A 57,671-nucleotide genomic window follows, 5' to 3' on the forward strand; every position below is an offset into this window, starting at 1 on the left:
TTCCGCACCATCAGATCACAGCGTGTCTGCCCGATCACGCCCGTTTATGCGGGAGCAGCCAACGCCTCCTGGGGCAGGCGCTGGAGAACATAGTCCGCAACGCACTGCATTACACCCCTCCCGGCGGACAAGTTAGTGTCACGCTAACCCGACAGGACGAGGAGTACCGTATCCAGATCAGCGACCAGGGGCCTGGGGTTCCTGAGGCGGAACTCAGATCGATCTTTCGGCCTTTCTACCGTGTCGACCGCGCCCGCCACAATGAACCGCGCGGTTATGGACTTGGGCTCGCCCTCGCACTCAGGCAGGTGGAAGCGGTATCAGGTTCGCTAAGGGCGTTTAACCTAGCTGAGGGCGGCCTTTGTATGGAAATTCGCCTGCCCTGCAACTCCGGTAACCTGGAGGCTCCCGCCACGGAACCTCAAGCCGTGTAACAATTGTAAAAGTTCTTTTATTCATCACTCTCCAAGATAAGAATACGAACATATTGCATTTGCGAATCAGTATCATCTGGAGAGTATGAGAGTGGAAAAGCGACTATCCCTGCCCCTGCGTCCCTGCCTGCTGGCTATCGCGGTATCCGGAGTCCTCGCCAGCCAGGCTGCGCTGGCGGACGAGCGGCCCGTTGTGCTGCAGCAGATCGATATCACCGGCAGCAAACCCTTAGCCGAGACCGGCCATGTTGATTCCCAACAGCTGGATCAGATCCAGGCTAACGACCTGGAAGACGTTTTTCGCCAGCAGCCGGAGGTTTCCGTCGGTGGTTCGGTCGGCGTAGCCCAGAAGGTCTACGTTCGCGGCCTGCAGGATAGTCTGCTCAACGTGAGCATCGATGGCGCTACTCAGGGCGGCTCCCAGTATCATCACAGCGGCCGCCTTTCCATCGAGCCGGATCTCATCAAGGCTGTGGAAGTAGACGCAGGGACCGGCGATGCCACCTCTGGCCCCGGCTCTCTCGGCGGCGCTATTCGGTTCATCACCAAGGATCCCGAAGATCTGTTACAGGGCGATGAGCGTATTGGCGCGCTGATCAAAGGCAGCTACTACAGCAACGGCGATGTCGGCAAACTGAGTACCAGCCTTTACGGTCGCCTGGGTGAAGACTGGAGTGGTCTGGTGTCTCTGAGCGCCAGCGATCAGGATCAATTTGAGGATGGTAACGGCGATGACGTCGCCGGCACCGAATCGGAGCAACAACTGGGCTTTGCCAAGCTGGTGGGTCATATCGGCGATAGCCAGACCCTGAGATTCAGCTTCGAGAACCGCACCGATGAAGGCGAGCGCCCCCAGCGCCCACAATGGATTGTCAGCGATTGGAACCCGGCTTACCCGATGGAGACCGAGCGTGAAACCCTCACCTTCGGCTACAACATCAATCCGCTCGGTAATCAGTTCGTTGATGCAGACCTCAGCATTTACAACACAGAAACGGAGCTGCAGCAGGATGGCCGCTGGGGGCTCTACTTCGGTACCACCGAAAGTACAGGTTTCGATCTTCGCAATACCAGCGTCCTCGGCAACCACTCCCTGACCTACGGTATCGACTACCGCGAAGACAAGGTGTATCTGGGTCCTGAGGGCGACACTAGACTCGATCAGGAGGATGGAGAGGTCCGCGGTATCTATCTGCAGGATCGCTGGCAAATCATCGAACCGCTGACACTCAGCGCCGGCCTGCGCCACGACCGCTACGAGCTTGACGACAAGGCCGACCAGTCCTTCGAGGAATCCGGCACCAGCCCGAACCTTGGCCTGGAATACGCCTTCAACAACGGGCTGACACTGTTCGCGCGTCACGCTCAGGCGTTCCGCGGCCCCGAGACCCAGGAAGCGTTCCGGCTGGATGTTTACAGCAACGACCCGAACCTAAAAGCAGAAGAAGCAGTTAACAATGAGATCGGGTTCGATTACACCCAGGATGGCTTCTTCATCAGCGGCAAGGTGTATCAGAGCCGCATCGACGATGCCATCGCCGCCGCGGCCGGTCGCCTCTACACCAATGTGGGCGATGTGGATTCCGACGGTTACCTGATCACCCTGGGCCATCAGTGGCAGCAGCTAAGCGCCAGCCTGAGCTTCCACCACAATGATGCCGAGATCGACGGCATGAAACTAAACGCCTACGACCACGGCGGCCTGGGGAACTCCATCGGCGATACCCTCACAGCCAACCTCGACTATCGTGCCAGCGACGCCTGGCGCATGGGCTGGAACGCCCGGTTCGTCAAAGGGATCGATGATATCGAAACCTCTGCCGGCGAGATCGACAAGCCGGGCTACGGCGTCCACGACCTTTACGTTGAGTGGCTGCCCACCGGGCACGACAGGCTGAAGGTCAATCTGGCCGTCATGAACCTGTTCGACAAACAGTATATCGACCACGCCAGTAACGGCAGTTTCGATCATATCCCGGGATGGGAAGGTGTCGTAGGCATGCCTGAAAGCGGTCGCGACATCCGCCTTTCTTTGGCCGCGCGTTTCTAAACGCTGCTTCTCTTGTGAGCCTGCGGCCCTTTGGCACCAGGCTCTTTTTCAGTTTGGCCACCGGATTCATTCAATGTTTAGCTCAATCACCCTGCCTGACCTGAAGCGGCTGGGACTTGGCCTGCTGGCAGGCCTCGCCTGGCTTTGCCCGGGTCACTCTCAGGCCCAGACCGTCACCGACCTGGCTGGACGCCAGGTTGAAGTGCCTGCAGAGGTCCAGCGGATCATCCTCGGCGAAAGCCGCTATATCCCGGCCTTAGCGATCCTGGAACCAGAGCAGCCTCTGGCGCGCATCGTCGGAATGCTGCCCGATTTAAGGCTCGCAGATCCGGGCAGCTACGCTCAGTATCAGAAGCTCTATCCCGAAATTGATCAGATACCAGAGATTGGACGCACCTCCAAAGACTCCTTCAGCCTGGAACAGACGCTGACGCTGGATGCCGACCTCGCCCTGTTTGGGCTGGAGGGACACGGCCCCTCTTCTCATGATGCACGACTGATCAATCAGCTGGAGCAGGCTGGTGTCACCGTGCTGTTTCTGGACTTCCGTCAGGATCCGATCCGCAACACGCCTGTCAGTATGCAACTGCTTGGCGAGGTGCTGGGGCGCACTTCAGAGGCCGCCGCCTTTACCGGCTTTTATCGGCAGCAACTGAACGAGGTCGACCGTCGCCTTGCGCAGCTGAGCCCAGAGCTGACGCCACCCACGGTTTTTCTGCACAGCAGGGTGGGCCGCCAGGACCAATGCTGCGAGACCATGGTCAGGGGTATGCTCGGCCATTTTATCGATTATCTGGGCGCCACCAATATCGCCGCAGATAGCGTACCCGGCGTCAGCGGCGTGCTTAACCTGGAGTACCTGCTGGTCAATCAGCCGGATGTCTATATCGCAACCGCCATTGGATCACCGGATACCCTGGTTGACGATCCCCAATATATTGCGCTGGGTGCGGGTATCGATGCCGATACGGCCCGCTCCAGCTTTCAGCATGTACTCTCCCAGCCGGGACTGGCGCAGCTGAACGCGGTGGAGACCGGCCGCGCCTTCGCGGTCTGGCATCACTTTTATAACTCCCCATTCAATATCGCGGCGCTGCAGGCCTTTGCCCAATGGCTCTACCCGGAGACCTTCGCCGATCTTAAGCCAGAGCAGACGCTGGCGACGCTTTATCAGCGCTTTCAGCCGGTCGGGCTGGAAGGCGCCTACTGGACGGGGGTGAAGTAAATGGCCGTCAACAGTACTGTTCCCACTACCGACGCCAGCGATACACAGACACTGGCGCAGCACTATCGGCGCTTTATCGGCTGGCGACTGGCAGCACTTCTGCTGCTGGCTTTCGCGCTGGCGATCTCACTGCTCTGTGATATCGCTACGGGGCCGGCGTCGCTCACTCCCAACCAGGTGCTGCAGGGGTTGATCTATCCGGAAGAACTGGATGCCGCGACTCGGGTGATTATCTGGGAAGTGCGCCTGCCTTACGCGTTGATGGCACTTGTGGTCGGTGCCGCTCTCGGGTTGGCGGGCGCTGAGATGCAAACAGTGCTCAACAATCCATTAGCCAGCCCTTTTACCCTCGGCGTTGGCGCCGCCGCGACCCTGGGAGCATCGCTGGTCATCGTTTTCCCGGTGGGCCTGTTTGGCCTCAGCACCGCCGTCATGCTACCGCTTTCAGCCTTTGTTTTCGCCACCGCTGCGTCGGGCCTGATTTTATTGCTGTCGCGTTTTTTCGGCGCCGGGGTGCATACCGTAGTACTGTTCGGGATCGCGCTGCTCTTCGGTCTCAACGCACTGGTGGGCCTGCTTCAGTTCATCGCCGATTACGATGCCCTGCAGCAGATCGTGTTCTGGACCATGGGCAGCCTTGCCCGCGCCAGCATCGACAAGGTCCTGGTCGTCGCACTGGTCTTATTCTGCTGCCTGCCCTTTTCCATGGCTCAGTCCTGGTCGCTGACCGCTCTGCGCAGCGGAGAGGATCAGGCTCGCAGCCTGGGCATCCGGGTTGAACGGTTACGCCTGATAGTACTGGTGCGCGTAAGCCTGCTGACCGCCGTGGCGCTTTCGTTCGTGGGGGAAATCGGTTTTATCGGCCTGGTCGGCCCCCATATAGCACGTTTACTGCTGGGCGAAGACCATCGCTTCTTCCTGCCGGGCAGCGCCCTCGCCGGCGCCCTGCTGTTGTCGCTGTCCTCGATCGCCAGCAAGCTACTGGTGCCGGGTATCCTGCTGCCGGTGGGCATCGTCACCGCACTGGTGGGTATCCCGCTGTTTCTCGCCCTGATCATCACGCGTGGACGGGAGCTCTGATATGTCACTCTGGATACGTGAATTAACGGCCGGCTATCGTCATCGCACCGTATTGGAAAGGATAGCTCTGCAGCCGTTCCCCGAGGGTAGCCTGATCGGCGTCATCGGCCGCAATGGCGCGGGCAAATCCACCCTGCTCAAGTCTCTGGCCGGGTTACAGCCCTATCGGGGCGAGGTCCTGTTCGACAATCAGCCGATCAACCTGAAAAACCGGGGGACGTTGGCGAGCCAGCTGGGTTACCTGCCGCAAAGCCTGCCTCAACCCACCTCGTTGATCGCCTACGAAACCGTGTTCAGCGCCAGCCGGGCGGTGATCAACAGTTTTGATCGTGCAAAGCTCGAAGCGGCCATAGAGCAAGTCTTCGCCACCCTGGGTATCCGTGATCTGGCGCTGCGCAAACTCAGCGAACTCTCCGGCGGACAGCGCCAGATGATCGGCCTGGCCCAGGTACTGGTGCGCTCACCTCGCCTGCTGCTTCTGGATGAGCCCACCAGCGCATTGGACCTTCACTGGCAGCTTAACGTGCTCAACTCTGTCCGTGATGTCACCCGCGAGCAGGGAGCCACCGCCATGGTCGCTATACACGATATCAACCTGGCGCTTCGCTTCTGCGACCAGCTACTCGTGCTGGGCCAGGGCGGCGTACTGGCTCAGGGGCCTGCACAGGAGGTTCTGACACCGCAGGTACTGCGCGAGGCCTACGGCATCGAAGGGAGAATCGAACGCTGCTCCAACGGCACACCCATCGTGCTGTGCGACCGCGCCATCGATCACTGAAATTCAAGCCTAAGGCCTCGGGCCTCATAGGGGCCCGAACTTCTGCGGGCGTGAGGGTAACGTGTGATTCAGTGATTGGCGTAACAGGTGCAAAGCCCTAAGACTTGTGTGTTTTTGAAGGGTATAAAAACGTCTGGGAGCAGTGCTATCACCGTGCCGACCCGGGCAGTAATGAATCTCATTGAGTACTGCTCGAATACTCCCCTATTACTGAGCAGCATCAATACCTAAAAGTCGGACGGTAACTGATGAACAGGAGCTGACGTTAGGCCGACAGTCCCAGATGACTGCGGACGGCACATAGCGGACATGTCAACTTTTTGGGTTTGCTTTAAGATTTCCGGCAAATGGTCGATCAGGCCCATCCAAAGGAAGAATCAAAGTCAAATCAGAAAGGACAGTTTTACTGAAAGTGCTATCTAGGGCTACAGTGGCCAGGCACTCAATTACACCGGAATTCTTAAAGTTCACCCGAATCGCTAAGAATTGAAGCCATCAAATAACATCTTGACCTGTTGGCGTAGCCAAATGTTTGCGGGATCACGGTGATAACGTGGGTGCCAGTACTGTCTCAAAGGAAAAGTAGGCAACTCTATCGGGGGATCAAGCATTTTTACCATGTTGACTCGACTAAAGACCTTCCCGAGTTGAAGCGGTACTGTCGTTATAAAGTCTAGGTTGCCTTCTAGTATCATCGGCAACACTACGAAATGTGGGGTCGTCACTTGGATATCGCGCTTTAAGCCCATTTCTTCTACAACGGAATCGTAAGGGGTCGACTTATCTGAAAGCATCACGCACACGTGTTTCATATCCAGATATTTTTCTAAGTTTAGATCCCGGTCTGTTAGCGTAGAATGTGGGCTAACCAGACATGTAAAAGAGTGGTGAAATAGTTCCTGCTGAAAGACACCTTGAGATATGACATAACTTGTACCCAGTGCTAAATCAATTTCCCCATTTTCCAGTTTTTCTGGAATTTTTTCAGTTGGCACTTGTATCGTTTTTATCCGGCAGCCCGGTGCCTTTTCTTGCAGATGTTTTATAAGTTTTGGAAGAAATACAACCTCACCCATATCTGACATAAATATACTAAAAACCCGGTTTGCCTTTATCGGGTCAAAAACAGCTTCTGTGGTCAAACTTCCTCTTACCAAGTGAAGCACATCTTCAACTGAGCGAGCCAAGTGTTCCGCGTAGGGAGTAGGTTTCATGCCATCCCCTACTCTTACGAAAAGATCATCATTATAGAAGTCACGTAATCGCCTAAGGGCGTGACTCATTGCACTTTGCGACAGTCCCAGCGACTCAGCTGCTCGTGTCACATTTTGCTCACGCAGCAGGGCGTCGAACGGCAGAAGGAGGTTCAGATCTAGCTTTTTATTATGAACAGCATGCATAGTATCTATTCCCGAGAACTTATTTTCGTTATTTGATTCATAGTTTAGCCTTAAATCTACCGTTTAAGACAGCGGCCTATCGATAAAAAACCTATAAAAATAATAGGACTATCTTATGTTTATCAAAAACTGCTGGTATGTAGCTGGCTGGTCAAGCGAGGTCTCTAGCTCAAGCCCCCTTTCTCGTACACTTCTTAGCACCCCTGTTGTGTTTTGGAGGGATTCTTCAAATAATGTCGTCGCCTTCGAAGACATGTGTTGCCATCGAGGCGCCCCTCTTTCAAAAGGTCGTATCGAAGAAGACAGCTTGCGCTGCATGTACCACGGCTTGTTATTCGACAAAAACGGGACCTGCATCGAAATCCCGGGACAGGATCGGATACCTCCTAAAACCAAGGTGAGAAAATTCCCTATTGTAGAAAAACATAAGTGGATTTGGATCTGGATGGGAGACGAGGAAAAAGCGGATCCTGAAAAAATCCCTGCTACGCCTTGGCTTGATCATCCGGACTGGAGAAGCCGGGAAGGTTATACCCACTACGACACTAATTACCTTTTGATTACAGACAACCTCCTAGATCTTGCTCATATTCCATATGTTCATGCGGATACTTTGGGTGGTGATGAAGCTTATGCAGCATGCACTCCTGAGATCACACGTTTGGAAAACGGGGTGAGAATTACAAGATGGGGCGAAGGCATAAAGCCAGCACCTTTTCTAAAAGGAGTCAAAGATTTTTCTGGCCTGGTCGATCGATGGAATATATACGACTTTACTCTGCCAGCAATTTTCCTTATGGACTCAGGAATGCAACCGACCGGTCATGGGGCCAAAGAAGGTAATAGATACGCCGCTGCGGAGTTTAGAAGCACTCAAGCACTTACGCCAGAAACTGAAGAATCAACACATTACTTCTTCGCTCAGCCACACAATTTTGCAATTGATCGTCCAGATGTTACTGATGCTATTCATCAAAGCGTAATAAAAGCCTTTGAAGAGGATCGTGACATGATTCAGGCTCAAAACGATTTTCTAAAAATGAATACTGATTTTGAGATGATTTCAATTGGCGCCGACTCAGCTTTGTCATATTTTCGCTGGCTTGTTTCAAAAACAATCAAGGAAGAACAAGAGGAAAAGCCAACAGTCCAAACTCATGAGGCATGATAATGAATACTTGGATAGTGGTTCAGGTAGAAGAGATTCGTCATGTATCCAAGGGCGTAGTGAACCTAACGTTAATAGCCTCAGACGGAATGCCATTACCTATTGCGCCAGCAGGTAGCCATATAGATTTGCGTTTGCCTAATGGCGTGATTAGACAATATTCTGTTCACGACTGTAGCGACGGCCGATACCATCTGGGTATCGGCCTCGCGGAGTCCTCTAGAGGTGGCTCTCTTTTCGTTCATGGGCGTCTTACCAAAGGCGATACGCTGGAGGCATCTCCACCACGTAATCTCTTTGCCTTAGACTATGAGGCAGAAGGTTTCCTATTCATTGCAGGTGGGATAGGTATTACCCCCATACTTAGTATGGTGCGCTGGTGCAAAGCTCACAATAGGCCTTGGAAACTCCTGTATAGCGGGCGAAGCCGGGATCGAATGGCCTATATCGATGAAGTCAATACAAGCATTAACGCGGAATTACATTTTAGTGAAGAATCCGGAAGCCATCCGGATATACAGAGCTATATAAAATCAATAGGGCCGAAAGATCATCTTTATTGTTGCGGTCCAGGCCCCATGATGGATTCAGTTGAAAGCTTCGCTGAGGGTTTGATTGATTCTGACCGTTTACATTTTGAGCGTTTTAAAGCCCCTGAACCTGCCTCATCGAATTCGGTCACTGACAAAAGTTTCAAAGTTACCCTGTCATCAAGTGGCAAAACGATTGAAGTTCCGCCACATCTGTCACTACTGGAAGCTTTGGAAAGTGAAGGTATCTCTATACCTTTCTCGTGTCGAGAAGGCATGTGCCGCACCTGCGAATGCAGGGTTTTAGAAGGGAAAATTGATCACCGCGATTATGTACTTTCTGATTCGGAGCGAGAATCAAACGAAGTAGTGTTGCCGTGTGTTTCTCGTGCGGAGAGTGATTCACTAATAATTGAGGCATAAATTATAAAATTTAAATACGTTAAAAAATAAAAACATACCAAATAATAATATTGGTTTTATTTGCAATAAAGGGTGAAACATGAAAATAAAAAACAAACTCGTCCGGGCAATATCTTTAGGCACAACTTTAATGCTTTCAACCTCTGCTATGGCAGCCACTGAGCTCCGTGTTGCTACATGGATGCCACCGACTAATGCACAAAATGCTGACGTATGGCCAACATGGGGAAAATGGGTTGAAGATGCGACAGAAGGACGCGTTAAAGTGGTTGTCGAACAAACCTCAGGTGATCCTGGAAGCCTGTTCAACCTTGTTGAAGATGGTGTTTACGACGCAAGTTTTAGCTATCACGGTTATCTTCCCGGCCGTTTTAAACTACCTCAAATAGTCGAACAACCCGGGCTTGGAGTTGGGGCTGAGTCAGCCTCCGTGGCACTGTGGCGTGTTTATAACAAATATTTTTCCGATTCGTATGAATTCGATGGGCTCGAGCTGATTGGTATGTTTACTCACGGCCCTGGCGTACTTCATTCTCGTGAACCTATTAATTCTTTAAGTGATTTAAAAGGTAAGAAAATCAGAATTGGTGGGGGCGTACAAACCGAAATAGGCAACCGTCTGGAAGTCACTCCGGTAGCTGCCCCCGCCCCAAAAGTTTACGAGATGCTACAACAAGGCATTATTGATGGGACATTCCTTCCTATTTCAGAGCAGAAAAATCTAAGACTGAATGAAGTAGCACCGAATGTCACCATATTTCCGGGTGGTCTGTATTTGGGCAGCTTCTCAATTTTCATGAATCCCGATTTTTTGGAAAGCCTAAGTGCGGAAGACCGGGAGGCGATTCTTGGCGTATCAGGCGAAAAACTTTCTGCGATGGCTGGTAAGGCTTGGGAGCGGATTGATGCAGTTGGTTATAAAGCAGCCGAGGAAAAAGATGTGCATGTTAATAACATCGATGGTAATTCGCCTGTGGCTAATTCTTTTTACAAAGCAATAAATGGCATGAAAGAAGACTGGGTTACCAGTGTTTCTGACAGGACGGATATGGCCGAAACTGCAATGGATGAGCTTTGGGAAATTGCCCGAGACTATGAAAACGCCAAGCAGTAAAAAGGTGATGAATATGTCTATGGGTGCATGGGTAAATGCACACTACGACGAGATCGGGCCAATCAAATGGTTGGCCCTGGGTCTCGAAGTGGTTGCTGCAACAGTCCTGTTTCTGATGATGGCAATGACCTGCGTAGACGTGACCGGTCGCTATCTGTTTTCCAACTCACTCGACGGCGCTACGGAGCTGACCCGTATAGGGTTGGCGGTCATGGTGTTCGCCGAGCTGCCGGTGGTGACCTGGCGCGGCGGGCATATCGTCGTGGATCTGCTCGACAGGGTATTAGGTAACAGGATCGTCAAGGCTCTGGGTCTGTTGGCCGCGTTGGCCGTATCCTCGTCCATGTATTTCATAGGTGCCCGTATTTTCGATCTGGCCGAACGCTCGCTGCGACGTGGCGTCGAGACTGAGTACTTGGGTCTGCCTACCGGTTATATCATCGAATACATCGCGGTTATGAGCTGGTTCACGGCGTTGGGGATGTTCACGTATGGCATCTACCGCATCTTCGCTGGTTCTAACAATTAACCCTGCTGTACAAAGGTACCGCCTATGTCTTTCGTACTGATCGGCTTTGCCGCTCTGCTATTGCTCATTATTGTTGTCCGGGTGCCAATCGCATTCGCCATGGGGCTGGTCGGCTTTCTCGGGTTCGCTGCATTGCAGGGGCTAGGGTTCGACAACTTGTTTAACTTCCGCTGGACCGGTGCACTGTCGATGGCCTCCTACCGGGTTATCGATACGGTGCAGGAATACAGCCTGTCCGTTATCCCGCTATTCGTTCTGATGGGCAACCTAGTTACACGGTCTGGCCTATCGAATGAGCTTTATCACGTATCCAACGCCTTCCTGGGGTATCGCAAGGGTGGATTGTCGATGGCCACCGTGGTCGCCTGCGGTGGGTTTTCCGCGATCTGCGGTTCGAGCCTGGCCACTTCGGCAACAATGGCCCGGGTGGCGATGCCGCCTATGCGTAGATACGGCTATTCCGATGCGTTGGCCACGGCATCCATCGCCGCTGGCGGCACGCTAGGTATTTTAATTCCGCCCAGCGTGATTCTGGTTATCTATGGTCTTCTGACTGAGTCTTCGATCCGCGAACTCTTCGCTGCCGGCTTCATCCCGGGACTGTTGGGTGTGCTGCTTTACTTGGGGGCCGTGCGCTATGTGGTCTGGCGAAACCCGGCTGAAGGCCCGGCCGGTGACAAGATGCCCTGGTCTGAGCGTCTACTGGCGCTGCAAGGGGTATGGGGAGTAGTACTGCTGTTCACCATCGTTATGGGTGGCATTTACTTGGGTGTTTTCACGCCTACAGAGGCGGCGGGCATTGGTGCTGGTGGTGCCTTCCTGATCGCGCTCGCGCGTCGCCGGCTGAGCCTTGCCGCGCTATTTGAGACCCTGACCGACACGGCCCGCACCTCGGCGATGCTGTTCGCGGTGGTCATCGGCGCGCTAATCTTTTCCGACTTCATTAACCGCGCGGGTCTGCCAGACATGCTGCTCGGGTTCGTCAACGGACTGGATGTAGCACCCATTGTTGTAATCCTGGCGATCCTCGGCATCTACATTGTGCTGGGCATGGTGTTTGAGAGTCTGTCTATGATGCTGCTGACTGTACCGGTGTTTTACCCGCTGGTGGCCAGCATGGGCTTCGACCTAGTCTGGTTCGGCATCGTCGTTGTGGTCGTGACCGAGATCAGTCTTATTACGCCGCCGGTGGGGATGAACGTTTTCGTACTGAGTGCGGTATTACGGGATGTGAAGACCGGCACGATATTCAAAGGCGTCACGCCGTTTTGGTGCGCTGATATTGTTCGCCTTGCATGCATTGTATTCGTAGTGCCTATCTCTATGTTCTTGCCAGATCTGCTTTATCGCTGATCTAACCCAGGAGCTTAACCTGTTAAGGTGAATCGATGGATTTCCCAGAATAATAGGCCAAGATATTCAGCGCTGCTTTTCATCTCATTACGTCAGTAATAAAAATATAGTCGCGCTGTCCTGGTTTGATGCAGAAAGGTTATTATATAAAAATCAGAATTAAAAAATTCTTAATTATTAACTACCACCCTATTCCTCGCGCGATATTTCTGTGTTTTTAACGCCAAGCGAGAAAAGATGGTTAGGTATAATTACTGTGATGAATATAATAAAAATCATTTCAGAAAAATTGAGTTATATATTTTCCAAATAATATTATGATAGTTATAAGCTAGGATGTTTTTATAAAAAAACATCCTAGTAGTAATTCATATTATAAAAATAATTAAGAGGTGGATGATGACATTATTCTTATCTCTATTTGATCAGGAAATTAAGGATGTTTCTGCCTTGGAAATATACAACTTCCTAAGAAATAACAAGTTCTCTGATTATCGTTTAATACGAAGCGATAGTGTATCGAGCGGTTCCAGCGTCAGATACAAGGATTTAGGTCCACTTCAAATTGCAGAATATACCAACGGATGTGCAACGGAAGAACGCATTCTAATACTAAAAGAGGCTTATCACTTACAGCTGATTCTGGGTGGCCAAAGTTCCGTTATTTTTGACGGCGAAACCATCGAATTGGGACCTGGTGACTCGGTCATGCTCTCTTCAGGCACAAAGTATATGCAGACTTACTCTCCTGGTTCTAACCATCTGAGTGTCCGCATCCCGCTGGATTTCTTGCACCAGTCTGCACGCGAGTTTGGATATTTCCCCGCTGGAGCCCCTATCAGGTTTGTTCCCTATTGTGTCAACGTTTTAAAACAAGGTGCGATACGGCATATCTTACGCGATATTCTGGAACTCAAAGCATCAGCGACAAGCGAGCGCGCACAGCTTTACTACGCGAAGCTTCTCTGTCACGGAATACTGCAAAGTCACCAAAGCGATATCTGCCTGAATAATAGGGTTACAAGGTCCGAGCACCGGCATATCGCCCAGGTCCGTGGCTATGTACTCGACAACATAACAGATGACATCAACATTCAGGCCTTGGCGTCTCTATGTCGTATCAGCAGAAAATCGTTGTACAACCTGTTTGAGCGGGAGACTGGACTGACCCCCTCCCTTTATATCCGCCAATTGAAGCTGGAAATTATTTACGCAGAGCTCAGCGGCGACTTAGACAACATACGTAACGTTACCGAAGTCGCAATGAAATATGGCTTTACGAATCTCGGGCGTTTTTCCGCTCAATATCGCGATCATATTGGCGAACTACCTTCCGAGACACTGCGCCGACAGAGTCACTGATACATTGGGGGTAAGGGTAACAATTATGGATACCCACTTCCTACCGATGGCCCGCATGGAGCAACGCGAACCGAGCGTCAGCAAAGGGTCGAAAGTGACGACTGGGGCCGATCCCCGCAATGTCTGCTCTGCGAGCTAAGCAGGATCTTTCAACCGAAACGAGGGTAAGTTGGGACTAAGGCGGGCTTCAGGTGTTTAGATGACTCCGTCGCTCCCCCCCTGAAGTAATCCATCAGATCTGTTTTAAAACTTCGATTCCCTACAGCACTAAGGCTGAGGTACCACCCTCAGACCGCAAGGGATTGGTGGCATGCGTCTGCCGCCAGCATCCCTGCTTGGAGATCGCCTGTTAAGGATGTAATCGCTCTACAATCCCGCGCCAGCACGTTTTTTACATCCGGCCCGAACCATTCGAGCGATGCATCCAGCAGCCCCATTGAGCCCAAAGATTGCAGAAACGTACGGTAGTCGAACGCACCCTCCAGCAGCGGCACCATGCCATCGCGAGAACCCGCCGCGGCATACACATTGGCCGGTGCAAACACGCCGAGATTCTCGCGCTTGTCGATGTTTTTTAGATGGAAATGACACACCCGGGGAGCCAGGACTCTGAGGCTTTCCAGCGGATCGTCGCCCGCCTCCCAGAGATGCAGCACATCGAAATTGATACCCATGGCGGGGTGATCAACCTCCTCCAGCAGCTGGCGGGTCGACGCCAGCGTGTCGGCCAGGGTATTGGGGTGGGTTTCCACTACCAGTTGAACCCCATGCGCAGCGGCAAGACTGGTCAGATTCCGCAGCCTTGCCACCCAGGCTTTTCTTTCTTCCGTGCTAACAACGGCACTGCCACGATTTCCGGCGAAGGTTCGCAGCTTGGGCGCCTCCCAGCGATTCGCAAGACGACAGAGTCGCTCCAGGTGCCGTAACGCCCTGACCTCCGATCCTTCCAAGGGCAGATAGTCACTGATCATCGGCACTTCCAGGCCGAGGGAACCAAGCCAGGCGGCATCGAACTGATCCTCAGGCTCAAGATTGATGGCGTGTGCGCCCCAGAGCTCGATGCCGGCAAAGCCATGCTGCTGGGCCCAAGTTGCTATATCGCTGAGCGCAATGAGCTGATGCCTGAAGGAGATGGTGCAGACCGAGAGATTCATACGCATAAAGCCTCCTGCTTTGAAGATGTCGTCGGCCCTGACGAAGCATCGCGCTCGCACCAGCGCTCAAACAGCGCCTGCAGTTCTGCCTTTATCCTGAATTCCAGTGCATCCTGGTCGGCGAGCAGTGCGAAAAGGGAGTCCGCCACCCGGGTCTGGTCTGTGCGCGCGAGCTTCATCGACCGGTACTGCACCTGGGTATAGACCTTGACGAGTTTTTCGACTTCATCGGTCCAGTGCACGAAGTACGGATCATCCAGATCCTCCCCGAGTGCCTGACAGAAAAAGGCGAACGCATGCTCATAGGCGTACTTTCGTATCGCCATCACCGGGATCTCGCGCACTGCAGACTCAAGATCGGCAAGTTCCACACCATCCCGTTCCAGATGCGCACGGACGATGCGCCGCAGCGCATCGGTGAAGGGGTTATGCCGGTGCTTCATGCAGGTCGCAAAATAGGCGCGCACGGTCTCATCGGCTGTATGCCGCACGTCGATACCATCAAAGAAGAAGCCACCGGCCACGCTGGGTTGACTCACTGCATTAAGGATACGCGCCTTGGGCAAGGGCCCTTCCCAGCGGTAATCCGGGTCATGCATAAACCAGATATCAGGATCGTCCGTGGTTTCCAGCATCACATAGTGGGGAAAAGGGTTCTGATTGAACTTGTTCTCCCGTTCCGGCAGCTGATACATATCCAGCATCACCATGATATTTCGGTGAGCAGGCCTATTTTCGACAAGCTCAACGAGCCGCGCCACATTGGCGGCTTTATCCGCGCAGGGGTCGAACCACTCCCGTATTTCAATGCCGTAGAGCTGCTGATACCAGGTTTTGAAAAAGTCGTGGTTGGTATGCTCGGAATGGTAGGACAGCACCCAGCGATCACTGACCGAAAAGTCGGCATCCCAGACTCCGAAGTAGAAGGGACGGTGATCAACCCCCTCACTTCGTTTGATCACCTCACAAACGCAACTGACAAAACAATGCACCTTGATCATCCCGGGCCTCCCTCTACAGCCACCTCGGCGGCGATCTCGGGAAATCCGCTCTCCTCCTGCTGCAACTGCAGCAGGAAATCGACCAGGGTATTGACCGTGGCAAAGGCCTCGGCGCTCAGCGCTTCGTCGGGTATTTCATAGCCGCATTCCAGCTCAAGATGCAGCAGCAACTGCAGTATCATCACCGAATCGAGATGCAGATCTTCGTTAAGCCGGGCCTCGGGTCTGAAACTGGCGATATGGGGAATCCTCAAGGAATTCGCCAGCCCATCCCGTATCACCTCTATAAGCTCTTCTCGCTTCATGCCGACAGTTGCTCCGCGCTGTGCCCGACCTGATCCGCCAGCAGGCGGCGACTGATTTTGCCGTTTGGCAGCTTGGGGATCTCTTCGACCTGGGCAATTTCCAACGGGCATTGGTAGGGTGAAAGATGTTCGGCACACCAGCGTCGCAGCTCATCCTCATCGACCATGCGGTCGGCGACAAACTGCAGGCACACGCGCTCACCGGCGTAAGGATCGGCGCGTTTGAAGACAACGACGTCGACAACCCCTTCGCAGGTCAGGACCACATCCTCCACCTCTTTCGGGTACACATTGATACCTGCCACGTTGATCATGTCATCGATTCGGGCCAGGTAATGCAGAACGCCGTCGCTATCGAAATATCCCAGATCCCGGGTATAAATCGCCTGTTCAGCACCGCGTATGATCACTTCAGAGGGCGCATCGGCACTGCTGCCAGATTCGACCTGATAGCGTGCCAGCGGGCGTCCCATTGCACAGGCTGAGCGGGTATCCGTATTGATCGCCACACATCCCGCTTCCGAGCAACCGTATTGCTGGAACAGGTGAACGCTGCGTTCACGCAAGGCTTCAAAGTGAGCCTTGGGCATGACGGCGCCGGAAGTCATCACCGCAAACAGTTTTTCACCTTGAGGCAGAAGCCGCGTCAGCACATGCAAAAGCGTCGGTGCCGCGTACAGCAACGGCTGTGGCAGCTGCGCGAGCTTACGTAGCACATACTTCGGGTTCAGCTGGGTGAGGACGTGCGCTTCCTGCCCCCGTGCCAGTGAGGCCAGTACACCGCAGATCAAGCCATAGGAGTGCGTCACCGGGCAGGCGATTATTGGTGTCATTTCCCGCGCCTGGGGCAAGGCTTCCAGGTAGTCCTCCAACTCACGGTCGATAGCCTCCCAGCTACGCTCGATGCACTTGGGCTCCCCCGTGGTGCCGGAACTTAGCTGCACCAGACCTGGCGGCACCTCGGCCGCGCTATCCGGCTGTAACTCAATGCGCTCAATCTGATCAAAGATCAGCGCGTAACTGCCGCTGCGTCGGCCCAGCCGTCGTGCGGCCTCCAGCGGCGTGGTCGGATGCAGTGGCAGCACAGAACCGCCGCGTGCTTTTACGTACAGGCATAGCGCAATCCATTCGACCGGATCACTCAGGCAGACAGTGAGCCGGCGGCCTTTGCACTCACTGATTGCAGCTACCGCGTCAAAGCGGCGGTAGCAACGCTCGAAATGTTCGCTGTCATAGTAGTTATCATTCAGGTAAAGCATGCTGCAGCCTCATTTTTGCTCAGCGGGTGGAAAGGGTTCGGAATCGGGTGACGGCACTCCGTGGTGATCGACGCGCAGAGTTTCCGCCGAAGCAGCGATTCCGTTTGAATAACCGGTGAGGAACATCCCAACAAAGCGGCGCGCTCCGGGTCGCAATGGCCGCCGGCGCTGTAGTACTCCAACAGGTCGTGTACCTGCTGCCAGAACCTGGTCTCGGGCACGTCATAATCGCGTTCGAGCAGGTTGGAAAGCTCCGTCAGGTTGTAGATGTAAAGCGTGTCCATGTAGAGCTCGCGCAACGCTTCGACCTCCTGCATCCAGAAAAACCGGTCGGGTGTGTCATCGAGATACACAGGATCGAGCGCACGAAAGTCGGGACAGAGATCCGGCTGCGCCAGAAAACCCTCGACATACTCCACACTCTCATGAAAATCGCGTACGGCTAGCCGTGTTGGCCAGCCATCACGGTGTACAAGAATCAGGTTCTGGGCATGCGCCTCCAGCGCAATTCCCTGCGCTACCAGGAGGTGCCATATCGGCAGTACCGTGCACTCAAGCAAGCGCGTCAGCCAGGCTTTCAGCCCAAAGCGCTGGATCCAGTCATCTATAAACGGACGCCGGTCCAACTCGGTGGCAAATAGTGCCGTGAACGGAACCGCCTGCTCGCCAGGTTCAAGAGAGGTATTCAGGTTCTCGCGCCAGATGGCACCCAGTTGCCCTTCCAGCTGCTTTTCTGTGCCTCTGAAAAGCAGACCGGCATACTCCTGCAGCAGGATCAGCGGCGCGACATCAGTGAAAAACGGGTCGCTGTCGACGACCTTTTTCAACCAGGCGGACAGCACCGGTGCCGTGCAGACAGAGTTAGGCTCCAGGGTGCGAAGCGATGAGGTGTTCACCAGATTCAGCGGCAGCTTGATATGGGCCTTCCCGGGATCCTCTGCGTTGATAAGCGTCCTTATGGACTGGGTTGCCCGGTACTGCTCCCCCGCCTCACCGAGATAGAGAATCTCGCCCGAACGGATGGGCGCACCCAGCCCTTCACGCTGTAGTGCCTGCCACTGCCAGGGATGGATCGGCATTAGTCCATAGCGCTCCGGGCTTCCACCGCGTTGAAGAATACGTGCCTGCAGGGTGTTCCAGCACAGATCGCCCAGTTCTCGACGCCAGAACGACGCTTCCTCAACTGGGAGGCTGGCGGTCAGCGATCTGCGGTCGATAGCAAGCCAATGCAGGGCAAAGGTTTCACCCGCCTCTGGACCATAGCGCCGATGATCTTCAAGGCTAAATCCGGTGCGTGCCTTGAAACAGGGATGATAGGGATGCCCCTCATCGAGCAGGCCTTCAAGCGCCTCGAAAGACAACTGACGACGACTTAGCGGCCTTGGCAGACGCCGTGCGTTCCAGTCGCACAAGCGCACCGTCTGTTCCAGCTCTGCATGGAGGCGTTTTCTTATCGCTGCATCTACGTTAAGCGCGGCGACTAAATCGCCGAGGCCAACCTGGCAGCGCCAGCCGTCTGCGTCGACCCGGCGCAAGCTGTTCTCCTGTACGCGCAGTCTGCCAAACGCTCCTCTGCGGCCGCGACAAACCAGGTCCAGCTCACCGATCCGGAAATTCAGTTCACCCGTGTTATCGGAAATATCTCCGCTACAGGCGACGGCCCCCTCGAACAGCAGCGCTTCAATCAGCTGGCGGATCACGCGTCCTTCCGACATCAGACTTGCTTCAGGCACCGTGAATAGCCTCGGCTCGAGCGAGATCGATCCCGTCATCGGCGGACTCCTTGTGTGAATCTGCGACTGGGTCGTGCAGCGGGTTGGGTACGCGGGTGTAGACTGCGAGCTCCAGCTCAGCGGTCAACTCATCCACATCCTGAACACGGGTCAGCAGATTGGCTTTGTAAGCGAGCTCGGGCTGTTCCAGCAGCTGGTTAACCAGCCGAAGACCCGCGCCCTTCAGATTGCGACGCATATCGCTTAACCAGGTTCTCACTTGCTGCAGCAAACTGGCCTCATCAGCCAGACCGTCAGCACCCAGGCGATGGATAACCGCGGCCAGCTGATTCAAGAACAGGTAATAACCGAAACGGTCGCGAATCATCGCCTCGCTGTAATACAGCTCTTCTGAATAACGCGCCTGCGGCTCCAGTTCACACAGGTGTTCACGATAACTGTCCGCCAGGTAGTAACCCTGATTGTCGCGGTAGTAATACCGGGAGGGATAGCCACCCGAGATATCGAGCAAGCTGTTCTGCTGGTGGGCTTCCAGGGCGATACCCTGCTCGTCATACAACCTGATAAGCGTATCGACGGCGCAGTGCCAGTAGTGGCCAAACCAGTCCAGCGCCACATCATTGACGTTGCGCCCTTCTCTAAGCGCCAACCCTTCAATCAAGGTTCGCATTCTGGATGGGCGGCCTGGCAGCGGCTCCTGCAGGATCGCCGCAATCGATTGCACGCCCCGGCGCTCCCCACCGATAAAGGGGTTATGGCGCAGGATGATCTCAAAACCGGACTCCCCGCCCTCGGGAAGTTGTACGGTCAGCCAGGCCGGGTCCGTTAATACTGAGAACTGCGGGTTGCGCTCGACAAAGCCGCTTTTCTCAAGCAATTTGGCCGCGACAACGCCGGCCCTGAGCTCTGAAACCTGGTTGCGACGCAGCGAGTTGGTCACCTTGACCGGAATCGAAACCTTGAACATCCAAGGGGAGTGATCGCTATACAGCGTCCTGACCGATGAGGTCGGTGTGAACTCAGGGCCAATGGCGCCCAGGTCGCGCAGAACGCCGGCCTCAATCGCCTGTTTGACCTGAGGCTGGTGAATAAGCCATTGCGCCTGCAGCGGATGAACCGGGATACAGACCTCATCCTGAGACAGGCCGACATCGCCGAGTACCTCCAGCACCAGGGTTTCTGCGCTGCGCTCAAGCAGAGAATCTTGTCTGACCCAGGCGCGGCGAACGGCAAAACAGTGCAGACGAAAGTGTCCGGCCAGCTCTGGTGCATAGTGATCCTGCTGCCAGAAGCTCATCCCCTGCCGGCTTTTCGGCGTAGGATGACTCCAGTGCCCATATAGAAGGGACTGCTCGGACTCGATAAACCGCTCACCTTCAAGACTGGGATCATCAGCCCTTGCCTCGATAAAGCGAGCCATCAGCTGGCAGCTTTCCACCAACCGATAAACCAGCTCAAGCTCCTGCTCACGCTGGCGGTGATCCGCCATGCCAGGATCGTAGAGTTCCCGAACCAGGAGCAACACCGCGTCGAGCGGGCGCAAGGGAGACCATTGATCGGACGAGTCGTGGTTTACCCAGGCAGAAAGGATACGGTGCCGCCCAATCAGGGAGCGGTAACCGATATCCAGGGCCAACCTGCCCCTCAGACCTTTCAGCCGCAGTTCGATGACGCCGATACCGTGGAACAGTCCGCCGAGGATCCTTCGATCCGCCCAGCCGGAACCCGAATGCCACGCACCGGAATCAGCCTCACGCAGGTAGCAATTTACAAAGTTTTGAAAGGTGGCGTTTTCCGCCACCTCAAGTGCGGTAGGATTCATAAGCTCCTCTGTCGATCTTTGACGGTCGCGACACGACGACCTAACCGGGACAGAGGAAATCTACTTGATAACCATTATCACTCGCAACAGCATTTACATCTGTTACAAATCATTCAACGCTAATTCATAGACTGACTCGTAGCCTGACTCGTAGCCTGACTAATAGGCTCACAACGGAGCATAGCCCGTTCAGGTGAGAAAGCCCGGTAGCAGCCTAGTGCCAGACCAAAGGTCACCCACTCCGCGATTGGCAGGGCCACCAATATTGAAACCTGCGGAAACAGGGTCGCAATGGCAAATAGCAATCCTACCGGCAACACCAGACTGCGAGACAAAGCCACGAACAAAGAGGGCAACGGCTGATGCATTGCGGTCAGATAGATCGACAGACAGACATTCAGGCCATTAACCAGAAAGAGCGGCCAGACCGCCGCGATAAAATCGTGCGACTGCTCAAGTACAGAGTCGTCCGCGCCCTGGAGAAACAGGCCAATAAGCCAATCACCGCCTGCCAGTAGCAGCGAAACCAGGACGACCGCCACGCAGGCCACCATCAGAAACGCACTGCTCATGAAGCCACGAATACGGTCCGCCTGCCCTGCCCCCAGGTTCTGGCTCACCAAAAGATGCACAGCGTCGGCGATACCGTAGTAGATCATCAAGCTTAGAAAGATGGTGTAGTTCACCACGGTGAAGGCCGCTATCCCATCAACCCCGAGACGACTGACAAGCAGCCAGTTGAGCACCAGTATCACCACCCCGCCGGAGCACTCATTAATGAACTCGGACACGCCGTTATAAGCGACCTTGAACATATCACTCCACTGGCCAGGCCGTAGCTTAAGGTGAAGCTTGCGCCCGGTACGGCGGAAATAGCGCGTCAATACAGCAAACTGAAGCAGTTGTGCTAGCCCGGTGGCCCACGCAGCCCCGACAAGGCCCAGCTCAAAATGGATAATAAACAGAGCGTCCAACAATATGTTGGCTACTGCCCCCACTGAAAGGGCCAGGGTCGCCAGGCCGGGCTGCCCATCCATGCGGACAAAGTAGTACAAAACCATGGAGGTAAGCTGCAACACCATGACGACACTGAGCCAGCGAAAGTATGGCCTCATGGTAGCGTGCAGGTGGTCAGGTGCGCCCAGCAGCGTTAGTACGCTGCTATCAAACAATAACGCGGTGACCAGAAAGAGCAGCGCCATCGCCACAACGCTGAGCATGCAGCGGCTGAACACCCCTGAAGCCCGTTCATGATCCCCCGCCCCCAAAGACCGCCCCGCTCGCACAGCGCCACCGATGGCGATCATCAGCGCCAGGCCAAACACGAGTGTCAGATAGGGAATCATCAGGTTGACCGCAGCCAGCGCATCGGAACTGACAAACCGACCGACAAAAATACCATCGACAATGCTTGCCGTCGTTATCGCCAGCAAGCCGAGTATTGAGGGTATCGCGTAGCGAACAAACGTCGGAAATATTGCGCCTTGCAGTATCGGGGATCCGTCCATCAGACCTATACACCTTCGGGGCTAAACAGGGGGGAGTATCTCGAGAAGAAGGCGATGATAATTATTATCATCTATGTGCACAAGGAAACGATTGCAGTGCGCTGAGGCTCCCCAGCAAACACGGAGCTACTTTAATCAGACCTGTTGCACCGATCGGGCGACCAACGCCGCAAGCAAAGAACGCTAAAACGCGACAACAAAAAAAGGGGCACCTGGCCCCTTTTTCATAGTCCATCAGACAACAATCAGAGGTTGTCGATACGGTTCAGACCGGCAATTGCCGCGACGCGGTAGGCTTCCGCCATGGTCGGGTAGTTGAACGTGGTGTTGATGAAGTACTTCAATGTATTCGCCTCGCCCTTCTGCGCCATGATCGCCTGTCCGATGTGGACGATCTCCGAAGCCTGGTCACCGAAACAGTGGATGCCGAGGATCGCCAGGGTTTCACGGTGGAACAGAATCTTCAGCATACCTACAGGCTCACCGGAGATCTGTGCGCGAGCGGTATCCTTGAAGAATGCCTGCCCTGCTTCGTAAGGCACCGACTCCGCGGTCAGCTCCTCTTCGGTTTTACCGATAGAACTGATTTCCGGAATGGTGTAGATCCCGGTCGGAACCTCGTTGATGTAGCGGAAGTCATCACCGTTAAGCATATCGGCCGCTGCAGCACGTCCCTGGTCCAGTGCGGCAGACGCAAGGCTCGGCCAGCCAACCACATCACCTACGGCATAAACGCCTTCGCACTCAGTGCGATAGTGGCCGTCGACGGTCAACTGGCCACGGTTATTGGCTGTGAGACCGATATTTTCCAGCCCCAGTCCTTCAGTGTTACCGGTACGGCCGTTACACCAGAGGAAGGCATCTGCGCGAATACGCTTACCGGATTTCAGGTTGATGATAACGCCGTGGCCATCCCCCTCAACCGACTGATACTCCTCGTTGTGACGGATCTTCACCGCGTTGTTACGGAAGTGGTAACTAAGCGAGTCGGAAATTTCGCTATCCAGGAACGAGAGCAGACGATCGCGGGTATCGATCAGATCCACTTTCACGCCCAGACCACTGAAGATCGAAGCATACTCACAGCCGATGACGCCGGCGCCATAGATCACCAGGGTGCGTGGCGTGTGGTTCAGCTTAAGAATAGTGTCCGAGCTGTAGATACGCGGATGTTCAAAATCGATATCGTCCGGCTTGTAAGGGCTGGAGCCGGTCGCAATAACAAAGTTCTTGGCGCGCAAGACTTCGCGGGAGTTGGACTCCCCTTCGATGACCACTTCGCCCGGTTTGCTGAACTGGGCACGACCGAAGAACACATCAACGCGATTACGGGCGTAGAAGTTGGTCCTCAGCATCACCTGGTTGGAGATAACCTTCTCGGCACGATTCAGTACCTTCGGGAAGGAGAACCAGCGCGGCTCGCCGATATCACGAAACATCGGGCTGGTGTTGAATTCGATAATCTGTTTAACGGAGTGACGCAGGGCTTTGGAGGGGATGGTACCTTTGTGGGTGCAGTTACCGCCGACGGTGTCCTGCTCCTCGACGACCGCGACACGCTTGCCCTTCTTGGCAGCACTCATCGCCGCGCCTTCACCGGCGGGTCCAGACCCGATAATCACGACATCATAGTCATATACAGCCATTAACTTCCCCTTATGCAGTGCACTGGTACCAGACGTGGCCGCTACCCTACTAAAACTCAGCGGCCACGCCCATTATCTATTCGAATTACATTGTTCGATTATTTGGCTTTTACTTCGTAGGCGAGATCATCGTTGCCCATGCCTGACTTGGCAGCTGATTTGTTTCTCTGCTGCTCTTCGTCGCACTTAGACTGGTCTCCGCCACAGATATCACAGGCGGTATCCATACCCAGCGCGCTCATGCCACCGCAGGAGCCTGCGATCGGCTTACGTCCCATCAACACACCCACCGACATGGCGGTGATGATGCACAGTAAAACAACAAAGGTAAGTATCAAGGTATCCATCAGTTCACCTCCTGCAGAAAGCTATCGAACTCCGGCGTTGAACGTTCAACGAAGCTCTCACCCTGCTTGATAATGAAAAATGCGGCGATCCCGTGTTTCTCGGCAAACGCGGGGCCCGCTTCATCGCCCAGCACCATCAGCGTCGTTGCCAGCGCATCGGCCTCATAACAGTTGGGCCGCAGCACCGTTACCGACGCCAATTTATGCGTTATCGGGCGCCCGGTACGGGGATCGATCGTGTGGGAAAAACGCTGCCCGTTTTCCTCAAAATAGTTGCGGTAGTCGCCTGAGGTTGCAATGCCAGTATCACTCACACTGACCACACGCTCTACATCGCGCTCTCCGGCAACCGGGCTTTCGATGGCGATACGCCAGTCTTCCTTACCCGGCTTAAGACCCGAGGCACGCAACTCGCCGCCGATCTCCACCAGATAATCTTTGATGCCCTGTTGCTCGAGAAGTGCCGCAACCTCGTCTACACCATAGCCCTTGGCTATTGCAGAGAGGTCAACGTATTGATGCCCGCTCTTGGAGAGAGCGTTACCTTCAACAGAGATGTTCTGGTAACCAACCTCAGCACGCAGACCTTCAATCTTCTCGTCCGACGGCGCCTTTATGATACGCCCATCGGGCCCGAACCCCCAAAGATTCACCAGCGGACCTACCGTCACATCGAACGCCCCATCGCTAAGCTTACTGATCCTGAGCGCCTGGGTAACCACATCCGCCAGCTGCGGGGAAACCTCAAGCGATCCGCCGGCAGGCAGAGCATTAAAACGGGAAAGTTCGGAGTCTTCGATATAGGTCGACATCTGCTGGTTAACTTCCTTGAGGAGGTTATCGACCAGCGGACGCAGCGTCTCGATGCGTGATTCGTCGGTATCAACCCAGCGAATGCTGTAGGTCGTACCCATGGTCATCCCGTTGAAGCCGATCACTTCCGGCTCACGGGAACAGCCGCTTAGAACGAAAACGGCCAGCAGCAGAGCTGCCGGCCATTTCAGGTAGTGTTTAACTACTGCCATCCGGATTAACCACCGAAGTCATCAAGCAGGATGTTTTCCGGCTCTACGCCGAGATCTTCCAGCATCTTGATAACAGAGGCGTTCATCATTGGAGGTCCGCACATGTAGTACTCGCAATCTTCAGGCGCATCGTGGTCCCGCAGATAGTTTTCGTACAGCACGTTATGGATAAAGCCGGTGTAACCGGTCCAGTTATCCTCCGGCAGCGGATCGGACAGCGCCAGGTGCCAGCTGAAGTTTTCGTTCTCTTCGGCCAGCTGATCGAACTCTTCTACGTAGAAGGCTTCACGGGTTGAACGTGCGCCGTACCAGAAAGAGATCTTGCGCTTGGAGTTCAGGCGCTTGAGCTGATCAAAGATGTGCGAACGCATCGGCGCCATACCGGCACCACCACCGATGAAGACCATCTCGTTGTCGGTATCCTTGGCGAAGAACTCACCGAACGGTCCGTAAACGGTGATCTTGTCACCCGGCTTCAGGCTGAACACGTAAGAAGACATCTGGCCCGGCGGGATACCCTGGCTGCCCGGAGGCGGAGAAGCGATACGGATGTTGAACTTAACAACGCCCTTCTCTTCCGGGTAGTTAGCCATGGAGTACGCACGGATAACCGGCTCGTCAACCTTGGAGACATACTGCCAGAGGTTGAACTTGTCCCAGTCGCCACGGAACTCTTCTTCGATGTTGAAATCCTTGTAGTGGACTTCGTGCGCCGGAGCTTCCAGCTGCACATAACCACCTGCACGGAAATCGACGTTCTCGCCTTCCGGCAGTTCCAGTGTCAGCTCCTTGATGAAGGTCGCCACGTTCGGGTTGGAGCCAACGGTGCATTCCCACTTCTTCACACCGAAGACATCGTCTTCAACGTGGATTTTCATATCCTGCTTCACCGCGACCTGGCAGGACAGACGCCAGCCCTCTTTCGCTTCACGCAGGTTAAAGTGAGACTCTTCGGTGGGCAGCATGGAGCCGCCACCGTCGGTCACCTGGCACTTACACTGTGCACAGGTACCACCGCCGCCACAGGCAGACGCCAGGAAGATACCCTTGTCCGCCAGAGTCTGAAGCAGCTTGCCGCCAGCCGGAACAGTGATCGACTTATCGGGATCGTTGTTGATCTCGATGGTCACATTACCGGAACTGACCAGTTTTGCGCGTGCAGCCAGGATCACGGCAACCAGTGCAAGCACCACCACCGTGAACATGACCACACCCAGAATGATTTCTACATTCATAGGTTTATTCCATCCTTAATGCTGTTCATACCCAGCTGTTACAGCTGAACGCCAGAGAAAGACATGAAGCCAAGGGACATCAGACCAACAGTAATGAAGGTGATACCCAGGCCACGCAGCCCTTCCGGCACATCGCTGTACTTCAGCTTTTCGCGGATACCTGCCAGCGCAGTGATCGCGAACGCCCAACCCAGGCCTGCACCTGCGCCGTAAACCACACTTTCACCGAAGGTGTAGTCACGCTCTACCATGAACAGTGCGGCACCCATGATGGCGCAGTTCACGGTGATCAGCGGCAGGAACACGCCCAGCGCGTTGTAAAGCGCAGGTACGAACTTATCGAGGAACATCTCAAGGATCTGAACGATCGCCGCGATAACCCCGATGTAGGAGATGTAACCCAGGAAGCTGAGGTCTGCTTCGGGGTAACCGGCCCAGGCCAGCGCCCCTTCGCGCAGCAGGTTGTTATAGATCAGGTTGTTGACCGGCACGGTGATAACCAGTACCACGACAACAGCAACACCCAGACCTATAGCAGTCTGCACCTTCTTGGAGATCGCCAGGAATGTACACATCCCCAGGAAGAAGGCCAGCGCCATGTTTTCGACGAAAATCGCCTTAACAGCAAGGCTGATATACTGTTCCATGACTTACGCAGCCCCCTTCTTAGTGTTCGGGTACATGGTGTACTCCGGCTTCTCAACCTGCTCTTTACGCAGGGTACGCGTACCCCAGATGAACAGACCGATCAGGAAGAATGCACTCGGCGGCAGCAGCAGCATACCGTTACCCTGGTACCAGCCACCGTTGTTCACCAGCGGCAGAATCTCGATACCAAACAGGGAACCGGAGCCGAACAGTTCGCGGAAGAAACCGACAAACATCAGCACCAGACCGTAGCCCAGACCGTTACCAACACCATCGAAGAAGCTCTGGATCGGCGGGTTCTTCATGGCGAAGGCTTCCGCGCGGCCCATAACGATACAGTTGGTGATGATCAGACCAACGAATACCGACAGCTGCTTGGAGATCTCGTAGGCAAAGGCCTTGAGGATCTGGTCAACCACGATTACCAGGGAAGCGATGATCGTCATCTGTACGATGATTCGAATCGAACCCGGAATGTGGTTACGGATCAGCGACACGAAGAAGTTCGAGAACGCAGTCACCGAGATTACGGCAAGACTCATAACCAGAGCCGTTGCCAGGTTTGACGTTACCGCCAGTGCAGAACAGATACCCAGGATCTGCAGAGCGATCGGGTTGTTCTTAAGGATTGGCGTCGTCAGGACATCTTTAGTCGTGGACATAATCAAGCCTCCCCTGCACGCAGGTTGTTCAGGAACGGTGCGTAACCGTTTTCACCCATCCAGTACTGCAACAGGTGAGTTACGCCGTTACTGGTCAGAGTAGCGCCAGACAGGCCATCGACCTTGTGTTCGGCATCGGAAGTATCCGCGCCTACGCTACCCTTGATCAGGCGAATTTCCGGATCGGTTTTGTCATCACCGTAGACTTCTTTACCCGGCCACAGCGCTTTCCAGGCGGGGTTGTCCACCTCGCCACCAAGCCCCGGGGTTTCGGCGTGAGAATAGAAACCCAGACCGACGACGGTGTTGAGGTCCCCTTCCAGAGCCAGGAAGCCATACAGTGTAGACCAGAGACCATAACCGTGAACCGGCAGGATCACCTTTTCAAGTTCGTTGGCGGAGTCACGCACGATGTAAACCGGCATAACGTTGGCCTGATACTTGATAGAAGCGATATCTTCGCTGCGAGGTACCGGATGACCCAGTTCAGTATCCTTGGCGGCCTTGGTCGCGTCATAGTTAGTGACCGGCTCATCAACGAACTTACCGGAATCGAGATCCACATAGCGGGTCTCAATCTGCGCGAACAGTTCATCAACGGACTTGGAGGCATCATTGATGCCCGCCGCTGCCAGGATGTTGGACTTACGGTCCAGCTCACGGTTAGCGACCTGCTTCGGCTTCAGCAGAACCGCTGCCGCCGATACAACAACGGAGCAGATCACGCAGAGCAGGATCGTAACGGTAAGCGTTTTACCGATAGAATCGTTATTAGACGACATTGCGCTTCATCCTCCGCTTGATGTTCGACTGGACGACAAAGTTATCGATCAGCGGTGCGAACAGGTTGGCAAACAGAATCGCCAGCATCATGCCCTCAGGGAAGGCCGGGTTCACAACACGGATCAGAATCACCATCACGCCGATCAGTGCACCGAAAATCCACTTGCCGGTGTTGGTCATGGATGCAGACACAGGATCTGTAGCCATGAAGAACATACCGAAGGCAAAGCCACCAAGCACCAGATGCCAGTAGAACGGCACTGAGAACATCGGGTTGGTTTCGGAACCGATCAGGTTGAACAGCGTAGACATGGCAACCATACCCAGGAACACACCCAGGACGATGCGCCATGCAGCGATGCCGGCAAACATGATCACCAGACCGCCGATAAGAATCGCCAGCGTGGAGGTCTCACCCACAGAACCCTGAATGGTGCCCAGGAAGGCATCGAACCAGGTCAGGTTGTTGGCCAGGATCTGATCAACGCCACCCATGGCAGCCAGACCCAGCGGAGTCGCGCCGGAGAAGCCGTCAACCGCAGTCCAGATGGAATCGCCAGACATGCTCGCCGGGTAGGCGAAGAACAGGAATGCACGACCGGTCAGCGCAGGGTTGAGGAAGTTTTTGCCGGTACCACCGAACACTTCCTTACCGATAACCACACCAAAGCTGATACCCAGGGCAACCTGCCACAGCGGGATGCTCGGCGGCAGGATCAGCGCGAACAGCACGGAAGTCACGAAGAAACCTTCGTTAACCTCGTGACCACGCTTCATCGCAAACAGGACTTCCCAGAAGCCGCCAACAATGAAGGTTGTCGCGTAGATCGGCAGCCAGTAAGCGGCACCGTGAATGATGTTGTCCCAGACACTGTTGGGATCGAAACCGGTCAGCGCAGCGGCGATGGAGCCCTGCCAGGTACCCGGATCGGTAATACCGAGATCCGCCATGGCCGTATTGGCCTGCAGACCGACGTTATAAAGACCAGCGAAAATCGCCGGGAAGGTGCACAACCACACCAGGATCATGATGCGCTTCAGATCGACGCCATCGCGGACGTGAGCTGCGCTCTTGGTCACGTGACCCGGTGTATAGAAGATGGTATCGACCGCCTCGTAAAGCGCGTACCAGTTCTCGTACTTACCGCCCTTGTGAAAGTGCGGTTCGAGATTATCAAGAATAGATCTCAAACTCATGGCCAGCCTCGCTTACGCCTCTTTCTCGATGCGCGTCAGGTTGTCACGCAGGATCGGACCGTACTCGTACTTGCCGGGGCACGCGAAGGTGCACAGGGCCAGGTCCTCTTCTTCCAGTTCCAGACAACCAAGCTGCATCGCCGTTACGATATCGCCGGTCACCAGTGCGCGGAGCAACTGAGTCGGCAGGATATCCATGGGCATCAACTTCTCAAACTGACCTACGGGGATCATGGCGCGTTCAGATCCATTGGTGGTCGTCGTGAAGTCGAACTTCTTGCCCGCACAGAACATCGACGTAAACATGCGCAGCACAGAGTACTTCTGGGAACCCGGAGCGATCCAGCCCATGAAGTCACGGCTGTCACCCTCTTCCAGCACGCTTACCTGAACGTGGTAGCGTCCGAGGTAGGCCAGCGGGCCTTTGGCTTTAGCGCCGTTCCAGACGGAACCGCTGATAACACGGTTATTGTCGCCAGAAACTCGGCCAGAGGTCAGTTCTTCGAGAGAAGCGCCAAGACGGGTTTTGAGCAGAGTTGGTTTATCAACCTTCGGACCACCCAGGGCAACCACTCGCTCAACGGACAGTTTGCCGCTGGTGAACAGTTTACCGATGGCGATAACTTCCTGGTAACCGATGGTCCAGACAATCTTTTCCCGGGATACAGGATCGAGGAAATGGATGTGGGTACCTGGGTTACCGGCAGGATGGATACCCGCGAACTCTTCGCTGTTCACACCCTCTACGCTTGGGATATCAGCACCCGGAGCCTTGCAGAGGAATACCTTGCCGGCGCCCAGACGGGTCAGAACACTCAGGCCCTGCTTGAAGCTTTCGGATTCAGCAGCAACAACGACTGCGGGGTCGGCAGCCAGGGGATTGGTATCGATTGCGGTTACGAAGATCGAGCTGGGCGTCGTGCCAACCTGGGGTACACGACTGAAGGGACGGGTGCGGAAAGCGGTCCAGAGACCGGACTGCACCAGGTTCTCTTCAACCTGTTCACGACTCAGACCGGAGAGCTGATCTGCGGAGTAGCTTTTGAACTCTACAGATTCTTCCTGATCATCCACTTCAATAACCACGGACTGCAGAACACGTCGCTCACCACGGTTTACCGCCTTGACGACGCCTGCGCCCGGTGCGGTGTATTGAACGCCCGGTGTTTTTTTATCGGTAAAGATCACCTGACCGAGCTTGACCCGGTCCCCCTCCTTGACGGACATTGTTGGTTTCAAACCAACATAGTCCAAACCAACAAGGGCCACAGTACGCGCATCGATAGTTGCCGAGACAACCTGCTCCGGTGCGCCTGCAATAGGTAGATCCAGACCTTTATTGATCTTGATCATACGCCTCACCTAGTAGAATAAACTTTACTGGCGCCTGAAATCCGGCCTGAACGTTCCCCCCACTAACCCGATATCGCTACCGGGCCAAAACGTATAGCAGCCAGCTGTATTCCAGACACCACCCAAAAATCCGGACAATTATAACTGAGCGGACGGTTCTTTTTCTACAAACTACCTTTGCGATCAGGTACTTTCGATGACAATTCTCTTTCCCCTGATCATCGACTCAGTCGACAAATGCACCATAACAGGGCAGCCACTCCCCTGCCCCACTGACTCCGTGTAAAAAATTAACAAAAAAAAGGCCGCGACTGAGTCGCGGCCTTTTTTTTCACCTGAAGCGCTTAACCTTCGACCGGGAAAGCCGGCAGGGTGCACTTGGCGATAGAGCGAGCCAGGCGAATAACCTGGCAGCTGTAACCGAACTCATTGTCGTACCAGACATAGAGAACACAGCTGTTACCGCTGGCGATGGTCGCCAGACCATCGACAACACCCGCTGCACGGGAACCGACGAAGTCGCTGGAAACCGCTTCCGGAGAGTTGCTGTAGTCGACCTGTTTCTGCAGCTCAGAGTGCAGAGCAACATTGCGCAGGTAATCGTTCAGCTCGTCCTTGTCGACGGACTTCTCGAGGTTCAGGTTCAGGATCGCCATGGAGACGTTCGGCGTCGGAACGCGGATAGCGTTACCGGTCAGCTTGCCTTCCATTTCCGGCAGCGCCTTGGATACTGCCTTGGCAGCACCAGTCTCGGTCAGAACCATGTTCAAACCAGCCGCGCGACCGCGACGGTCACCCTTGTGGTAGTTATCGATCAGGTTCTGGTCGTTGGTGTAGGAGTGAACGGTTTCAACGTGACCATTGATCACGCCGTACTTGTCGTTCATCGCCTTCAGCACCGGAGTGATGGCGTTGGTGGTGCAGGATGCAGCAGACAGGATCTGATCAGCATCGGTGATATCGCCGTCGTTAACACCCATAACGATGTTCTTAACGCCCTTACCCGGAGCGGTAAGGATAACGCGGGCAACACCCTTGGATTTCAGGTGCAGCGCCAGGCCGTCAGCATCACGCCATTTACCGGTGTTATCGATAACCAGCGCGTTGTTGATACCGTATTCGGTGTAATCGATAGTATCCGGCGCGTCAGCAAAGATCACCTTGATCATGTTGCCGTTGACGATCAGAGAGTTGGTCTCTTCATCAACCTGGATAGTGCCCTTGAAGGAACCGTGCACGGAATCACGACGCAGCAGGCTGGCACGCTTTTCCAGATCGTTTTCGGCACTGCCTTTACGTACAACAATCGCCTTCAGGCTCAGGGAGTGACCCGCGCCGGAACGATCGATCATCAGGCGCGCCAGCAGTCGACCGATACGGCCGAAACCGTACAGAACAACATCAGTCGGCTGTGTCGGTTCACCACCCAGGGCGCCAGACAGCTCAGCTTCGAGGAACTCCTTCAGAGTGCGACCTGCGCCCTCATCACGGAATTTCACGGCCAGCTTGCCGATATCGACGTGAGCATCGTTAATATCCATCTCACTTACCGCTTCGAGTACCGGGAAGGTATCAACTACGGAAAGCTCTTCACCTTCAATCTGGCGAACATAGCGGTGCGCTTTGAGGATGTTGATTACGGAACGCTTGACGACGATGCGGCCGTAGATGGAGATCTCAACGTTGTGATCACGGTAGAGACGACCGACCAGGGGTACCATCGCTTCAGCGATCGCTTCACGGGCATTCCAGTCGGCTAAAATCAGTTCTTGGGTCACGGGCGGTAGCTCCGAAAATTGTGTCAGCTCAATTTTGGTGCGCGTATTATCCCTATTTAGGTGCCTGCGGGCAAACCACCAAAGGTATACTTTTGTACGCCTCCAACAGGGCGAACTCAATTCGTGCTGCGCATCGACGCTTCGGCCGCTAGAATAGCGACCCTCTGCTACGGTCTGAACCTATCCCTGCATCTACAAGGAGTGTCGCGTGCCCGTCCGCTTTGAACCCACGGTTCCCCAGAATCCAGGCGATATACGCCGTATTGGCCAGGTTAATGGCAGCGCCACCGGCCTTTTGCTGGCATCGCTACAGGGGCGCCACAAAGGGCCAATTCTGATGGTCTGCCGGGACAGCGAAAGCGCAGCCCGAACCGCAGCCGAAATCGGCTTCTATTGTGACAGTGCTACCCAGGTCAGCCTGTTCCCTGACTGGGAAACGCTGCCCTATGACAACTTCTCGCCGCACCAGGACATCATTTCGACCCGGCTCGAAGCCCTGTTCAAGCTGCCTGCAATGACCAGCGGCGTTCTGGTGATCCCGGCATCGACGCTGATGCAGCGCATCGCACCGCCCAGCTTTGTCACCGGCAACTCCCTCTGGCTCGAAAAAGGCCAGACTATCAACCCGGAACAGATGCGCCAGCAGCTCTCCAACGCCGGCTACTCGCTGGTAGACACCGTTTATGAGCATGGCGAATTCGCTATCCGCGGCGCGCTTATCGACCTGTTCCCCATGGGGAGCGATGTACCCTACCGCATCGACTTGTTCGATGACGAGATCGACACCCTGCGTACGTTCGACCCGGAAACCCAGCGCTCGGTAGACCAGATCGACAAGGTGCGCCTGCTGCCGGCGCGGGAATATCCTTTCCACAAGGATGCGATCACCCGCTTCAAACAGCGCTGGCGCGAAAGCTTCGATGTCGATTACACCCGCTGCCCGCTGTACCAGGATATTTCATCCGGCCTTACACCCGCGGGCATCGAATACTACCTGCCGCTGTTTTTCGATGATTGCGCCACCCTGTTCGACTACCTGCCCAACAACACTCTGCTGGTGCAGCAGGACGGACTCAACGACGCCGCGCAGCAGTTCTGGCGCGAAGTCGGCTCTCGCTATGAAGAGCGCGCCTGGGATGTGCAGCGCCCCGTCCTCAAACCTGAAAGCCTGTTTCTTGCGCCGGATACGCTGAACCTCGCGTTCAAAGCCTATCCAACCCTGCGACTTAACCCGGAAGCCGAAGAGAAGCGCCCTGGCCGCGATAACCTGCCCTGCCAGCAGCCGCCTTCGTTGACCGCTCCCCAAGGAGCTCAGGACCCGCTTTCGCTGTTTAAACAACTGCATCAGAACAGCGGCCAATCACTGCTGATCTGCGCCGAGTCCGCCGGCCGACGCGAGTCACTGATCACTCTGGCTCAGCGTTCGGGGCTAAAACTGCGTGAATATACGGACTGGCAGGCATTCGCCGCGGATCCCGCAGCACTTGGCATTACGGTTTACCCGCTGGAGCACGGTCTTAACCTGGAAGAGATACAGGTTGTTACCGAAACCCAGCTGTTCGGCCAGCAGGTGTTTCAGCGCCGCCGTCGCGAACGTGAACAGACCGACTCCGACCAGTCCGTGCGCCACCTGTCAGAACTGGAGATCGGTGCACCTGTGGTCCATATAGACCACGGCGTCGGCCGCTACCTCGGATTGCAAACGATCGAAACCGAGGGCGAGGTGAACGAATTCCTCACCCTGGAATACGCCAACAACGCCAAGCTTTATGTGCCGGTTTCGTCACTGCATCTGATCAGCCGCTATTCCGGCGCCTCCGATGAAGCGGCGCCGCTACACCGCCTGGGCACCGAACAATGGTCCAAGGCACGCCGCAAGGCCGCCGAGAAAGTGCGCGACAGCGCCGCCGAACTGCTGGATATTTATGCCCGCCGCGCTGCGCGCGAAGGCCACAGTTTCGAGTGCCCGGAAGAGGATTATCAGAAGTTCACCGCCGGATTCCCGTTTGAGGAAACCCCGGACCAGGCCAACGCCATCGAAGCCGTGGTGCGAGATATGCGCTCGTCACAGCCGATGGACCGCCTGGTGTGCGGCGACGTGGGCTTCGGTAAAACCGAGGTCGCCATGCGCGCTGCATTTATCGCAGTGCAGGCGGGACAACAGGTCGCGGTACTGGTACCCACCACCCTGCTGGCACAGCAGCATTTCGACAACTTCCGCGACCGCTTTGCCGATTGGCCGGTCAATGTGGAGCTGATTTCTCGTTTCCGCAGCGCCAAACAGCAGCAGACCATCGCCGGCCAGGTCAGTGAAGGCCAGGTCGATATCCTTATCGGCACCCACAAGCTGCTGCAGGGCGACCTGGAGTTCAAACAGCTGGGGCTCGTCATTATCGACGAGGAACACCGCTTTGGCGTACAGCAGAAAGAGCGTCTCAAATCCCTGCGCGCCGAGGTGGATATTCTTACGATGACCGCAACGCCGATTCCGCGAACGCTGAATATGGCCATGTCAGGCATGCGTGACCTGTCGATCATCGCCACACCGCCGGCACGACGCCTGTCGATTAAAACCTTCGTGCGCGAATCCGCCAAACCGATGCTCAAGGAGGCGATCCTGCGTGAGCTGCTGCGCGGCGGCCAGGTTTACTTCCTGCACAACGAAGTCAAATCGATCGAGAAGGTGGCCGCGGAGCTCAGCGAATTGGTGCCGGAAGCTCGTGTCGCCATAGGTCACGGCCAGATGCGTGAGCGCGAGCTGGAACAGGTGATGACCGATTTCTACCACAAGCGCTTTAACGTGCTGGTGTGCACCACCATCATCGAGACCGGCATCGACGTGCCCAATGCAAACACCATCATCATCGAGCGCGCCGACAAGTTCGGCCTGGCCCAGCTGCATCAGCTGCGCGGTCGCGTCGGCCGATCTCATCACCAGGCCTACGCTTACCTGCTGACGCCGCCGCCCAAGCTGATGACTCCGGATGCCACCAAACGCCTAGAGGCGATCAGCCAATCGAGCACACTCGGCGCGGGCTTTACCCTGGCGACCCACGACCTTGAAATTCGCGGCGCAGGCGAGCTGCTCGGCGAAGAGCAGAGCGGCCAGATCCAGAGCATCGGCTTCACGCTCTACATGGAGATGCTGGACCAGGCGATCCAGTCCATACGCGAAGGCAAAACACCGAATCTCGACCAGCCGATGAATCATGGCAGCGACATCAACCTGCGGGTTCCGGCTCTGATCCCGGATGACTACCTGCCAGACGTCCACAATCGTCTGATCATGTACAAACGCATCTCCAACGCCAACGATGAGCGCGGACTGGATGAACTGCAGGTGGAAATGATCGACCGTTTCGGCATACTGCCGCAGCCGACACGCAACCTGTTCCGCCTCACCGCGGTTAAACTGCGCGCCGACAAGCTGGGCATCACCAAACTGGAAGCCAACGACCGGGGCGGTCGGGTCGAGTTCACCGCTGATACACGGGTTGAGCCGCTGACACTGGTTACACTGGTACAGCAGCAGCCCAACCGGTATAAACTGGACGGCGCCAGCGCGCTGCGCTTCACTCTGCCAATGGCAAAACCTGAAGACCGTTTTCACTGCATCGAAGGCCTGCTGGGCCAGCTGACACCCAACGAGAGAGACTGATGACTAACCCGATTCGATCCATGCTCTGCGCCCTGCTGCTCTGTCTCGCAGCACCGACCTTTGCTGCCAACGGCAACTACACCATCGAAGTCGTGATCTTCGCGCAGAACGGTTATAACGCCGGCGCCCTGCCCTTTGATGCCAGTGCACCCAACGCACAGCCACCGGCAACCTCGGGCGCACGCTATATCAGCAGCTACAACGGCTCACCTTACTCTCAGCTGGAAGCGATGCCCTCAAGCAGCTTTGTACTCGGGGATGACGCGGCGCGCCTGAGGCGCGAGGGATACCAGATTCTCTGGCATGGCGGCTGGTTCCAGAACGTAAGCACCGGCCGCAACCCGGAGATCCGTATCAACAGCGCAGACGGTAATGTTGACGGAGTTATCCGTGTCGATCGCAGCCGCTACCTGCACTTCAAGCCCAACCTGCTGCTGACCCGCGGCGGCTCAGAGTATCAGCTGAAGCAGTCTCGACGCATGCGCTCACAGGAGCTGCATTACCTGGATCACCCGCTGTTCGGTATGTTGGTTTACGCTCGACCGATCTAAGGGTCACAAGGCACGGACGAGGGCCGTGCCAAAGATCCCAACCACGCCAAGCCTGGATCGATCCTTAGATTGATCTAAGCCTTGCCAGACAGCTCTCCGGATCAGTCAGCAGCTGCGCCGGAGAGCCCTGCTCAACCACCCTGCCAGAATCCATAACAACTACTCTGTCGAAGCGCTCCAGCGCGATAGGGTGATGGGTAATCAGCAGCACCGTACGCTCCTTGGCGTATTCCAGCAGCGCCGCCAGGGCGCGCGCCTCGGTCTCTGCATCCAGCCCTTCCGTAGGCTCGTCCAGCAACAGAATCGGCGCCGACCTCAACAGCGCCCGCGCCAGCGCCAGACGCTTGCGCTGACCGCCCGAAAGCCTGACACCCGACTCGCCAACCTGGTAATCGAGCCCCTGACCGGACAGCCCCGACATCAGATCCAGCTCATCCAGCAAACGCTCAAGCTGCGTATCATCCAGATCATCCGCCGCCAACTTCAGGTTATCCCGCACCGTGCCAGCAAACAACTGAACCGGCTGGGACATCACGCTCATCTGTGCCCTGAGCTGCGCCTCGGTATAGCTCTCTACAGGAAGCCCACCCAGGCGAATTTCGCCTGACTGCGGGTCCCAGAAGCGACTGAGCAACGCAATCAGGCTGCTTTTGCCACTGCCGGAATGACCCAGCACCACCACCTTTTCGCCAGCAGTCACTTCCAGGTCGACACCCTTGAGCGCAGCACGCTCTGGCGTATAGGCAAAGCTCACGTTAGTGAAACTGAACTGCCCAAGCCGCACAGGCTCAGCGCCCTTTCCATTAAAGCCCGAAGGCTCAGGCGAATTCACCACCTGGTCCAGCCGCAGCGCCGCCTCCCTGGTCTTGCCCAGATACTGGTACGCCAGCGGCAAGGGCATGACGGCTTCGAAAGCAGCCAGCACACAAAACAGCAGCATCGCCAGCTGCGCCGGCTGCAAAACACCGGTGCCGAGATACTCAGCGCCGTACAGCAGCGCCAGAATCATCGTCAGGCCTGCCACTATCACCATGCAGGCATTGATCGCCGCAGAGACCAGCCCCATGCGTCGCTGGGTATCCAGCAACTGGGATTCCGATTCCACCACCGAACCCCGGGCCAGATCCATGCCACCATAGATGCGAAGGTCCGCCATCCCCTGCAGCAACCTGACCAGGCGGGTGCGCAGTTCCGCCTGCGCGCCAATCTGGGCCCGTCCAGGACGCCTCCCCAGCAGGTAACCAACACCAGGAACCAGGATCCCCGCAAGCGCCAGCCCTGCCAGAGCTATAAACGCCACGGCCGGCGCGTAAAGCGCCAGAAAACCGGCTACCAGCAGCACAACGACCAACGCCACCAGCGTTGGCGACAACACCCGTAGATAGAGATTGTCCAGCGCGGCTATATCCGCAACCAGCCGGTTTAACAGCTGCGCTGAACCTATTCGACTCAACTGTTCGGGCCGTAGTGGCTCGATACGACGATAAACCCAGACACGAAGCTTGGCGATCAAGCGGAAGGTGGCCTCATGTGAGGCTATGCGCTCACCATAGCGACCCGCCGTACGCAAAATAGCGAACCCTCTCACCCCAGCCCCGGGGGTGAAGAAATTGAAACTGGAAGCCCCGGCCAGCGCCGTGGCGGTAATAAACCAACCGGACAAGGTCAGCAGCCCGATACTGGCCAGCAGTGTCGCCAACGCGAGCAGAGCGCCGAGCGACACCCAGCCAAGATGGTCACGCATCTGCCGGATATAGGGCCAGAGCAGCCTCATAGCTCACCTCCCGCTTCACCGGACAGGACTTCCAGCCGCCCGTGTCGCAGCCTGAACCGATGCTTCGCCGCAAGCAGCGTGGCATCCCTATGACTTAAGATCAGGACCGTGCGATCCCTGGCAAAGGCTTCCAAAGCCTGAAGTATCAGCAGCTCGCTTTCCCGATCCAGATTTGCCGTGGGCTCATCCAGCAGCAAAACCGGCGCATCCTTGAGCAACGCCCTCGCCAGCGCTATGCGCTGAATCTGACCACCGGAGAGCCCGGCCCCCGCCTCTTCCACACGGGTATCCAGGCCCTGCGGCAGTCGATCAAGAAACTCGGTGACATGAGCAGCATCGCAGACCCGACGCAGCCTTACGTCATCCGCATCCGGATCGGCCAGCAGCAGGTTTTCTCTCAATGTGCCGCTGAATAGCGTCGTGTGCTGACTGACCCAGGCAACCCGCGACAGCCAGGAGTCACGATCCAGCTGCACCAGCTCCTGGCCATTGATCAGAATCCGCCCCTGCGAGAGCGGGTAGAATCCAAGCAGAAGATTCATCAAGGAAGATTTACCAACCCCACTTGGACCGGCAATAGCCACTGGCTGTCCCGGCTCAATAGAGAGATCCAACCCGCTGAGCACCGCCTGCTCTGCTCCCGGGTAGGTCAGCGACACTTGCTCAAAACGGATATTGATCGGCGCATCAGGCGCCGCCAACGAGCCGGACTCAGCCTGATGCTCAGCCTCATCCAATAACTCCATCAACTTTTCGGAGGCCGCTACCGCCTCCTGTTTTGCATGGTACTGGGTACCCAGCTCACGCAGTGGAAGATAAAACTCGGGCGCCAGCAGCAGGATAAACAGCGCCTGGTAGAGCGTTATATCCCCTTCCCAGGCACCAAATCCGAGCTGACCGAGAAAGCTGAAACCGAGATAGACCGCCGTCAGCGCAATCGATACCGAGGCAAAAAACTCGAGCACCGCCGAGGAGAGAAAGGCAAGCCGCAGTACTTCCATGGTTTTAAGACGAAATTCCTCCGACACCCTGGCAATAGTGGCGGCTTCTGATTCGCTGCGCTGAAACAGCTTAAGCGTTGGCAAACCCTGAATAACATCAAGCAGATAGGAAGATAAGTTCGCCAGCACCTGAAAGTTACGCCGGTTGGCGTCGGCGGCTTTCATACCCACCAGCGCCATGAACAGCGGCACCAGTGGCGCGGTGAGGATGAAGATCAGTGCGACCGCCCAGTTCTGCGGCAAGACAAAGAGAAGGATAATCAACGGCAGGCCGACAGCCTGAGCCATCTGCGGGAGATAGCGGGCGATAAAGCCATCCAGCGCCTCGACCTGCTCCAGCAACAGGGTACTCAGCTCTCCGCTCTGACGCCGATGAGTAAAGCCTGGCCCCAGCCGGTCCAGCTTCACAAGCAGCTCCTGACGCAACGCCTGGCGCACACTGAGCGAAGCACGAACACCCGCCCATTCACGTAAAAAACCGAACAGGGCACGCAAACAAACCGCCAGCACCAGCAGGGAAATTTCCGCGCTGTAATCGGCCAGCCCGCCCCTTCCCTCAACCAGCCCGGAGACCACATAGGCGAGACGATCCGCCTGTAGCACCAGCGCCAATCCCAACAAAAGCCCGGCAACAATCGCCAGCAGGGTCCAGCGCCGCCCCGGCCCAGCCGTTTTTCGTAACCAGGCTGAGGGCTTGACGGCTTGGGTTTCGGGTTGGCTCATCGCACAGGACTCCAGCGGCAACGGCGAATGATTAAGTATTAGCTCACGCGGACTTCTCGTTAAGCGCTGGCGGCGGCTCCTCTCCCGGCTGCTCGTGAAGATGCACGGTAGTGGTCGGGAAGGCGATTTCGGCGCCGTGACGGTCGACGATCTCGATAATTTTCAGCAGCACGTCCTCACGCACCGCCAGGTAATGTCCCCAGTTAGTGGTATGCGTGAAGGTGTAAACCATAATATCGAGCGAGGATGGCCCAAAGCGGTTCAGCTGCACAAACAGGGTGTTGTTCTCGTCGATCTCTTCATGCCCTACCAGCATCTCACGGATATCATCGACGATCTGCTTCACCACTGCCGCATCGTCATAACGCACGCCGACATACTCGAAGATACGCCGATGCGTCATTCGCGACGGGTTTTCCACCGAGATATTGTTAAAGGTTGCGTTTGGTACATAGAGCGGGCGCAGATCAAAGGTACGAATGACGGTGAGACGCCAGCCGACGTGCTCCACCACCCCTTCGATATTCTTGTCTGGCGAACGTACCCAGTCACCGACCTTGAACGGGCGATCCAGGTAAATCATCAGACCACCGAAGAAGTTGGCGAGCAGATCCTTGGCAGCAAAACCCACCGCCAGGCCGCCGATACCACCGAACGCCAGCAGACCGGAAACGCTGTAACCCAGGTTCTGCAGCAGCACCAGACCCACGACAACCACCACGATCATGCGGATCAGCTTCGAAAACGCATCCGCGGTGGTGCGGTCGATATTGGTATTACGTCTCAGGACGACTTCTTCGGCGTGGCTGATAAAGCGGATCAACGTCCAGCCAAAGAGCAGAATAAAGGCAAGCTCCCGCGCTCTGTTGGGCAACTCTTTGCCGACATAATCGGAATGCGGCGCCGCCACGCTAAGCGCCAGGGAGCAGCCGACCACCAGAATCAGGATCTTTACCGGCACCCGGCTGGAATCGATCAGCAGATCATCCCAGACTGGCTTGGTGTGGGAAAGCGAATGCACCAGCCGCTTCATGATCCGGTTAACCACCAGCATAACCAGCAGCGTCAGCGCGAGAATCAGCAGCACACTCAACTGCCAGCGATAGTCCTCAAGCCCGGGCACAAACTTCAACACCGGATCGAGCCAGCTGGCCAGTTTCTCTTCAGGCATTACACATTCCTTAACAACTTTCTTTTTACAGCGGTTCTTAATGGCGACCCTTCACCCGGTCGCTAACATCGTCTTAGCAGCGCTCGCTCAGGCTGATCAGCTCCTGCGCGATCTGCTTCGCCCTGTCGCGACGTGCGCTATCCCCAATATCGGCAGGCTTAGCCTTCATACGCGCCAGGCGTGCGGACGGAACGACAGGATTCTTGCGCAGGTATTCCAGCACCTCAAGCGCCCCCTCCGGGCGGTTACAGACAAGCACCATATCGCAGCCGGCATGCAGCGCCTTTGCGGCTCGTTGTGGGTATCCGCCCGCTACACTGGCGCCTTCCATGGTAAGGTCGTCGCTGAAGATCACACCCTCAAAGCCGAGCCGCTGGCGCAGTTGCTGCTGCAACCAATAGGTTGAGAACCCGGCAGGTTCTTCATTGATGGCTGAGTAGATGACATGGGCCGGCATAATCGCGTCCAGTCCCTGATCGATCAATGCGGCAAATGGACGCATATCTTCGGCCAAAATATCGTCGAGCGTGCGCTCATCCACCGGAATCTCAAGGTGAGAGTCGGCGACAACCCAGCCGTGACCGGGAAAGTGTTTGCCAGTAGCCGACATTCCCGCCTCATGCATACCTGCCATGAACGCCGTAGCCAGATCGGCAATACCCTCCACAGTCGCCGCAAAGGCGCGATCGCCGATAACTCCGCTTCGTGACCAGTCCCGATCCAGCACCGGTGCAAAGCTAAAATCGATATCGAAATCGCGAAGCTCTGCCGCCATCAGCCAGCCGAGCTCGTGCGCTTCCGCCACAGCGCGCTGCGCATCGAGCTCCCAGCGTTTGCCGAGTGCTGCCATCGGCGGCAGCCGGGTGACGCCCTTGCGCAGACGCTGTACGCGACCGCCCTCCTGATCGATGGAGACCAGAATGTCCGGACGTGCTTCACGCACCTGTGCCATCAACGCCCGCAGCTGCTCAGGAGACTCATAGTTACGTGCAAACAGGATCAGACCACCGACTTCCGGCTGACGCAGCAGCTCTGCCTCATCGACCTCCAGTGACAGACCGCGAAGGTCGAGCATCAGTGGGCCAATCTGTGGTGTCGAATTCACAAGCGTCATGCTTTCCTCATTCATAGATATCGACCGGCGTACCGGCGCTGACACGGGAGAATAGATCCAGGAGATCTTCATTGCGCATGCGGATACAACCATGGGAAAGCGGCACTCCCATAGGCTCGGTATCCGGCGTGCCATGGATATAGATATAGCGGCGCTGGGAGTCGCAGCTGCCGAGGCGATTTTTGCCTGGTTCGCGGCCGCAGAGCCAGAGAATACGGGTCAGTATCCAGTCGCGCCGGGGGTGACTGGCGGCAAGTTCCGGGGAGTAGATTTCACCGGTAGGCCGGCGACCGACAAAGACTGCGTTGATCGGCTGATCGCCGCCGATGCAGGCGCGGATATAATGGGCGCCCCTGGGTGTGCAGCCGCTACCGTTGGCCTCTCCGGCCCCATTCAGCGCGGTTGAGACCGACCAACTGCCCAGCTCGGTGCCACCATCGGTCAAACGCAGCTGCTGTTCGGCCAGTGACACCTCAATGCGATACATACTTCCCCCAGATTGCGAAACTCAGGCAAAAACTTAATCAAGAAGCTTACATTGAGAAAATGACATCAAGAAACTTATACCAAGAACCGGCATCAAGAAGCTGAACCGGGCAGTCAGACCCGGCAGAGCCAGTTTTTCTCGGAGCGCGCATGAAAGCCTGCGGTGAGCACAGGCACCATTCGATGCAGGGTTCTTTCGATATCAACACGCCCGTCAGAGTTCCGCGCATTGATCAGATTAAGAGTGCCATAGTTCGACAGGGTAAAAATCAGCGCACCGAGCAGAAAATGCAGGCGCCAGAAGAACTCATCGGATTCCATCGGTGCAGCATCCCTGCGCACCAGGGTGATCATCGGGTCAATACGACCGCCATAGTGCCGCATGAGGAAGTTGCGCAGCTCTTCCTGGTCCGGTGCGTAGGCGAGATCCAGCAGATGCATGAACAGAGACAGCGAGTGTTCGCGATCCTCCCGCGCCTCCAGCAACGCCACCATCAGAACCTCGATCAGTTCCTCCACACCGATATAGTCGGTGCCGGCGGCACGGCGCTCGGCGAGCAGATGCTCGAGACGGGCGCACAGCGGGTCGAGAAAACGGGTCGCCACCGCTTCAATCAAACCGTGCTTGGAGCCGTAGTGGTAATTCACCGCCGCCAGATTCACATCCGCCGCAGCGGTGATCTGGCGCATGGTGGTCTCCGCAAATCCCCGCTCCGCGAACAACTGCTCCGCGGCGAGGATAATACGTGTTGCGGTATTAGCGTCCTTTAACTGCCCTTTCACATCCACTCTCTCACTTGTTCCATTTGTTCGAGCTCCATCCCCTTATCGCGACCAGAAGCGGCTGGCATAAAGTTTCTGCACAAGACGATCCGCCAGGCGGTCGGCGGTTTGCACAGAAAAGTTACTCAGACGCTCCTGCAATCCCTTCTTTAGCTCGTAGCTGACACGATAGACATCGGCGTTTTCACAGGCGTCAAACAGATAATCGTCACTGGTGCTGATACCATCAACCAGGCCCAGCGCCAGCGCACGCTTGCCGAACCAGACTTCACCGGTGGCGATCTTCTCAAGGTCCAGATCGGGACGATATTCAGCCACGAACTCCTTGAAGAGGCCGTGAGTGTCTTCAAGCTCCTCGATAAATTTTTTGCGCCCGTGCTCGGTATTTTCGCCAAACAGAGTAACCGTGCGCTTGTACTCGCCAGCGGTGAATACTTCGTAATCCACGTCATGCTTCTGAAGCAGGCGATGGAAGTTCGGCATTTGAGCGACGACGCCGATCGACCCAACCAGCGCAAAGGGCGCGGTCAGCAGTTTATCGGCGATACAGGCCATCATATAGCCACCGCTGGCGGCTACCTTGTCGACACAGATCGTCAATGGAATTTCACGGCGACGGATACGCTCAAGCTGTGACGCTGCCAGGCCGTAACCATGTACCAGGCCGCCGCCACTCTCCAGACGGAGCACGATCTCGTCTTCCTTGCGCGCCATCATCAACACGGCGTTAATCTCTTCGCGCAACCAGTCGACCTGGGACGCATGCAGATCGCCGTCAAAATCGAGCACATAGATGCGCTTACGTTCCGGCTCAGGCTCGATACCTTTCTTCGCCGCTTTTTTACGCTCTTTCGCGTCCTGCTTGTCACGTTTTTTCTGCTCTTTATGCAGCTGTTTTAAACGCGACTCGTCCAGAATTTCGTCTTCAATCTCCTGCTGCATCTCTTCGAAGTGGCTATTGATATGCTTAACTTCAATATGACCGTCGCGCGCCTCACGGCGTCGAGAAACAGCCGCACCTACCCCGGCAACTACCAGCAGAATGCCGATAATCAGGGTTAGAGTCTTGGCGAGAAAGAGTCCGTATTCGGCGAGAAATTCCGTCACATGCATCTCCTGTTGCGATCCCGGGACGTTAGCGCTGCGGGGCCGCGTACTGTAACATATCGCCGGATTAAAACACGCTTTTTGCAGGAAGCCACTACCCATGAGCGCGCCCATTACCGTCGATCAGATCATCCGCAAACTCCCCTCCCGGTTCAATGCCGAGCAGGCTGGCTCGCTCGAAGCGGTGTTTCAGTTTCAACTCACCGACGCTCAGCCGTTTTTCATTACTATTGCGGATGGCACCTGCGATGGACAGGCAGGGGAACACGAGGATCCAAACATCACCCTGCACCTGGATGAAGCGACTCTGATCAGGGTGGTTACCGGTGAACAGGACGGTATGAGCGCCTTTATGAAGGGACAGCTGCGTGCCGAAGGCAACGTGATGCTGGCCACGCGCCTCGGCAAGCTGTTTAGCGGTGCTTAATCCTGACGCTGCAGAAAACCTTCGATCAGCTGGCGTGAGATCGTGAACTCCGGTGGCAGTTGCGGCAGATTATCCACGCTGAACCAGCCGGCCAGATCGATCTCCTCGCCATCCGGCGTAATCTCACCACCGGCATAGTCGGCATAGAACCCCAACATCAGTGAATGCGGGAACGGCCAGGCCTGGCTGTGCGCATAACGGATGTTGCTGACCTCGACCCCCACCTCTTCCATGATTTCACGGGCAACGGCAGCCTCCGCCGTCTCACCCGCCTCGATAAAGCCGGCCAGAGTGCTGTAACGTCCGTCCGGGAAGCGCGTGTTATGCGCCAGCAGACACTGATCACCTCGGGTGACCAACACGATGATGCAGGGCGAGATACGCGGGTACACCACCAACTCACAGCTGGGACAACGTTTCGCCAATTCGCCACGGACACTCGCGGATACGGTACCGCAGCGACCGCAAAAGCGATGCTGATCGTGCCAGACAGCGATCTGGGTTGCCCGGGCCAGGCGTGAGAAGTGGGATTCTTCAGCCATCGACAGCTCGGCACGCAGATCCAGCGGCACGAAGCCTTCAGGCGGCGCTTTACTCAGCACCAGTTCCAATTCAGACGCTACCGGGTAGCGCTCCTCTATCTGCTCTGTCGCCACCGCAGGCTCCGGCGTAAACAGCGGACCGCCGTCATAAACATACAAGCGCCCCTGGTGACCAAGCACATATTCCACTTCTTACTCCTTAAATCTATACCTCTTCCGAGCCAGCACTGTAGCACAGCTTCCGCCCACTCCCGCCAGCTGGTAGCATTACCGCGCCTTGCTGACAGCGCAACGGCCGCATACCAGCCAGAAGAACATGCCAGAACCCAACACCATCGGCCATGCTCTGCCTGCCGCGCTGCCAGGACCCGCCAAATATACGAATAAATCAGGGTCAAACTCTCAAGGAGTAAAAACCCAAGGCGTACGAATGGAACTTTCATAGGAACCTTTTCTCCGATGAGCCAATCGCTGACTCAGGCGCTGACGCGCAACTTCCTCGGCAATTCACCAGTCTGGTACAAACAGGCCGTGGTCGGATTCCTGATCCTGAACCCTATTATCCTTTTTCTGGCAGGTCCGGCCGTTACCGGATGGCTGCTTATTTTCGAATTCATTTTCACCCTGGCCCTGGCACTGAAGTGCTACCCCCTGCAACCCGGGGGCCTGCTGGCTATCGAAGCAGTGGTCATTGGCCTGGCCTCGCCGGAAGCGGTCTACCACGAGGTAGCGGGCAACCTGGAAGTGATCCTGCTACTGATGTTCATGGTGGCAGGTATCTACTTCATGAAGAGCATGCTGCTCTGGGTGTTCACACGGATCCTCCTGAAGGTTCACTCCAAATCGACGCTCGCACTTCTGTTTTCCATTTCTGCAGCCTTTCTCTCCGCATTCCTCGATGCTCTGACCGTCACTGCCGTGCTGATCAGCGTAGGTGTGGGTTTTTACGCGGTTTATCACCAGGTAGCTTCCGGAAAACAGATGGGTCAGGGAGGACACGATCACTCCAATGACCAGCACATTCTCGAAGAGAAGCGCCAGGACCTCGAATCCTTCCGCTCGTTCCTGCGCAGTCTGCTGATGCATGGCGCGGTCGGCACAGCCCTGGGCGGTGTCTGCACACTGGTGGGCGAGCCCCAGAACCTGCTGATTGCACAGAAGGCCGGATGGGACTTCGTTGAATTCTTCCGACTGATGGCGCCGATCACTATGCCGGTGCTGGCCGCAGGCCTGGTGACCTGCCTCCTGCTGGAGAAGACCGGCACCTTCGGCTACGGCGGCAAGCTGCCCGCGTCGGTGCGCGCGATCCTCACCGAGTACGCGCTGGAGCAGGATAAGAAACGCACCGAACGCGACCTGGTAATCCTTATCGTGCAGATGCTGGTAGCGGTCTTCCTGGTGCTGGCGCTGGCGTTTCACCTGGCAGAGGTTGGCCTGATCGGCCTGACCGTGATCATTCTGCTGACCGCGTTCAACGGCATCACCGAAGAGCACCAGATCGGCAAGGCGTTTGAAGAGGCGCTGCCCTTTACTGCGTTGCTGGTGGTGTTTTTCACCATTGTTTCAGTCATCCACGAGCAGCACCTGTTCCAGCCGATCATCCATGCCGTACTGGCCATGGAGGAGTCGCGCCAGCCCGGTGTGTTCTTTATCGCCAACGGCCTGCTGTCAGCAATCAGCGATAACGTTTTCGTAGCCACCGTGTATATCAACGAGGTGCTGGACGCTTTCAACAAGGGCGAGATCAGCCGCGAGCACTTTGAAAGCCTTGCGATCGCTATCAACACCGGCACCAACATCCCCAGCGTAGCGACACCGAACGGTCAGGCAGCCTTTCTGTTCCTGCTGACCTCGGCGCTGGCTCCGTTAATCCGCCTGTCCTACGGCCGCATGGTCTGGATGGCCCTGCCCTACACTATCGTGATGAGCGTTGTCGCCATGACCATGGTGCTGATCGAGCTACACTGATCCCGGCGTTAATTAATGGGCGGCCATTAATAGGCGAATCTCATCAGCTCTGATGAGATTCGCCCAGCCGACAATCAGGCACAAAAAAAGCGGGCGCTGAATGCCCGCTTTTTTTATGTCACTCAGCCAGACTTACCCGGCCTGCTCATTAGAGAGCTGGTTACGCCAGAGACACTGTCCGCCCGCCTTTTTGTCGAGCAGATCGAGGAAAACCTCATGGGCTGCCAGATCTTCCCCAGCGGCCTGGGGTACCGGCAGGTCCAGCGCATCAGCCACGCGCCGCAGCTTTTCCGCGCCCCCCTCATCATCGCTATCACCCTGCCCCAGCTGCAACATGGTCTGACCGCCTGTCAGCGCCAGGTAAACTTCGGCAAGGATCTCAGAGTCAAGCAATGCCCCGTGAAGCTCACGGTGGGAGTTGTCGATCTCGTAGCGACGGCAAAGCGCATCCAGGTTCACCTTGGAGCCCGGGTGCTTACGACGGGCCAGCTTAACCGAGTCGGTTACCTTGCAGATATCGGCGATGCGTTCTGAGAAACCGTTGCGCTCCAGCTCCTTATCAAGGAAGCCCACGTCGAACGCCGCGTTATGGATGATCAGCTCGGCACCGCGAACAAACTCCAGGAACTCGGCAGCCACATCCGCAAAGGAGGGCTTGTCCGCCAGGAATTCATTGGTGATACCGTGAACGTCCATCGCTTCGGCATCCACTTCCCGATTGGGGCGGATGTACTGGTGATAGTGGTTGCCGGTCAGCTTGCGCCGCTCCATCTCGACACATCCGATCTCGATGATGTTATGGCCTTCATCGACCTCAAGACCGGTGGTCTCGGTATCCAGTACGATCTGACGACTACTCATGCTTTACCAAACTCCTCGACACCTTTGTTTGCCAGCTGATCGGCACGCTCGTTTTCGGGATGGCCGCTGTGCCCCTTGACCCAATGCCACTCGATCTCATGCCCGGCCACCAGCTTGTCCAGCTCCTGCCAGAGCTCCGCGTTTTTGACCGGCTGACGCGAGGCTGTTTTCCAGCCCTTGCGCTTCCACCCGGCGATCCACTCGGTGATCCCTTTACGCAGATACTGAGAGTCGGTGGTTAGCTTGACGTGGCAGCGCTGATTCAACGCTTTCAGTGCTTCGATGGCGGCCATCATCTCCATCCGGTTATTGGTGGTATTCGGCGCGCCCCCGTAAAGCTCTTTCTCATGGCCGCCGCTGCGCATCACTGCTCCCCAGCCACCCGGCCCCGGATTGCCCTTGCAGGCACCGTCGGTAAAGATCTCTACCTGTTTCAACTCTCGTGTATCCTTGCGATTCGAAAAAATAATGCAACCTGGGTTGCGATACAGATGTTACTCGTCGGCGTTATCACGCCTGGAATGGCCCCGCGCCGAAGGTTTGGCCTCGATAACCGGCAGACTGATCAGTTTGCGCCGCCAGGGCCTGCGCAGCGGTGTTATACCCGGCACATCCTTACGCGCCACCACCACCATCGCCGCACCGGAGCGGGCCGGCGCACGTTGCATCAGCCCCCTGAGCCAGCGACAGCGATTGCGCCTGTGACTACTCTCAAACGGCGGCGCATACAGTGCAGATACCGCTTTGACTTCGGTAAGTTCCAACAGGCTGAGCCAATCCTGTAGTCGGCCATGACGGATAAAATGAGCCAGCCAGGGCACCTGACGCCTGCGCTTGAGAAACCGAAAGGCTCCCCAGAGGCTGGCGGGGTTAAACCCGACTATGACCAGATGGCCACCGGGTCTTAATACCCGGGAAGCCTCACGTAAGGTCTGGTGTGGGTTTTCGGCAAAATCCAGAGCATGATGCAGCAACACCACATCCATCGACTCACCATCGACCGGAAGCTCATCACTGCGCGCCACAATTGCCCGCTTATCCATACCCAGCTCAAGCGTCGGGCCCAGCAGAACCCTGTGCGGTACCGGGCTCGCCGCGAACATCGGCAGACGGTTGTCCACCCCCACCTGCAACAGATGGTAGCCAAACAGCGTGGGCAGCACCTGCTCCAGCAGTTTGCGTTCGGCCTCGATCAGCTCCTGCCCCAAAGGAGAATCAAACCACTCCTTGAGGGCGGGTATCAGTTCATCGACCTGCGGTGGCTGTTCAAATGTCATAGACTCTTGATTTTTTATGCAACACAAGCCGTGGTATCCCGGGATTAAAACGCTTTGCCCCGGGCGCTATTGATTCTTGCCCGGTATTATAAAGTACCCTGTAGCCAGACTGCACCCGGCTGGTGCAGTGCACTAACCTATAAGCACTCCAATACGAGCACAATAAAGGAAGAGGCCTGTCTATGTTCAGCGTAACGCCGATAGCGGCATTTCAGGACAACTACATCTGGGCCCTGGCGGGTTCAGTGCCGGGAGAAATCGCCGTTGTCGACCCCGGCGATGCAGCCCCTGTATTCGCCTACCTGAAAGCGCACAACCTCAAGCTTGCAGCGATCCTGATCACGCATCACCATCCCGACCATACCGGTGGTGTCACAGACCTTCAGGCCGCTGGCGAAGTTCCCGTATACGGCCCGGCCAACTCACCCTTCAAGGGTATCACCCAGCCCCTGAACGATAACAGCGAGATCTCGTTACTCGGTGAAACTCTCCGCATTGCTGCGGTTCCGGCACACACCCTGGATCACATCAGCTACTTCCAGCCTGACGACAAACCGCAGTTATTCTGTGGCGACAGTCTGTTCCTGGCTGGCTGCGGCCGTCTGTTCGAAGGTGACGCCGAACAGCTGCTGGCGGCGATGAACTACTTCAAGAGCCTGCCCGGCGAAACCCAGGTCTACTGCACCCATGAGTACTCACTGGCCAACCTGAGGTTTGCAGCTGCGGTAGAGCCGCAAAGCAGCGCTATTCAGTCAGTCACCGAAGAGAGCAAAAAGCTGCGCGAAGAGGGCAAACCCACCCTGCCCTCCAACCTTGCCCAGGAGCTGCAGATCAACCCCTTCATGCGTACCTCTGAGCGACAGGTTGCAGCAGCAGCGGCACAACACGCCGGCGCAACGTTGAATTCTGAAACCGAAATTATCGCCAGTCTGCGCAAGTGGAAAGATAACTTCTAAGCGCTGCGTTCAGCCCCGCCTCAACCGAGGCGGGCAATCCTGCATAGACCCCAAATTCAAACAAAACCTAAACCTGCTCCCGGTCATTTGACGCTATTGTGACACGCCCATAAAATGGCCCGCTATTTATTCGCTTTCAGGGAGTTGGTGCGTGAGGCCCAAACTAATTCACACCGTTTTAGCCGTTTCAATCGGCCTTGTATTAGCCGGATGTCAAACGGCGAGTGTCAAGCCTCCGCAGGACATCCAGCAACAGACGAGCAATACACAAACCCGCGCTCAAGACCTTGCAAAATGGCGATCGGAGCATGGCGTGAAACCGGTCAAAGCCGAACAGGAGGCTGCAAAAGACCTCTGGAGCCTGACCCGGCGCCACCTGGAACTTGAACCCCTGATCGATCAACCCCGCGTTGATGCCGTCCTCGCCGAATACCGCAAAAACGACAGTTTTGTCCGCCACGCTTCCGACCGCGCCAAACTCTACTACTACTTCGTGCTTGGTGAAGTTTTAAAACGCGACATGCCGGCGGAGATCGCCCTCCTTCCTTTCGTCGAAAGCGGCTATGATCCACTGGCAATTTCTCCGAGCAAAGCGGCTGGCGCCTGGCAGTTTATTCCCAGCACCGCCCAGCTGTTCAAACTGAAGCGCAACTGGTGGTATGACGGCCGCCAGGATATCGTCGCCTCAACCAACGCGGCACTCGATTACCTTCAGTACCTCAATGATCGCTTCGAAGGCGACTGGCTCCTTTCCCTGGCCGCATACAACTGCGGTGAAGGCTGTGTTTCCCGCTCGGTCAAGCGCAACCTGCGTGCCGGCAAGGCTGGCGATTACTGGTCACTGAAGCTCCCACGGGAGACGCAGCGTTATGTTCCCAAGCTGATCGCCATGGCCCGCCTGGTCGATAAAGCCGATGAGTACGGCATCACCCTGCCGGATATGCCCAATACACCCTATTTTGAAATGGTAAACATCGACAGCCAGGTCGAGTTGATCAAGGCGGCCAAGATGGCCGGCATCGACCTGGAGCTGATGAAGAAACTGAACCCGGGTTTCAGGCAGTGGGCCACCGATCCAAACGGCCCCCACCGCCTGCTTCTGCCGATCGGCAAAGGACCACAGTTTGAGGCAGCGCTGAGCAAGGTCCCTGCAGCTCAGCGCGTGACCTGGACCCGCTATCAGATTCGCAGTGGCGATACGCTGTCACAGATTGCGCGCCGCTTCGATACCACCATTGATGTTATCCGCAGCGGCAACAAGCTCTCTTCGAACCAGATCCGTGCCGGTAAGACGCTGCTGATCCCGACCCGCTCCAATGTGGTAACCCTGGCCAGCACCGGCGCCAAGGAACAGATCCACCGGGTACAGAGCGGCGAAAGCATCTGGAAGATCGCCCAACACTATGGCGTCAGCCCGGATCAGCTGGCAGACTGGAACCAGATCAGCGACTCCCGGAGCCTTCGCCCGGGGCAGAACCTGATACTTTATCCAGACAGCAATAATCCGGGTTGAACCTTTGGATAGCCTCAGCATCTTCATTATCGTCATCTCTGTAGTGCTGGCAGTCGTCTTCAAGTGGTATCTGTTTCGCCGCATCCAGGGCTGGATAGACCGCGATCTGATTCGCGGTCTGTCATCAAGCGATCCTGTCCTTGAACAGCGGTTAATCGAAGCCGACCGCCGCTTTCGCGCAGAAGGAATAAAGCGCGCCGAGCGACACCAAAAACTGGAACAACTTGCCTCCGACGGCGAACCCGGGCTATAACCTGCTGTCTCACCTTGAGCGTCCAAGCGGCTGATTTAGCAGGGAGAAGACCGTGCCCATTGGAAAATTCAGAGCTCTGACAGCACCGTTCGTGCTGGCATCACTTTTATCCACCAACTGTCTATTCACCACCCAGGCAGCGGCTGCCGATGAGCAGGTTGAACCGCGCCTGGGCATCGCCATGCATGGCGATCTCAAGTACGGCCCCGACTTCAAACACTTCGACTACGTCAACCCGGAAGCCCCCAAGGGCGGCAGCATGCGCCACTCGGCGCTGGGCACCTTCGACAGCTTCAATCCGTTTATCGTCAAGGGCACCCCCGCCGACGGGATCGGCATGATTTACGACACGCTGACCACCAAGTCAGATGATGAACCCTTCTCCGAGTATGGTTTGCTGGCAAAAGCGATCTACCTGCCGGAGGACCGCCGCTGGATCGAATTTGAACTCAATGAAAACGCCCGCTTCAGCGACGGAGAACCGGTAACGGCCGACGATGTCGAGTACACCTTCAAGCTGCTGCGAGAGCAGGGCAGCCCCTTCTACCGGGCTTATTACGCCGGCATCAGCGCCGTAAAGGTACTCTCCGACACCCGCGTGCGGTTTGAATTCGGCGAGACCGATAACCTGGAACTCCCCTTGATCGTCGGCCAGGTGCCGATACTGCCCAAGCATTACTGGGAAGGACGAGACTTCACCAAGCCGGGGCTGGATGTGCCAGTGGGGTCCGGGCCCTATGTCATAGACAGCTTCGATGCCGGGCGCTCAATCAGCTACCGACGCAATCCCGACTACTGGGGCGCAGAGTTGTCGGTTAACCGCGGCCGCAACAACTTCGACAGTATCAGCTACGACTACTACCGTGACGGCACAGTAGCGCTGGAAGCGTTCAAGGCCGGCGAATACGACTTCCGCCAGGAAAACGCCTCCAAGGCCTGGGCCACCGGATACACCGGTGCGCCCTTTGATGATGGCCGTATCATCAAGAAATCCCTGCCCAACCAGAATCCAGCCGGCATGCAGGCGTTCGTGATGAACACCCGCCGCCCGCAATTCGAAGACAGCCGGGTACGCGAGGCGCTGGCTTACGCCTTCGATTTTGAATGGACCAACGAGAACCTGTTCTACAGCGCCTACACCCGCAGTGACAGCTACTTCTCCAACTCCGAAATGGCGGCCAGTGAACTGCCCACCCCTGAAGAGCTGGAGATACTCGAGCCGATCCGTGACCAGGTGCCTCCTGAGGTGTTCACCAAGGTTTACCACGCACCCACCAGCAAGGGTGACGGCCGCATCCGCAGCCAACTGCGCACAGCGCTGCGCCTGCTGACAGACGCCGGCTGGACACTGAATGATGGCGTCCTGACCAATGCCAACGGTGAACCGTTCAAATTCGAAATCCTGCTGGTACAGAAGGAGTTTGAACGCGTGGTTGCTCCCTTCATCCGCAACCTGGAGCGCATGGGTATCAGCGTCGATATCCGCATTGTCGACGTCTCACAGTACATCAATCGCATCCGCCAATTTGATTTCGACATGATCGTCAGCGGCTTTGGTCAGTCCACTTCGCCCGGCAACGAACAACGGGAATACTGGCATTCCTCCATGGCAGATCAGCCAGGCAGCCGTAACACCATCGGTATCAAGAACCCTGCCGTGGATTACCTGGTTGAACAGATCATTCAGGCCCCTGACCGGGAGCAGCTGGTGCTGCGCGCCCGCGCACTGGACCGTGTATTGCAGTGGAACCACTATGTAATTCCGCAGTACCACATCGCCACTTACCGCATCGCCTACTGGGACAAATACGGCATGCCTGAGAAAAACCCGCCCTATGCCCTTGGCCTTGATACCTGGTGGGCCAAACCCTGATGGGCGCCTATGTACTTCGACGTTTACTGTTGATGATCCCGACGCTGTTCGGGATCCTCCTGCTTAACTTCCTGATCATTCAGCTTGCACCGGGCGGCCCCGTGGAGCAGACCCTTGCCCACCTACAGGGACTCGGCGTTGATGCCAGCAACCGTATCGGCGCCGGCGCTCAGTCGGACATGGCGGCGGGCTCTTCCGACGGCAAGGGCTATCGCGGCGCCCAGGGCCTCGACCCTGCGCTGATCGCGGAGATTGAGCAGATGTACGGTTTCGACAAGCCGCCCCACGAGCGCTTCCTGAAGATGCTTGGCGACTACCTAACCTTCGATTTCGGCCGCAGTTTTTACAGCGACAAAACCGTGGTGGAACTGATCATTGAGAAGATGCCGGTATCCATATCGCTGGGGCTCTGGACTACCCTGCTCACCTACCTGATCTCGGTACCCTTGGGGATACGCAAGGCGGTGAAAGATGGCACCCCGTTCGATGTCTGGAGCAGCAGCTTCGTGATTATCGGCTACGCCATTCCGAACTTTCTTTTCGCGATTCTGTTAATCGTACTTTTCGCCGGCGGCACCTACTTCGAATGGTTCCCGCTGCGCGGTTTAACATCACCCAACTTTGACGAGATGACCCTCTGGCAACAGATTGGCGACTACTTCTGGCATATCACCCTGCCGGTGCTGGCATCGGTCGTCTCCAGCTTCGCTACGCTGACCATGCTGACCAAAAACGCCTTTCTCGATGAGATTCACAAGCAGTATGTGCTGACCGCGAGAGCCAAGGGCCTTAACGAACGTGGCGTGCTCTACGGCCACGTATTCCGCAACGCCATGCTGCTGATCATCGCCGGCATGCCCGCCGCACTGATCGGTATCTTCTTTACCGGCTCGATGCTGATCGAGGTCATCTTCTCCCTCGACGGTCTTGGCCTGCTTGGCTACGAGGCGGTCATCAACCGAGATTACCCGGTGATTTTCGGCACGCTCTATATCTTCACCCTGGTAGGGTTGATCCTGAAGCTGGTGTCCGACCTTACCTACACCTTTGTCGATCCGCGTATCGACTTCGACAGCAGGGAGGTCTGAGATGATGGCCCACCTGACATTGACGCCGATACAGAAGCGCCGCCTGCAGGCATTTAAACGTAACCGCCGAGGCTTCTGGTCGCTCTGGATCTTTCTCGCGCTGTTTTTACTGAGCCTGGGTGCGGAACTGATTGCCAACGACAAGCCGATCCTTGTGGGCTACCAGGGCTCACTCTATACGCCGATCCTCAATACCTACTCGGAACTGGAGTTTGGCGGCGAGTTTGATACGCCAGCGGACTACAAGGACCCCTATATCCAGGAGCTGATCACCGAGAATGGCGGCTGGATGGTCTGGCCCCCGATCCGCTTCAGCTACGACACCATCAACTACGATCTGCCGGTGCCCGCGCCCTCCCCACCCAGCGCGGAAAACTGGCTCGGCACCGACGACCAGGGACGAGACGTAACCGCCCGTGTCATTTACGGCTTCCGTATCTCGGTGCTGTTTGCCGTGGTGCTGACGCTGGCGAGCTCGGTTATCGGCGTGGCCGCCGGTGCTGTGCAGGGCTACTACGGCGGCAAGATCGATCTGCTGTTCCAGCGCTTTATCGAGATCTGGTCCGGCCTGCCGGTGCTGTTCCTGCTGATCATTCTTGCCAGCCTTGTGGAGCCCAACTTCTGGTGGCTGCTGGGCATCATGCTGTTGTTCTCCTGGATGAACCTGGTTGATGTGGTGCGTGCGGAGTTTCTCCGCGGCAGAAACCTGGAATACGTGCGTGCAGCGCGCGCGCTGGGCGTCGATAACCTGCAGATCATGTACCGGCATGTGCTACCCAACGCCATGGTGGCCACGCTGACCTTTATGCCCTTTATCTTTAACGGTGGCATCGTCACCCTGACCGCATTGGACTTCCTCGGCTTCGGCCTACCGCCCGGCTCCCCCTCTTTGGGCGAGCTGGTGGCCCAGGGCAAGGAAAACCTTCAGGCCCCCTGGCTCGGACTGACCGCGTTCCTGACGCTGTCTCTGATGCTCACGCTGCTGATCTTTATCGGTGAAGCGGTGCGGGACGCCTTCGATCCAAGGAAAACCCTATGACCGAAACACTGTTTGAAATCGACAATCTTTCGGTCTGCTTTGGCGATCCCGCCAGCACAGAGCCGGTGGTAAAAGAGGTCAGCTTCGAGCTTAAAAGAGGCGAAACCCTGGCCCTGGTCGGCGAATCCGGCTCCGGAAAATCGGTAACTGCACTCTCTCTGCTGCGCCTTCTACCGCCCCATCAGGCGAATTACCCAGGCGGCGAGATCCGCTTCGAGGGCACAGATCTCCTCAAGGTGCCTGAAAGCAAACTGCGAGAGATTCGCGGCAACCGTGTTGGGATGATCTTTCAGGAACCGATGACCTCGCTAAACCCCTTACACCGGATTGAGCAGCAGATCACCGAGACACTGAGACTGCATCGTGGTGTCACCGGCAGCAAGGCACGACAGAGGGCGCTGGAACTGCTTGAGCTGGTCGGGATCGATAATGGCGAAGAGCGTCTCAGCCACTACCCTCACGAGCTCTCTGGAGGCCAGCGCCAGCGTGTGATGATCGCCATGGCACTGGCCAACGATCCTGAACTGCTGATCGCCGACGAACCAACCACCGCTCTGGATGTAACGATTCAACAGCAGATACTCGAACTGCTTCGCGATCTGCA

At 56.2% G+C, this 57,671-nt stretch carries 51 protein-coding genes (2 of these 51 running past the window's edge); 22 read left to right on the top strand and 29 right to left on the bottom strand.

Features of this window, described 5'->3' with window-relative positions:
• The 5 genes from C4S72_RS05305 to C4S72_RS05325 form a co-directional block, all read left to right on the top strand.
• Window positions 1-434 carry the final stretch of a sensor histidine kinase gene (locus C4S72_RS05305; RefSeq protein ID WP_235009051.1) on the top strand. The gene continues 895 nt to the left of window position 1, outside the view, so the window shows 434 of its 1,329 coding nt (coding positions 896-1,329); the start codon falls outside the window, past its left edge; its stop codon occupies window positions 432-434.
• A gap of 91 nt (window positions 435-525) precedes the next feature.
• On the top strand, window positions 526-2,484 hold the full coding sequence (locus C4S72_RS05310; protein ID WP_200826673.1) for a TonB-dependent receptor domain-containing protein: 1,959 nt from the start codon (window positions 526-528) through the stop codon (window positions 2,482-2,484).
• Window positions 2,485-2,557: 73 nt separating this feature from the next.
• On the top strand, window positions 2,558-3,709 hold the full coding sequence (locus tag C4S72_RS05315) for an ABC transporter substrate-binding protein (RefSeq protein WP_104002000.1): 1,152 nt from the start codon (window positions 2,558-2,560) through the stop codon (window positions 3,707-3,709).
• On the top strand, window positions 3,710-4,789 hold the full coding sequence (locus C4S72_RS05320; protein ID WP_104002001.1) for a FecCD family ABC transporter permease: 1,080 nt from the start codon (window positions 3,710-3,712) through the stop codon (window positions 4,787-4,789).
• A gap of 1 nt (window position 4,790) precedes the next feature.
• Window positions 4,791-5,567 carry an ABC transporter ATP-binding protein gene (locus C4S72_RS05325; RefSeq protein WP_104002002.1) on the top strand — a complete coding sequence of 259 codons (777 nt, stop codon included), beginning with the start codon at window positions 4,791-4,793 and terminating at the stop codon, window positions 5,565-5,567.
• Window positions 5,568-6,046: 479 nt separating this feature from the next.
• Here the strand turns inward: C4S72_RS05325 and C4S72_RS05330 are convergent, their stop codons facing one another.
• Complete coding sequence (locus C4S72_RS05330; protein WP_104002003.1) at window positions 6,047-6,967, bottom strand: LysR family transcriptional regulator; 921 nt, start codon at window positions 6,965-6,967, stop codon at window positions 6,047-6,049.
• 115 nt (window positions 6,968-7,082) lie between these two features.
• Here C4S72_RS05330 and C4S72_RS05335 point away from each other — a divergent pair, with 115 nt between their 5' ends.
• The 6 genes from C4S72_RS05335 (at window position 7,083) to C4S72_RS05360 (ending at window position 13,446) form a co-directional block, all read left to right on the top strand.
• On the top strand, window positions 7,083-8,135 hold the full coding sequence (locus C4S72_RS05335) for an aromatic ring-hydroxylating dioxygenase subunit alpha (RefSeq protein ID WP_104002004.1): 1,053 nt from the start codon (window positions 7,083-7,085) through the stop codon (window positions 8,133-8,135).
• A 2-nt stretch (window positions 8,136-8,137) separates the two neighbouring features.
• Window positions 8,138-9,088 carry a PDR/VanB family oxidoreductase gene (locus tag C4S72_RS05340; RefSeq protein WP_160115448.1) on the top strand — a complete coding sequence of 317 codons (951 nt, stop codon included), beginning with the start codon at window positions 8,138-8,140 and terminating at the stop codon, window positions 9,086-9,088.
• Between the two features lie 79 nt (window positions 9,089-9,167).
• Complete coding sequence (locus tag C4S72_RS05345; protein ID WP_104002006.1) at window positions 9,168-10,202, top strand: TRAP transporter substrate-binding protein; 1,035 nt, start codon at window positions 9,168-9,170, stop codon at window positions 10,200-10,202.
• A 13-nt stretch (window positions 10,203-10,215) separates the two neighbouring features.
• Window positions 10,216-10,731, top strand: a complete 516-nt coding sequence (locus tag C4S72_RS05350) for a TRAP transporter small permease (protein ID WP_104003054.1) — start codon at window positions 10,216-10,218, stop codon at window positions 10,729-10,731.
• 24 nt (window positions 10,732-10,755) lie between these two features.
• Window positions 10,756-12,084 carry a TRAP transporter large permease gene (locus C4S72_RS05355; RefSeq protein WP_104002007.1) on the top strand — a complete coding sequence of 443 codons (1,329 nt, stop codon included), beginning with the start codon at window positions 10,756-10,758 and terminating at the stop codon, window positions 12,082-12,084.
• A 396-nt stretch (window positions 12,085-12,480) separates the two neighbouring features.
• Window positions 12,481-13,446 carry an AraC family transcriptional regulator gene (locus tag C4S72_RS05360; protein WP_104002008.1) on the top strand — a complete coding sequence of 322 codons (966 nt, stop codon included), beginning with the start codon at window positions 12,481-12,483 and terminating at the stop codon, window positions 13,444-13,446.
• A 287-nt stretch (window positions 13,447-13,733) separates the two neighbouring features.
• Here C4S72_RS05360 and C4S72_RS05365 read toward each other — a convergent pair whose 3' ends face one another.
• From C4S72_RS05365 to C4S72_RS05440, 17 genes are all read right to left on the bottom strand, one after another.
• Window positions 13,734-14,606 carry a sugar phosphate isomerase/epimerase family protein gene (locus tag C4S72_RS05365; RefSeq protein ID WP_200826674.1) on the bottom strand — a complete coding sequence of 291 codons (873 nt, stop codon included), beginning with the start codon at window positions 14,604-14,606 and terminating at the stop codon, window positions 13,734-13,736.
• Window positions 14,597-15,601 carry a DUF6005 family protein gene (locus C4S72_RS05370; RefSeq protein ID WP_200826675.1) on the bottom strand — a complete coding sequence of 335 codons (1,005 nt, stop codon included), beginning with the start codon at window positions 15,599-15,601 and terminating at the stop codon, window positions 14,597-14,599. Before C4S72_RS05370 ends, C4S72_RS05365 begins: the two co-directional genes overlap by 10 nt.
• On the bottom strand, window positions 15,598-15,906 hold the full coding sequence (locus C4S72_RS25895) for a phosphopantetheine-binding protein (protein WP_200826676.1): 309 nt from the start codon (window positions 15,904-15,906) through the stop codon (window positions 15,598-15,600). The genes C4S72_RS05370 and C4S72_RS25895 overlap by 4 nt, the downstream gene beginning before the upstream one ends.
• Window positions 15,903-17,165 (bottom strand): AMP-binding protein, encoded by a 1,263-nt coding sequence (locus tag C4S72_RS05375; RefSeq protein ID WP_104002009.1) that lies wholly within the window; start codon window positions 17,163-17,165, stop codon window positions 15,903-15,905. The genes C4S72_RS25895 and C4S72_RS05375 overlap by 4 nt, the downstream gene beginning before the upstream one ends.
• Complete coding sequence (locus C4S72_RS05380; RefSeq protein ID WP_200826677.1) at window positions 17,153-18,937, bottom strand: IucA/IucC family protein; 1,785 nt, start codon at window positions 18,935-18,937, stop codon at window positions 17,153-17,155. Before C4S72_RS05380 ends, C4S72_RS05375 begins: the two co-directional genes overlap by 13 nt.
• Window positions 18,891-20,720 (bottom strand): IucA/IucC family protein, encoded by a 1,830-nt coding sequence (locus tag C4S72_RS05385; RefSeq protein WP_104002010.1) that lies wholly within the window; start codon window positions 20,718-20,720, stop codon window positions 18,891-18,893. The genes C4S72_RS05380 and C4S72_RS05385 overlap by 47 nt, the downstream gene beginning before the upstream one ends.
• 119 nt (window positions 20,721-20,839) lie before the next feature.
• A complete protein-coding gene (locus C4S72_RS05390) occupies window positions 20,840-22,228 on the bottom strand; it encodes an MATE family efflux transporter (RefSeq protein ID WP_104002011.1) in 1,389 nt (462 codons plus the stop codon).
• A gap of 245 nt (window positions 22,229-22,473) precedes the next feature.
• Window positions 22,474-23,874: a Si-specific NAD(P)(+) transhydrogenase gene (gene sthA / locus C4S72_RS05395; RefSeq protein WP_104002012.1), complete on the bottom strand. Its 1,401-nt coding sequence runs from the start codon at window positions 23,872-23,874 to the stop codon at window positions 22,474-22,476.
• A gap of 98 nt (window positions 23,875-23,972) precedes the next feature.
• Window positions 23,973-24,221, bottom strand: a complete 249-nt coding sequence (gene nqrM, locus C4S72_RS05400; protein WP_104002013.1) for a (Na+)-NQR maturation NqrM — start codon at window positions 24,219-24,221, stop codon at window positions 23,973-23,975.
• Entirely contained in the window at window positions 24,221-25,246 is a 1,026-nt protein-coding gene (locus tag C4S72_RS05405; protein ID WP_104002014.1) for an FAD:protein FMN transferase, read from the bottom strand. The genes nqrM and C4S72_RS05405 overlap by 1 nt, the downstream gene beginning before the upstream one ends.
• Window positions 25,247-25,251: 5 nt before the next feature.
• The gene (gene nqrF, locus C4S72_RS05410) at window positions 25,252-26,481 is read right to left on the bottom strand and encodes an NADH:ubiquinone reductase (Na(+)-transporting) subunit F (RefSeq protein ID WP_104002015.1); all 1,230 of its coding nucleotides are present in this window, start codon (window positions 26,479-26,481) and stop codon (window positions 25,252-25,254) included.
• Between the two features lie 38 nt (window positions 26,482-26,519).
• Window positions 26,520-27,128, bottom strand: a complete 609-nt coding sequence (nqrE, locus tag C4S72_RS05415) for an NADH:ubiquinone reductase (Na(+)-transporting) subunit E (protein ID WP_104002016.1) — start codon at window positions 27,126-27,128, stop codon at window positions 26,520-26,522.
• Window positions 27,129-27,131: 3 nt separating this feature from the next.
• Window positions 27,132-27,791 (bottom strand): NADH:ubiquinone reductase (Na(+)-transporting) subunit D, encoded by a 660-nt coding sequence (locus tag C4S72_RS05420; RefSeq protein WP_104002017.1) that lies wholly within the window; start codon window positions 27,789-27,791, stop codon window positions 27,132-27,134.
• Window positions 27,792-27,793: 2 nt separating this feature from the next.
• On the bottom strand, window positions 27,794-28,573 hold the full coding sequence (locus C4S72_RS05425; protein ID WP_104002018.1) for a Na(+)-translocating NADH-quinone reductase subunit C: 780 nt from the start codon (window positions 28,571-28,573) through the stop codon (window positions 27,794-27,796).
• Window positions 28,563-29,771 carry an NADH:ubiquinone reductase (Na(+)-transporting) subunit B gene (locus C4S72_RS05430; protein WP_104002019.1) on the bottom strand — a complete coding sequence of 403 codons (1,209 nt, stop codon included), beginning with the start codon at window positions 29,769-29,771 and terminating at the stop codon, window positions 28,563-28,565. Before C4S72_RS05430 ends, C4S72_RS05425 begins: the two co-directional genes overlap by 11 nt.
• A gap of 12 nt (window positions 29,772-29,783) precedes the next feature.
• The gene (locus C4S72_RS05435; RefSeq protein ID WP_104002020.1) at window positions 29,784-31,124 is read right to left on the bottom strand and encodes a Na(+)-translocating NADH-quinone reductase subunit A; all 1,341 of its coding nucleotides are present in this window, start codon (window positions 31,122-31,124) and stop codon (window positions 29,784-29,786) included.
• 344 nt (window positions 31,125-31,468) lie between these two features.
• Window positions 31,469-32,902, bottom strand: a complete 1,434-nt coding sequence (locus tag C4S72_RS05440; RefSeq protein WP_200826678.1) for a glyceraldehyde-3-phosphate dehydrogenase — start codon at window positions 32,900-32,902, stop codon at window positions 31,469-31,471.
• Between the two features lie 208 nt (window positions 32,903-33,110).
• Here C4S72_RS05440 and mfd point away from each other — a divergent pair, with 208 nt between their 5' ends.
• Together mfd and C4S72_RS05450 are read left to right on the top strand one after the other, a co-directional pair.
• Window positions 33,111-36,560 carry a transcription-repair coupling factor gene (gene mfd / locus C4S72_RS05445; protein ID WP_104002021.1) on the top strand — a complete coding sequence of 1,150 codons (3,450 nt, stop codon included), beginning with the start codon at window positions 33,111-33,113 and terminating at the stop codon, window positions 36,558-36,560.
• Entirely contained in the window at window positions 36,560-37,111 is a 552-nt protein-coding gene (locus tag C4S72_RS05450) for a CsiV family protein (protein WP_104002022.1), read from the top strand. The genes mfd and C4S72_RS05450 overlap by 1 nt, the downstream gene beginning before the upstream one ends.
• Window positions 37,112-37,175: 64 nt before the next feature.
• Here C4S72_RS05450 and cydC read toward each other — a convergent pair whose 3' ends face one another.
• The 7 genes from cydC to sohB form a co-directional block, all read right to left on the bottom strand.
• Window positions 37,176-38,885, bottom strand: a complete 1,710-nt coding sequence (cydC, locus tag C4S72_RS05455) for a heme ABC transporter ATP-binding protein/permease CydC (RefSeq protein ID WP_104002023.1) — start codon at window positions 38,883-38,885, stop codon at window positions 37,176-37,178.
• Complete coding sequence (gene cydD / locus C4S72_RS05460) at window positions 38,882-40,609, bottom strand: thiol reductant ABC exporter subunit CydD (RefSeq protein WP_104002024.1); 1,728 nt, start codon at window positions 40,607-40,609, stop codon at window positions 38,882-38,884. Before cydD ends, cydC begins: the two co-directional genes overlap by 4 nt.
• Window positions 40,610-40,652: 43 nt before the next feature.
• Entirely contained in the window at window positions 40,653-41,780 is a 1,128-nt protein-coding gene (locus tag C4S72_RS05465) for a mechanosensitive ion channel family protein (protein WP_235009052.1), read from the bottom strand.
• Between the two features lie 73 nt (window positions 41,781-41,853).
• Entirely contained in the window at window positions 41,854-42,894 is a 1,041-nt protein-coding gene (gene nagZ, locus C4S72_RS05470) for a beta-N-acetylhexosaminidase (protein WP_235009053.1), read from the bottom strand.
• A 7-nt stretch (window positions 42,895-42,901) separates the two neighbouring features.
• On the bottom strand, window positions 42,902-43,381 hold the full coding sequence (locus C4S72_RS05475; RefSeq protein ID WP_104002025.1) for a L,D-transpeptidase: 480 nt from the start codon (window positions 43,379-43,381) through the stop codon (window positions 42,902-42,904).
• A gap of 113 nt (window positions 43,382-43,494) precedes the next feature.
• Window positions 43,495-44,163 carry a TetR/AcrR family transcriptional regulator gene (locus C4S72_RS05480; RefSeq protein ID WP_104003060.1) on the bottom strand — a complete coding sequence of 223 codons (669 nt, stop codon included), beginning with the start codon at window positions 44,161-44,163 and terminating at the stop codon, window positions 43,495-43,497.
• A 42-nt stretch (window positions 44,164-44,205) separates the two neighbouring features.
• Entirely contained in the window at window positions 44,206-45,270 is a 1,065-nt protein-coding gene (gene sohB / locus C4S72_RS05485; protein WP_104003061.1) for a protease SohB, read from the bottom strand.
• A gap of 100 nt (window positions 45,271-45,370) precedes the next feature.
• On the opposite strand from sohB, the gene C4S72_RS05490 reads away from it, so the two are divergent.
• Complete coding sequence (locus C4S72_RS05490) at window positions 45,371-45,697, top strand: SCP2 sterol-binding domain-containing protein (protein ID WP_200826679.1); 327 nt, start codon at window positions 45,371-45,373, stop codon at window positions 45,695-45,697.
• Here C4S72_RS05490 and nudC read toward each other — a convergent pair.
• Entirely contained in the window at window positions 45,694-46,428 is a 735-nt protein-coding gene (gene nudC / locus C4S72_RS05495) for an NAD(+) diphosphatase (protein ID WP_235009054.1), read from the bottom strand. The two genes, C4S72_RS05490 and nudC, sit on opposite strands and share 4 nt — an antisense overlap.
• 270 nt (window positions 46,429-46,698) lie before the next feature.
• Between nudC and nhaB the strand changes: the two genes are divergently transcribed.
• Window positions 46,699-48,207 carry a sodium/proton antiporter NhaB gene (nhaB, locus tag C4S72_RS05500; protein WP_104002026.1) on the top strand — a complete coding sequence of 503 codons (1,509 nt, stop codon included), beginning with the start codon at window positions 46,699-46,701 and terminating at the stop codon, window positions 48,205-48,207.
• Between the two features lie 132 nt (window positions 48,208-48,339).
• On the opposite strand, the gene dnaQ is transcribed toward nhaB, so the two are convergent.
• The 3 genes from dnaQ to C4S72_RS05515 are packed head-to-tail and all read right to left on the bottom strand — an operon-like array spanning window position 48,340 to window position 50,345.
• The gene (gene dnaQ, locus C4S72_RS05505; protein ID WP_104002027.1) at window positions 48,340-49,068 is read right to left on the bottom strand and encodes a DNA polymerase III subunit epsilon; all 729 of its coding nucleotides are present in this window, start codon (window positions 49,066-49,068) and stop codon (window positions 48,340-48,342) included.
• Window positions 49,065-49,505 carry a ribonuclease HI gene (gene rnhA / locus C4S72_RS05510; RefSeq protein WP_104002028.1) on the bottom strand — a complete coding sequence of 147 codons (441 nt, stop codon included), beginning with the start codon at window positions 49,503-49,505 and terminating at the stop codon, window positions 49,065-49,067. Before rnhA ends, dnaQ begins: the two co-directional genes overlap by 4 nt.
• A gap of 57 nt (window positions 49,506-49,562) precedes the next feature.
• Window positions 49,563-50,345, bottom strand: coding sequence for a class I SAM-dependent methyltransferase (locus C4S72_RS05515; protein ID WP_104002029.1), 783 nt, complete (start codon window positions 50,343-50,345; stop codon window positions 49,563-49,565).
• Between the two features lie 182 nt (window positions 50,346-50,527).
• On the opposite strand from C4S72_RS05515, the gene gloB reads away from it, so the two are divergent.
• The 7 genes from gloB to C4S72_RS05550 form a co-directional block, all read left to right on the top strand.
• The gene (gene gloB, locus C4S72_RS05520) at window positions 50,528-51,301 is read left to right on the top strand and encodes a hydroxyacylglutathione hydrolase (RefSeq protein ID WP_104002030.1); all 774 of its coding nucleotides are present in this window, start codon (window positions 50,528-50,530) and stop codon (window positions 51,299-51,301) included.
• Between the two features lie 313 nt (window positions 51,302-51,614).
• A complete protein-coding gene (locus C4S72_RS05525) occupies window positions 51,615-52,814 on the top strand; it encodes a LysM peptidoglycan-binding domain-containing protein (RefSeq protein ID WP_104002031.1) in 1,200 nt (399 codons plus the stop codon).
• A gap of 4 nt (window positions 52,815-52,818) precedes the next feature.
• The gene (locus C4S72_RS05530; protein ID WP_104002032.1) at window positions 52,819-53,067 is read left to right on the top strand and encodes a hypothetical protein; all 249 of its coding nucleotides are present in this window, start codon (window positions 52,819-52,821) and stop codon (window positions 53,065-53,067) included.
• Window positions 53,068-53,119: 52 nt separating this feature from the next.
• Window positions 53,120-54,940 carry an extracellular solute-binding protein gene (locus C4S72_RS05535; protein WP_235009055.1) on the top strand — a complete coding sequence of 607 codons (1,821 nt, stop codon included), beginning with the start codon at window positions 53,120-53,122 and terminating at the stop codon, window positions 54,938-54,940.
• A complete protein-coding gene (locus C4S72_RS05540) occupies window positions 54,940-56,028 on the top strand; it encodes a microcin C ABC transporter permease YejB (RefSeq protein WP_104002033.1) in 1,089 nt (362 codons plus the stop codon). The genes C4S72_RS05535 and C4S72_RS05540 overlap by 1 nt, the downstream gene beginning before the upstream one ends.
• 1 nt (window position 56,029) lies before the next feature.
• Window positions 56,030-57,067: an ABC transporter permease gene (locus C4S72_RS05545; protein WP_235009056.1), complete on the top strand. Its 1,038-nt coding sequence runs from the start codon at window positions 56,030-56,032 to the stop codon at window positions 57,065-57,067.
• Window positions 57,064-57,671, top strand: partial view of an ABC transporter ATP-binding protein gene (locus C4S72_RS05550; RefSeq protein WP_104002034.1) — the 5' end (the start) only. Its footprint extends 991 nt past the window's final position; the window shows 608 of its 1,599 coding nt (coding positions 1-608); it begins with the start codon at window positions 57,064-57,066; the stop codon falls past the right edge of the window. The genes C4S72_RS05545 and C4S72_RS05550 overlap by 4 nt, the downstream gene beginning before the upstream one ends.

Origin of the sequence: Marinobacterium lutimaris, from assembly GCF_900108065.1 — a bacterium.
Lineage (GTDB): Bacteria > Pseudomonadota > Gammaproteobacteria > Pseudomonadales > Balneatricaceae > Marinobacterium_D > Marinobacterium_D lutimaris.

Bases quoted from the DNA above. Each gene is read 5' to 3' on its own strand.
- C4S72_RS05315 (WP_104002000.1), top strand. From the start codon at position 2,558: ATGTTTAGCTCAATCACCCTGCCTGACCTGAAGCGGCTGGGACTTGGC.
- C4S72_RS05320 (WP_104002001.1), top strand. From the start codon at position 3,710: ATGGCCGTCAACAGTACTGTTCCCACTACCGACGCCAGCGATACACAG.
- C4S72_RS05325 (WP_104002002.1), top strand. From the start codon at position 4,791: ATGTCACTCTGGATACGTGAATTAACGGCCGGCTATCGTCATCGCACC.
- C4S72_RS05330 (WP_104002003.1), bottom strand. From the start codon at position 6,967: ATGCATGCTGTTCATAATAAAAAGCTAGATCTGAACCTCCTTCTGCCG.
- C4S72_RS05335 (WP_104002004.1), top strand. From the start codon at position 7,083: ATGTTTATCAAAAACTGCTGGTATGTAGCTGGCTGGTCAAGCGAGGTC.
- C4S72_RS05340 (WP_160115448.1), top strand. From the start codon at position 8,138: ATGAATACTTGGATAGTGGTTCAGGTAGAAGAGATTCGTCATGTATCC.
- C4S72_RS05345 (WP_104002006.1), top strand. From the start codon at position 9,168: ATGAAAATAAAAAACAAACTCGTCCGGGCAATATCTTTAGGCACAACT.
- C4S72_RS05350 (WP_104003054.1), top strand. From the start codon at position 10,216: ATGTCTATGGGTGCATGGGTAAATGCACACTACGACGAGATCGGGCCA.
- C4S72_RS05355 (WP_104002007.1), top strand. From the start codon at position 10,756: ATGTCTTTCGTACTGATCGGCTTTGCCGCTCTGCTATTGCTCATTATT.
- C4S72_RS05360 (WP_104002008.1), top strand. From the start codon at position 12,481: ATGATGACATTATTCTTATCTCTATTTGATCAGGAAATTAAGGATGTT.
- C4S72_RS05365 (WP_200826674.1), bottom strand. From the start codon at position 14,606: ATGCGTATGAATCTCTCGGTCTGCACCATCTCCTTCAGGCATCAGCTC.
- C4S72_RS05370 (WP_200826675.1), bottom strand. From the start codon at position 15,601: ATGATCAAGGTGCATTGTTTTGTCAGTTGCGTTTGTGAGGTGATCAAA.
- C4S72_RS25895 (WP_200826676.1), bottom strand. From the start codon at position 15,906: ATGAAGCGAGAAGAGCTTATAGAGGTGATACGGGATGGGCTGGCGAAT.
- C4S72_RS05375 (WP_104002009.1), bottom strand. From the start codon at position 17,165: ATGCTTTACCTGAATGATAACTACTATGACAGCGAACATTTCGAGCGT.
- C4S72_RS05380 (WP_200826677.1), bottom strand. From the start codon at position 18,937: ATGACGGGATCGATCTCGCTCGAGCCGAGGCTATTCACGGTGCCTGAA.
- C4S72_RS05385 (WP_104002010.1), bottom strand. From the start codon at position 20,720: ATGAATCCTACCGCACTTGAGGTGGCGGAAAACGCCACCTTTCAAAAC.
- C4S72_RS05390 (WP_104002011.1), bottom strand. From the start codon at position 22,228: ATGGACGGATCCCCGATACTGCAAGGCGCAATATTTCCGACGTTTGTT.
- sthA (WP_104002012.1), bottom strand. From the start codon at position 23,874: ATGGCTGTATATGACTATGATGTCGTGATTATCGGGTCTGGACCCGCC.
- nqrM (WP_104002013.1), bottom strand. From the start codon at position 24,221: ATGGATACCTTGATACTTACCTTTGTTGTTTTACTGTGCATCATCACC.
- C4S72_RS05405 (WP_104002014.1), bottom strand. From the start codon at position 25,246: ATGGCAGTAGTTAAACACTACCTGAAATGGCCGGCAGCTCTGCTGCTG.
- nqrF (WP_104002015.1), bottom strand. From the start codon at position 26,481: ATGAATGTAGAAATCATTCTGGGTGTGGTCATGTTCACGGTGGTGGTG.
- nqrE (WP_104002016.1), bottom strand. From the start codon at position 27,128: ATGGAACAGTATATCAGCCTTGCTGTTAAGGCGATTTTCGTCGAAAAC.
- C4S72_RS05420 (WP_104002017.1), bottom strand. From the start codon at position 27,791: ATGTCCACGACTAAAGATGTCCTGACGACGCCAATCCTTAAGAACAAC.
- C4S72_RS05425 (WP_104002018.1), bottom strand. From the start codon at position 28,573: ATGTCGTCTAATAACGATTCTATCGGTAAAACGCTTACCGTTACGATC.
- C4S72_RS05430 (WP_104002019.1), bottom strand. From the start codon at position 29,771: ATGAGTTTGAGATCTATTCTTGATAATCTCGAACCGCACTTTCACAAG.
- C4S72_RS05435 (WP_104002020.1), bottom strand. From the start codon at position 31,124: ATGATCAAGATCAATAAAGGTCTGGATCTACCTATTGCAGGCGCACCG.
- C4S72_RS05450 (WP_104002022.1), top strand. From the start codon at position 36,560: ATGACTAACCCGATTCGATCCATGCTCTGCGCCCTGCTGCTCTGTCTC.
- cydC (WP_104002023.1), bottom strand. From the start codon at position 38,885: ATGAGGCTGCTCTGGCCCTATATCCGGCAGATGCGTGACCATCTTGGC.
- cydD (WP_104002024.1), bottom strand. From the start codon at position 40,609: ATGAGCCAACCCGAAACCCAAGCCGTCAAGCCCTCAGCCTGGTTACGA.
- C4S72_RS05465 (WP_235009052.1), bottom strand. From the start codon at position 41,780: ATGCCTGAAGAGAAACTGGCCAGCTGGCTCGATCCGGTGTTGAAGTTT.
- nagZ (WP_235009053.1), bottom strand. From the start codon at position 42,894: ATGACGCTTGTGAATTCGACACCACAGATTGGCCCACTGATGCTCGAC.
- C4S72_RS05475 (WP_104002025.1), bottom strand. From the start codon at position 43,381: ATGTATCGCATTGAGGTGTCACTGGCCGAACAGCAGCTGCGTTTGACC.
- C4S72_RS05490 (WP_200826679.1), top strand. From the start codon at position 45,371: ATGAGCGCGCCCATTACCGTCGATCAGATCATCCGCAAACTCCCCTCC.
- nhaB (WP_104002026.1), top strand. From the start codon at position 46,699: ATGAGCCAATCGCTGACTCAGGCGCTGACGCGCAACTTCCTCGGCAAT.
- dnaQ (WP_104002027.1), bottom strand. From the start codon at position 49,068: ATGAGTAGTCGTCAGATCGTACTGGATACCGAGACCACCGGTCTTGAG.
- C4S72_RS05515 (WP_104002029.1), bottom strand. From the start codon at position 50,345: ATGACATTTGAACAGCCACCGCAGGTCGATGAACTGATACCCGCCCTC.
- gloB (WP_104002030.1), top strand. From the start codon at position 50,528: ATGTTCAGCGTAACGCCGATAGCGGCATTTCAGGACAACTACATCTGG.
- C4S72_RS05540 (WP_104002033.1), top strand. From the start codon at position 54,940: ATGGGCGCCTATGTACTTCGACGTTTACTGTTGATGATCCCGACGCTG.
- C4S72_RS05545 (WP_235009056.1), top strand. From the start codon at position 56,030: ATGATGGCCCACCTGACATTGACGCCGATACAGAAGCGCCGCCTGCAG.